This is a genomic window from Anabaena sp. CCY 9613, from assembly GCF_963920895.1.
Classification (GTDB): Bacteria; Cyanobacteriota; Cyanobacteriia; order Cyanobacteriales; family Nostocaceae; genus Cyanocohniella.
The window spans coordinates 172173-229555 of record NZ_CAWUDE010000003.1 but is presented as its reverse complement, the minus strand read 5'-3'; the positions used below and the strand labels follow the sequence as shown (position 1 = coordinate 229555).

Annotated in this window: 58 protein-coding genes and 1 pseudogene (2 of these 59 cut by a window edge); 25 read left to right on the top strand and 34 right to left on the bottom strand. The window is 42.2% G+C overall.

Going from position 1 to position 57383, the window contains the following annotated elements:
• The 4 genes from ACM0OT_RS04815 to ACM0OT_RS04800 all read right to left on the bottom strand — a co-directional run.
• Window positions 1-1478, bottom strand: partial view of a sodium:solute symporter family protein gene (locus ACM0OT_RS04815; RefSeq protein WP_414563188.1) — the 5' portion only. Its footprint begins 178 nt before the window's first position; the window shows 1478 of its 1656 coding nt (coding positions 1-1478); it begins with the start codon at window positions 1476-1478; its stop codon lies off the left edge, out of view.
• Window positions 1479-1487: 9 nt separating this feature from the next.
• Entirely contained in the window at window positions 1488-1742 is a 255-nt protein-coding gene (locus ACM0OT_RS04810; RefSeq protein ID WP_414563186.1) for a DUF4212 domain-containing protein, read from the bottom strand.
• An 88-nt stretch (window positions 1743-1830) separates the two neighbouring features.
• Window positions 1831-2820 (bottom strand): DUF2278 family protein, encoded by a 990-nt coding sequence (locus tag ACM0OT_RS04805; protein WP_414563184.1) that lies wholly within the window; start codon window positions 2818-2820, stop codon window positions 1831-1833.
• Window positions 2821-3102: 282 nt separating this feature from the next.
• Complete coding sequence (locus ACM0OT_RS04800; RefSeq protein WP_414563183.1) at window positions 3103-3735, bottom strand: hypothetical protein; 633 nt, start codon at window positions 3733-3735, stop codon at window positions 3103-3105.
• 140 nt (window positions 3736-3875) lie between these two features.
• Here ACM0OT_RS04800 and psbP point away from each other — a divergent pair, with 140 nt between their 5' ends.
• A complete protein-coding gene (gene psbP, locus ACM0OT_RS04795; RefSeq protein ID WP_414563182.1) occupies window positions 3876-4421 on the top strand; it encodes a photosystem II reaction center PsbP in 546 nt (181 codons plus the stop codon).
• A 55-nt stretch (window positions 4422-4476) separates the two neighbouring features.
• On the top strand, window positions 4477-5070 hold the full coding sequence (locus tag ACM0OT_RS04790; protein WP_414563180.1) for a Maf family protein: 594 nt from the start codon (window positions 4477-4479) through the stop codon (window positions 5068-5070).
• 105 nt (window positions 5071-5175) lie between these two features.
• Here ACM0OT_RS04790 and ACM0OT_RS04785 read toward each other — a convergent pair whose 3' ends face one another.
• Window positions 5176-6426 carry an ABC transporter substrate-binding protein gene (locus ACM0OT_RS04785; RefSeq protein WP_414563418.1) on the bottom strand — a complete coding sequence of 417 codons (1251 nt, stop codon included), beginning with the start codon at window positions 6424-6426 and terminating at the stop codon, window positions 5176-5178.
• A 189-nt stretch (window positions 6427-6615) separates the two neighbouring features.
• Between ACM0OT_RS04785 and ACM0OT_RS04780 the strand changes: the two genes are divergently transcribed.
• Window positions 6616-8022 carry an MFS transporter gene (locus tag ACM0OT_RS04780; protein ID WP_414563178.1) on the top strand — a complete coding sequence of 469 codons (1407 nt, stop codon included), beginning with the start codon at window positions 6616-6618 and terminating at the stop codon, window positions 8020-8022.
• 47 nt (window positions 8023-8069) lie between these two features.
• Here the strand turns inward: ACM0OT_RS04780 and accD are convergent, their stop codons facing one another.
• The 4 genes from accD to leuB all read right to left on the bottom strand — a co-directional run bounded on the left by accD (window position 8070) and on the right by leuB (window position 11965).
• Window positions 8070-9020, bottom strand: a complete 951-nt coding sequence (gene accD, locus ACM0OT_RS04775; RefSeq protein WP_414563176.1) for an acetyl-CoA carboxylase, carboxyltransferase subunit beta — start codon at window positions 9018-9020, stop codon at window positions 8070-8072.
• A gap of 595 nt (window positions 9021-9615) precedes the next feature.
• A complete protein-coding gene (locus ACM0OT_RS04770; RefSeq protein ID WP_414563174.1) occupies window positions 9616-10425 on the bottom strand; it encodes a prepilin peptidase in 810 nt (269 codons plus the stop codon).
• Window positions 10426-10526: 101 nt separating this feature from the next.
• The gene (locus ACM0OT_RS04765) at window positions 10527-10787 is read right to left on the bottom strand and encodes a hypothetical protein (RefSeq protein WP_414546202.1); all 261 of its coding nucleotides are present in this window, start codon (window positions 10785-10787) and stop codon (window positions 10527-10529) included.
• A 92-nt stretch (window positions 10788-10879) separates the two neighbouring features.
• Window positions 10880-11965, bottom strand: a complete 1086-nt coding sequence (gene leuB / locus ACM0OT_RS04760) for a 3-isopropylmalate dehydrogenase (RefSeq protein ID WP_414563172.1) — start codon at window positions 11963-11965, stop codon at window positions 10880-10882.
• Window positions 11966-12500: 535 nt separating this feature from the next.
• On the opposite strand from leuB, the gene ACM0OT_RS04755 reads away from it, so the two are divergent.
• The 6 genes from ACM0OT_RS04755 to ACM0OT_RS04730 all read left to right on the top strand — a co-directional run bounded on the left by ACM0OT_RS04755 (window position 12501) and on the right by ACM0OT_RS04730 (window position 18123).
• Window positions 12501-12695 carry a hypothetical protein gene (locus tag ACM0OT_RS04755; RefSeq protein ID WP_414563171.1) on the top strand — a complete coding sequence of 65 codons (195 nt, stop codon included), beginning with the start codon at window positions 12501-12503 and terminating at the stop codon, window positions 12693-12695.
• Between the two features lie 183 nt (window positions 12696-12878).
• Window positions 12879-13829 carry an ABC transporter ATP-binding protein gene (locus ACM0OT_RS04750; protein WP_414563417.1) on the top strand — a complete coding sequence of 317 codons (951 nt, stop codon included), beginning with the start codon at window positions 12879-12881 and terminating at the stop codon, window positions 13827-13829.
• A 219-nt stretch (window positions 13830-14048) separates the two neighbouring features.
• Window positions 14049-15743 carry a hypothetical protein gene (locus ACM0OT_RS04745; RefSeq protein WP_414563169.1) on the top strand — a complete coding sequence of 565 codons (1695 nt, stop codon included), beginning with the start codon at window positions 14049-14051 and terminating at the stop codon, window positions 15741-15743.
• A 64-nt stretch (window positions 15744-15807) separates the two neighbouring features.
• Window positions 15808-16563, top strand: a complete 756-nt coding sequence (locus tag ACM0OT_RS04740; protein ID WP_414563167.1) for an ATP-binding cassette domain-containing protein — start codon at window positions 15808-15810, stop codon at window positions 16561-16563.
• On the top strand, window positions 16560-17189 hold the full coding sequence (locus ACM0OT_RS04735) for an ABC transporter permease (RefSeq protein WP_414563165.1): 630 nt from the start codon (window positions 16560-16562) through the stop codon (window positions 17187-17189). Before ACM0OT_RS04740 ends, ACM0OT_RS04735 begins: the two co-directional genes overlap by 4 nt.
• Before the next feature lie 31 nt (window positions 17190-17220).
• Window positions 17221-18123 (top strand): glycine betaine ABC transporter substrate-binding protein, encoded by a 903-nt coding sequence (locus ACM0OT_RS04730; protein WP_414563164.1) that lies wholly within the window; start codon window positions 17221-17223, stop codon window positions 18121-18123.
• Window positions 18124-18181: 58 nt separating this feature from the next.
• Here the strand turns inward: ACM0OT_RS04730 and ACM0OT_RS04725 are convergent.
• Window positions 18182-18445, bottom strand: a pseudogene (locus tag ACM0OT_RS04725) (DUF29 family protein); the annotation flags it as partial.
• 10 nt (window positions 18446-18455) lie between these two features.
• Entirely contained in the window at window positions 18456-18977 is a 522-nt protein-coding gene (locus tag ACM0OT_RS04720; protein WP_414563162.1) for a DUF29 family protein, read from the bottom strand.
• 331 nt (window positions 18978-19308) lie between these two features.
• On the opposite strand from ACM0OT_RS04720, the gene ACM0OT_RS04715 reads away from it, so the two are divergent.
• Window positions 19309-20010 (top strand): serine/threonine protein kinase, encoded by a 702-nt coding sequence (locus ACM0OT_RS04715; protein ID WP_414563160.1) that lies wholly within the window; start codon window positions 19309-19311, stop codon window positions 20008-20010.
• A 39-nt stretch (window positions 20011-20049) separates the two neighbouring features.
• On the opposite strand, the gene rsmG is transcribed toward ACM0OT_RS04715, so the two are convergent.
• On the bottom strand, window positions 20050-20796 hold the full coding sequence (rsmG, locus tag ACM0OT_RS04710) for a 16S rRNA (guanine(527)-N(7))-methyltransferase RsmG (RefSeq protein WP_414563416.1): 747 nt from the start codon (window positions 20794-20796) through the stop codon (window positions 20050-20052).
• 74 nt (window positions 20797-20870) lie between these two features.
• Complete coding sequence (locus ACM0OT_RS04705; RefSeq protein ID WP_414563158.1) at window positions 20871-21545, bottom strand: ABC transporter ATP-binding protein; 675 nt, start codon at window positions 21543-21545, stop codon at window positions 20871-20873.
• Window positions 21546-21895: 350 nt separating this feature from the next.
• Here ACM0OT_RS04705 and ACM0OT_RS04700 point away from each other — a divergent pair, with 350 nt between their 5' ends.
• The 3 genes from ACM0OT_RS04700 to ACM0OT_RS04690 all read left to right on the top strand — a co-directional run bounded on the left by ACM0OT_RS04700 (window position 21896) and on the right by ACM0OT_RS04690 (window position 23837).
• Window positions 21896-22834 carry a Sll0314/Alr1548 family TPR repeat-containing protein gene (locus ACM0OT_RS04700; RefSeq protein ID WP_414563157.1) on the top strand — a complete coding sequence of 313 codons (939 nt, stop codon included), beginning with the start codon at window positions 21896-21898 and terminating at the stop codon, window positions 22832-22834.
• A gap of 110 nt (window positions 22835-22944) precedes the next feature.
• Window positions 22945-23397, top strand: a complete 453-nt coding sequence (locus ACM0OT_RS04695; protein WP_414563155.1) for a DUF3531 family protein — start codon at window positions 22945-22947, stop codon at window positions 23395-23397.
• 8 nt (window positions 23398-23405) lie between these two features.
• On the top strand, window positions 23406-23837 hold the full coding sequence (locus ACM0OT_RS04690) for an NUDIX hydrolase (RefSeq protein WP_414563153.1): 432 nt from the start codon (window positions 23406-23408) through the stop codon (window positions 23835-23837).
• A gap of 14 nt (window positions 23838-23851) precedes the next feature.
• On the opposite strand, the gene ACM0OT_RS04685 is transcribed toward ACM0OT_RS04690, so the two are convergent.
• Window positions 23852-24184 (bottom strand): hypothetical protein, encoded by a 333-nt coding sequence (locus tag ACM0OT_RS04685; protein WP_414563151.1) that lies wholly within the window; start codon window positions 24182-24184, stop codon window positions 23852-23854.
• A complete protein-coding gene (locus ACM0OT_RS04680) occupies window positions 24184-24570 on the bottom strand; it encodes a hypothetical protein (protein WP_414563150.1) in 387 nt (128 codons plus the stop codon). Before ACM0OT_RS04680 ends, ACM0OT_RS04685 begins: the two co-directional genes overlap by 1 nt.
• Before the next feature lie 328 nt (window positions 24571-24898).
• Between ACM0OT_RS04680 and ACM0OT_RS04675 the strand changes: the two genes are divergently transcribed.
• Complete coding sequence (locus tag ACM0OT_RS04675; protein WP_414546228.1) at window positions 24899-25126, top strand: photosystem II protein, Psb35-related; 228 nt, start codon at window positions 24899-24901, stop codon at window positions 25124-25126.
• Between the two features lie 90 nt (window positions 25127-25216).
• On the opposite strand, the gene ACM0OT_RS04670 is transcribed toward ACM0OT_RS04675, so the two are convergent.
• The 6 genes from ACM0OT_RS04670 to grpE form a co-directional block, all read right to left on the bottom strand.
• Window positions 25217-26806 (bottom strand): glycoside hydrolase family 57 protein, encoded by a 1590-nt coding sequence (locus ACM0OT_RS04670; RefSeq protein WP_414546227.1) that lies wholly within the window; start codon window positions 26804-26806, stop codon window positions 25217-25219.
• Window positions 26807-26971: 165 nt separating this feature from the next.
• Window positions 26972-28078 (bottom strand): small ribosomal subunit biogenesis GTPase RsgA, encoded by a 1107-nt coding sequence (gene rsgA, locus ACM0OT_RS04665; RefSeq protein ID WP_414563147.1) that lies wholly within the window; start codon window positions 28076-28078, stop codon window positions 26972-26974.
• On the bottom strand, window positions 28075-28332 hold the full coding sequence (locus ACM0OT_RS04660) for a sulfurtransferase TusA family protein (RefSeq protein WP_414563145.1): 258 nt from the start codon (window positions 28330-28332) through the stop codon (window positions 28075-28077). Before ACM0OT_RS04660 ends, rsgA begins: the two co-directional genes overlap by 4 nt.
• A complete protein-coding gene (gene dnaJ, locus ACM0OT_RS04655) occupies window positions 28332-29468 on the bottom strand; it encodes a molecular chaperone DnaJ (RefSeq protein ID WP_414544730.1) in 1137 nt (378 codons plus the stop codon). Before dnaJ ends, ACM0OT_RS04660 begins: the two co-directional genes overlap by 1 nt.
• Window positions 29469-30034: 566 nt before the next feature.
• Window positions 30035-31996: a molecular chaperone DnaK gene (gene dnaK, locus ACM0OT_RS04650; RefSeq protein WP_414563143.1), complete on the bottom strand. Its 1962-nt coding sequence runs from the start codon at window positions 31994-31996 to the stop codon at window positions 30035-30037.
• Window positions 31997-32289: 293 nt separating this feature from the next.
• Window positions 32290-33036: a nucleotide exchange factor GrpE gene (gene grpE, locus ACM0OT_RS04645; protein ID WP_414563415.1), complete on the bottom strand. Its 747-nt coding sequence runs from the start codon at window positions 33034-33036 to the stop codon at window positions 32290-32292.
• A 348-nt stretch (window positions 33037-33384) separates the two neighbouring features.
• Between grpE and ACM0OT_RS04640 the strand changes: the two genes are divergently transcribed.
• The 4 genes from ACM0OT_RS04640 to ACM0OT_RS04625 all read left to right on the top strand — a co-directional run bounded on the left by ACM0OT_RS04640 (window position 33385) and on the right by ACM0OT_RS04625 (window position 38652).
• Window positions 33385-35400 carry a GspE/PulE family protein gene (locus ACM0OT_RS04640; protein WP_414563141.1) on the top strand — a complete coding sequence of 672 codons (2016 nt, stop codon included), beginning with the start codon at window positions 33385-33387 and terminating at the stop codon, window positions 35398-35400.
• A 70-nt stretch (window positions 35401-35470) separates the two neighbouring features.
• Window positions 35471-36586: a type IV pilus twitching motility protein PilT gene (locus ACM0OT_RS04635; protein WP_414563140.1), complete on the top strand. Its 1116-nt coding sequence runs from the start codon at window positions 35471-35473 to the stop codon at window positions 36584-36586.
• Between the two features lie 103 nt (window positions 36587-36689).
• Complete coding sequence (locus tag ACM0OT_RS04630) at window positions 36690-37910, top strand: type II secretion system F family protein (RefSeq protein ID WP_414563139.1); 1221 nt, start codon at window positions 36690-36692, stop codon at window positions 37908-37910.
• Window positions 37911-38112: 202 nt separating this feature from the next.
• Entirely contained in the window at window positions 38113-38652 is a 540-nt protein-coding gene (locus tag ACM0OT_RS04625; protein WP_414563137.1) for a hypothetical protein, read from the top strand.
• Between the two features lie 4 nt (window positions 38653-38656).
• Here the strand turns inward: ACM0OT_RS04625 and bioU are convergent, their stop codons facing one another.
• On the bottom strand, window positions 38657-39661 hold the full coding sequence (gene bioU, locus ACM0OT_RS04620) for a (S)-8-amino-7-oxononanoate synthase BioU (RefSeq protein ID WP_414563135.1): 1005 nt from the start codon (window positions 39659-39661) through the stop codon (window positions 38657-38659).
• Window positions 39662-39893: 232 nt separating this feature from the next.
• Between bioU and ACM0OT_RS04615 the strand changes: the two genes are divergently transcribed.
• Window positions 39894-41363 carry a Fic family protein gene (locus ACM0OT_RS04615; RefSeq protein ID WP_414563133.1) on the top strand — a complete coding sequence of 490 codons (1470 nt, stop codon included), beginning with the start codon at window positions 39894-39896 and terminating at the stop codon, window positions 41361-41363.
• 196 nt (window positions 41364-41559) lie between these two features.
• Here ACM0OT_RS04615 and ACM0OT_RS04610 read toward each other — a convergent pair whose 3' ends face one another.
• Window positions 41560-43668, bottom strand: a complete 2109-nt coding sequence (locus ACM0OT_RS04610) for a M3 family metallopeptidase (RefSeq protein WP_414563132.1) — start codon at window positions 43666-43668, stop codon at window positions 41560-41562.
• A gap of 247 nt (window positions 43669-43915) precedes the next feature.
• Here ACM0OT_RS04610 and ACM0OT_RS04605 point away from each other — a divergent pair, with 247 nt between their 5' ends.
• Window positions 43916-44698 carry a dienelactone hydrolase family protein gene (locus tag ACM0OT_RS04605; protein WP_414563414.1) on the top strand — a complete coding sequence of 261 codons (783 nt, stop codon included), beginning with the start codon at window positions 43916-43918 and terminating at the stop codon, window positions 44696-44698.
• A gap of 405 nt (window positions 44699-45103) precedes the next feature.
• Here the strand turns inward: ACM0OT_RS04605 and ACM0OT_RS04600 are convergent, their stop codons facing one another.
• The 9 genes from ACM0OT_RS04600 to ACM0OT_RS04560 form a co-directional block, all read right to left on the bottom strand.
• On the bottom strand, window positions 45104-45871 hold the full coding sequence (locus ACM0OT_RS04600) for a phycobilisome rod-core linker polypeptide (RefSeq protein ID WP_414563130.1): 768 nt from the start codon (window positions 45869-45871) through the stop codon (window positions 45104-45106).
• Between the two features lie 138 nt (window positions 45872-46009).
• Window positions 46010-46753 carry a phycobilisome rod-core linker polypeptide gene (locus ACM0OT_RS04595; protein WP_414563128.1) on the bottom strand — a complete coding sequence of 248 codons (744 nt, stop codon included), beginning with the start codon at window positions 46751-46753 and terminating at the stop codon, window positions 46010-46012.
• 51 nt (window positions 46754-46804) lie between these two features.
• Complete coding sequence (locus tag ACM0OT_RS04590) at window positions 46805-47644, bottom strand: phycobilisome rod-core linker polypeptide (RefSeq protein WP_414563126.1); 840 nt, start codon at window positions 47642-47644, stop codon at window positions 46805-46807.
• A 40-nt stretch (window positions 47645-47684) separates the two neighbouring features.
• Window positions 47685-48284, bottom strand: a complete 600-nt coding sequence (locus tag ACM0OT_RS04585; RefSeq protein ID WP_414563125.1) for a HEAT repeat domain-containing protein — start codon at window positions 48282-48284, stop codon at window positions 47685-47687.
• Window positions 48285-48362: 78 nt separating this feature from the next.
• Window positions 48363-49193, bottom strand: coding sequence for a HEAT repeat domain-containing protein (locus ACM0OT_RS04580; RefSeq protein WP_414563124.1), 831 nt, complete (start codon window positions 49191-49193; stop codon window positions 48363-48365).
• Window positions 49194-49203: 10 nt separating this feature from the next.
• On the bottom strand, window positions 49204-49452 hold the full coding sequence (locus tag ACM0OT_RS04575) for a phycobilisome linker polypeptide (RefSeq protein ID WP_414544713.1): 249 nt from the start codon (window positions 49450-49452) through the stop codon (window positions 49204-49206).
• Window positions 49453-49560: 108 nt separating this feature from the next.
• Window positions 49561-50421 (bottom strand): phycobilisome rod-core linker polypeptide, encoded by an 861-nt coding sequence (locus ACM0OT_RS04570; RefSeq protein WP_414544712.1) that lies wholly within the window; start codon window positions 50419-50421, stop codon window positions 49561-49563.
• A gap of 159 nt (window positions 50422-50580) precedes the next feature.
• Complete coding sequence (cpcA, locus tag ACM0OT_RS04565; protein WP_414544711.1) at window positions 50581-51069, bottom strand: phycocyanin subunit alpha; 489 nt, start codon at window positions 51067-51069, stop codon at window positions 50581-50583.
• 83 nt (window positions 51070-51152) lie between these two features.
• Window positions 51153-51674, bottom strand: a complete 522-nt coding sequence (locus ACM0OT_RS04560; RefSeq protein WP_414544710.1) for a phycocyanin subunit beta — start codon at window positions 51672-51674, stop codon at window positions 51153-51155.
• A 961-nt stretch (window positions 51675-52635) separates the two neighbouring features.
• Here ACM0OT_RS04560 and ACM0OT_RS04555 point away from each other — a divergent pair.
• The 5 genes from ACM0OT_RS04555 (at window position 52636) to ACM0OT_RS04535 (ending at window position 56666) form a co-directional block, all read left to right on the top strand.
• Window positions 52636-53190, top strand: coding sequence for a thioredoxin family protein (locus ACM0OT_RS04555; protein WP_414563120.1), 555 nt, complete (start codon window positions 52636-52638; stop codon window positions 53188-53190).
• A gap of 70 nt (window positions 53191-53260) precedes the next feature.
• Window positions 53261-53989 (top strand): UMP kinase, encoded by a 729-nt coding sequence (gene pyrH, locus ACM0OT_RS04550; protein ID WP_414544708.1) that lies wholly within the window; start codon window positions 53261-53263, stop codon window positions 53987-53989.
• On the top strand, window positions 53976-54524 hold the full coding sequence (frr, locus tag ACM0OT_RS04545) for a ribosome recycling factor (protein ID WP_414544707.1): 549 nt from the start codon (window positions 53976-53978) through the stop codon (window positions 54522-54524). The genes pyrH and frr overlap by 14 nt, the downstream gene beginning before the upstream one ends.
• 174 nt (window positions 54525-54698) lie before the next feature.
• Window positions 54699-55820: a geranylgeranyl reductase family protein gene (locus ACM0OT_RS04540; RefSeq protein ID WP_414563118.1), complete on the top strand. Its 1122-nt coding sequence runs from the start codon at window positions 54699-54701 to the stop codon at window positions 55818-55820.
• A gap of 120 nt (window positions 55821-55940) precedes the next feature.
• The gene (locus ACM0OT_RS04535) at window positions 55941-56666 is read left to right on the top strand and encodes a polysaccharide deacetylase family protein (RefSeq protein ID WP_414563116.1); all 726 of its coding nucleotides are present in this window, start codon (window positions 55941-55943) and stop codon (window positions 56664-56666) included.
• Between the two features lie 9 nt (window positions 56667-56675).
• Here ACM0OT_RS04535 and ACM0OT_RS04530 read toward each other — a convergent pair whose 3' ends face one another.
• Window positions 56676-57017 (bottom strand): helix-turn-helix transcriptional regulator, encoded by a 342-nt coding sequence (locus tag ACM0OT_RS04530; RefSeq protein WP_414563114.1) that lies wholly within the window; start codon window positions 57015-57017, stop codon window positions 56676-56678.
• 239 nt (window positions 57018-57256) lie between these two features.
• A protein-coding gene (locus tag ACM0OT_RS04525; protein ID WP_414563113.1) for a hypothetical protein crosses the window boundary here: on the bottom strand, window positions 57257-57383 show its 3' end. The gene runs 140 nt beyond the window's last position; only the last 127 of its 267 coding nucleotides appear in the window; the start codon falls outside the window, past its right edge; the stop codon is at window positions 57257-57259.

Here is a 57383-nt window from a genome sequence, read left to right as displayed (position 1 = left end):
CCGATGATATAAATCATAGTGAAAATTAAACCAGATAACATCCCTGCGATCGCACCTTGGGAATTGGTACGTTTGTCGAAAATTCCCAGAAAAATTACCGGGAAGAAGCTAGCAGCCGCTAAACCAAAGGCAAAAGCTACAACTTCACTGACAAATCCCGGTGGGTTGACGCCAAAATATCCCGCCAGCACTAGAGAAACACCCACCATAATCCGCCCCACAAATACCCGTTTTTGTTCTGAGGCGTTGGCATCTAGGATGCGGTAGTAGATATCATGGGCAACGGAACTAGAAATTACTAACAATAATCCCGATGCTGTAGACAAAGCTGCGGCCAAACCCCCAGCCGCTACTAGGGCAATTACCCAAGGTGCTAATTTAGCTACCTCTGGGGTAGAAAGTACGATAATATCTCTGTCAATTTGAATTTCGTTGGTATCAATACTGGGAGTTAACTGGTAACGCCCATCATTATTTTTGTCTTCAAAGGATAGCAATCCTGTTTTTTCCCACTTAGTCGCCCAGTCTAACTGCTGTACTTCGGTAACTGTATGATTATGCAGAGATTCAATTAAGTTATAACGGGCAAACATGGAAAGGGCAGGAGCGGTGGTATAAAGAATGGCAATAAATAATAATGCCCAACCAGCAGAAAAACGAGCTGCCCGGACGCTGGGAACTGTGTAAAAACGAACGATAATATGAGGTAATCCCGCTGTCCCTACCATTAAGGCAATGGTGGTAAACAATACATCCAGCATCGACTTGTTGACGAAGGGCTGAGTATACTCTTGAAATCCCAAATCAACTTGGATTTGATTGAGCTTAACAGCAATATCACTGAAAGTAAATGCTAATTGTGGCACGGGATTACCCGTAAGTAACCAGGCGATCGCTATTGCTGGAATTAAGTAAGCAAAAATCAAAACTCCATACTGGGCTACTTGTGTCCAGGTGATGCCTTTCATGCCTCCTAGCACAGCAAAAAAGCCGACAATCACCATACCGATGATGACACCTGTATTAATGTCTACTTGCAGGAAGCGGCTAAAAACTATGCCTACACCCCGCATTTGTCCAGCAACATAGGTGAGGGAAACAAAAATAGCTGCCACGACTGCCACTAATCTGGCTACATTGGAGTAGTAGCGATCGCCTACAAAATCTGGCACTGTATACTTACCAAATTTTCGCAGATAAGGCGCTAAAAGTAATGCCAGTAATACATAACCGCCTGTCCAACCCATTAAATAAATAGAACCGTCATATCCCAAAAAAGATATCAGTCCGGCCATGGAAATAAACGAAGCGGCGGACATCCAGTCGGCGGCGGTGGCGGCTCCATTAGCAATGGAAGGTATTCCCTGACCTGCTATGAAAAAATCTTTACTATTTTTAACTCGTGATTGCCAACCAATGTAAATGTAACCAAGGAAGGAAAGTCCTACCAACAAAATCGTCCAAATTTCTACTGACACGGTTTTGCCTCACTTCCTCAAATTATGCTTGCGGTCTAGCTTGTCCATTTGGAAAGCATAAATAAAAATCAATGCCACAAATACTAGGATTGATCCTTGCTGCGCCATCCAAAAACCAAAAGGTACGCCAAAGAAACGGATTGCATTTAACGGTTCCACCAGCAAAATACTGAAAACGATGGAAACTAATGCCCAAACAATTAAAAGGTTACGAATTAACGCAGTATTAGCACGCCAATAAGAGCGCCGCTGATGTTCGTCCATTTTTGTTGATTTTAGGTGCATCCAGCATCATATCAATGAAGTAGCTAGATAAATGATTTCATACCGTAAAATTACGTTACAGCAAACATTAAAATAATACTGTCCATCCTTCGCTTTGGGCATCTTGTTTGGTATAAGCAACACCATCGATTTTGAGACCTTGATCATCTAGCAGAGTAATCATGCCACCATTGTTGCCTAGTTGGATACCGTCTTGATGCAAAGTAACTTGCAAAACTTCACCAGGATAAATAATCCCCTTGAGGCGTTGCTGGCGCTTGATACGATCTGCCAGAGTCCAACCGTTCAAATCTATTGGGTGCGGTGAAGTATTGATTAAACTGACTGTTTCCTGATTTAAATCTTCTCCCACAGGATTCACCATAGCCGCAAAAATGCGAATCGATGTAGTTGTAGGCATGATCACATCAAGTCTATGGCCAGTGGTATCGTCAGTATGAAATGACTGGGACTGAAATGCTAAAAAAATGCCTACCCACTGATTGCGGGCTGGGTAATAAATCAGCATTCCGCCATCTTGGAAAACACCATTATCTGTTTTAAATCGCCCAACACTACCCTGATTCATGTGGAGATTATGCATACTGTTCCCAGGGAGAAAACCAAAATGCTTGTCTTCAATATCTTTTTCTGGGCCCCATTGTTCACCAAAGGGATAAAGGATGGCATCTGTAGAAACGATCGCCCGCGCCATGTATAGTTCTAGCAACTCATTGAGATCGTTGTCTGGCCCCGGTAAGTCGTATGGTACTGACTTTATCAAAGACGAATCAAACAAATTCCCGCGAATGTAGTCTAAAGCCAACCCCCCAGGTTTTCTCGCCAACTCATGAAAGCCAAAATCTAACTCTTGCAGTTCCTTGATAATGGGATGGGAGAAATTTTCATCGACAAAGTACAGCAACTCTGAGGGATTTTCCTGGGATTTGACGTTGATAGCAAGGCGATATTTTTGTGTCTCGTCAGTTACAAGCACTTGATAATGGGGAGATGGGCCTTCAGCAAATCGGCGGTTCATTGCCCGACTTTTAAGAACACCGTAATTTTTTAAAGGCATTTATTCCTCCTACATTGCATAGTGCAAAAGACGACATCAAGGTAATTGCTGCCTATAGAGCATTTCTCTTTTAGGTAAAGTTGCTTATTTAAAAGCGTAATATTTTTTAACGCCAATCTAGTATGATGTTAACATGGTGTCTCCGTGTTATTAGGGATGAAGTTAACCTGGAAATCCTATCATAAAAAAATATTCAATCACTTTAAGATGAGGAAAATTAGGGGGATAACGGAGACAAAATTTAGCATTTGTGTGGCTTTGTGGAGTTGCCATTAAACCAACTTATGTTGCGAGTTTGCACACATGCCCTAGCCAATGAGGATAAGCATAAGAATTGGCAACTAGTAATTTTGGCCCTTGATAAGTACTCAATACATAATCTGCGGTGACTTGGAGATTATCCATCAGACAATCGCCTGTACCCAAGGCTTCAAATGCTAAACTCCACCAAGGTTGATTTTGAATTACAAGCTGGGTAATTTCCACACTACACCCATTATCAATTGATGCATCGTTGGCAATTGGCTTTGCTGAACCGTTTTGCAAAATTTGATACTGCTGTAGATAGCGAACCTTCTGGATATTTACCCAATATGCATGATCTGCAACCGTGGCAACTTGAAAACTTTCACCCGTGCGATCGCTACACGACCACTTACCCCATTTTTCAGCTTTGCCCTCTACAGATTCACCAAAATATACTACACCAAATTCTGCCTGACGCCATTTGATTTCCAAACGTCCTTGCCGCAATTTGATCCCCATATAGTCAGAATCGGGAACACAAAGATAGACATCTTCCCGTTTTTCGGGTGGTTCCATCGGGTTAATTAAACAATTTTGCTGAAACCAAACTACAACATCTTGGGGAATTGTATCTGGGTAAAACCAGCGTAATTCGTGACTTGTAAGCATAAATTTACCTAGCTTAGAGTTAACATTCACCACATTTTCTCGATCCACTGCATCATGCGAAGCGACACGGTTGATGGGACAATATATACGAGAAATAACGCTGATCCTGTTTTGTTGCCAGCCTAAAGGAATCTTGAGAAATGTGGAAAAGAATTTTATTTATTTTGCTATTGGTATTGAGCCTGAATCTGAGTAATCCTGGTGTAGCTAATGCGGCTGGATTCAAAAGCTTTGTAGATTCTTATGATGGCTATGAGTTTTTATACCCTAATGGCTGGCTACAAGTGAAAGTGTCCGACGGCCCCGATGTAGTATTTCATGACTTGATTGAAGTATCTGAAAATGTCTCTGTGGTAATTAGTCCCGTTCCCGATAACAAAAGCCTAGAAGAACTGGGAACACCTACAGAAGTAGGATATAAATTGGGTAAAGCTGCACTTGCTCCCCCTGACTCTGGTCGTTCGGCTGAATTAGTCAATGCCTTTGAGCGCGAATCTAATGGAAAAACATACTACATATTAGAGTATGAAGTGAAACTGCCCAACAGGGAACAACGACACAACGTCACCAGTGTTGCCGTCAGCCGTGGTAAGCTATTTACTTTCAACGCCTCAATTTCCGAAAGACGTTGGCCCAGAATCCAAGGGTTGATCAAAAATGTGGTCAATTCCTTCTCTGTATATTAGGGAGTTGGGAGTAGGGAGTGGGGAGTAGGGAGTAGTAAATTGTGAATTGCCAATTATGAAAACGCCTCCATTTGTACTTGCTTCAGCTTCTCCGGCGCGGCTGCGCTTGCTGCAAACTGTGGGAATTGAACCGATAGTCAAGCCTAGTGATTTTGATGAGTCGCAAATCCAAATTGATGATCCTGCACAGTTAGTGCAAACTCTTGCACAACGCAAAGCGGAAACTGTCGTCCCGCAGTTTGAATCAGCCTTAATTATGGGTTGCGATTCAGTTTTGTCCATGAATGGGGAGATTTATGGTAAACCAGCAGATGCAGCCGAAGCGATCGCTCGTTGGCAATTAATGCAAGGGAAATTTGGTGATCTGTATACAGGTCATGTCTTAATTGACTTGTGCCAAAATCGCACTCTAGTTAGATGTCAGATGACAAGAGTGTACTTTGCCCACATGAGCGATCGCACTATCCAAGCCTATGTAGCTACAGGCGAACCGCTCAAATGTGCTGGTGCATTTGCCCTTGAAGGTTTCGGTAGTCTATTTGTGGAAAAAATCGCAGGTTGTCACAGCAACGTTATCGGTCTGAGTTTACCCTTGCTACGGCAGATGATTGAGGAAATAGGATACAACATAACTGATTTTTGGCAATAGTTAATAATTCTGTGTAAAAAACAACATACTCATGCGTTCTTCTTTGTGCCTTTGCGCCTTTGCGTGACATAAACTCATGATTCACACAGCAATGCAAAATATCAACTATTCCATCGCGCGAATTTGCTGATTAGCTGCATTTTGCCCCCGAACCATAGCCGACTGTAAAGATTGTTGACCCAACAAAGCACTAATAAACTGATTATCAAAATTATTAGAAATTGCCCCTGGATATTGACCCACCTGCCAAGGAGTAGCATAATCGACACCAGCCACCAAAGGCGATCGCAAAGCATCTTTGTCATAACCCAACTTTTGCGCCACCGATTTACGTGTTGGTAGTGCAAAACCTGTACCCGTCCACTTGGCCATACCTTCCTTACCAGTCAGATAAGAAATCAACTCCCAAGCTGCGGCTTTGTGCTGCGACTGTTTATTCATCACATAGGCAACAGTAAACACCATCGTGCCTTTTTTGTCATTTATCCTAGGTACTTCTGCTGTAGCAAAGTCCAACTGTGGAAAAGTCGTCTCCAAAAAAGGAATCGCCCAATTACCTTCAATCACCATTGCTACCCGACCTTGACCAAACATTTCCGTACCTGAGTTAGTCCCGACATCCGTAGGTTGAGCAGATGTGCCGTCTTTTTGATACTGGTCTACCACCAACTGTAATCCCTGCACACCTTCAGGACTAGCAAACGCTGCGTAACCATTTTGATCAACTACTTGCCCACCAAAAGCCTGTATTTTATAAGCTTGACGGCTTAACTCTGGGGAGATTCCAAAACCGTATTTGCTGACTTTGCCAGTTAACTGCTGAGAATAGGTGCGTAATTCATTCCAAGTAGTTGGCGGACTACTCAAACCTGCATCAGCAAAAGCTTTTTTGTTATAAAACAGTGCCAGAGTGGAATAATCTTTGGGTAGACCATAGATGTAATTCTGGGACTGAAAATTTGCCAGTAAACTCTCCTCAAAGTCCCCTAGGTCAAAATCCGGGGTGATGTAAGCATTTAGCGGTTCCAGGACATTTTGCCTCATCAAGAAAGGCGCTTCCAATGCTTCCAGATAAAAAACATCAGGTGCAGCATCCCCTATCAGACGGGTTGTCATCACATCCATATATTGGTCAGAAATTACCTCATATTTCACCTTAATGGTGGGATGTTGTGCCTCAAACTCCTGTAATAACTGCCTTAAAAGTTTTTGCTCCACCGGATTACCAGCCCAGCCACTAAGTTTAATGGTGACGGCGGTAGATACTGGAGGTGAAATTACTAGATTATGGCAGCTAATCACAGCGATGGCGATCGCAATTACCAGTACCCAAAATTTAACCCAGCTTTTGTTGATCACAAGCAAATGCCAGTTCTTTACTTAATATATATCTTTTTATTTTGTAAATTTATATTGAAGTAATCTGTATTTTTATTGAGAAATGCAATATAAAATAACGAATAATTATCACCAAAGTCTATAAAAAAATTCGAGTTCCTCAGTAACCGGACTCATGCTTGGGTATTTACCCCGTCAATAAAAGTTATGACCTCTTTTCAACTTGACACATCAGTACCGGTAACTCTGGAAATTCCCCAGATTGCCCCACCACCAATAGCAATCTCTCCCGTTTCTCCAACCAACTCTAGAATTGCCAAAGATGCGATTCGCACTAGTTTAAAAGCCTCAACCTTTGATGCAGTCTTCGCAGCAGTTTTTTCCCTGTGTACCAGCGGAATTTTGCTGAGTAATTTTTTGGTGGAATTAGATGCTAGTCCAGTAGTATTTGGGATGCTATGTTCCATCCCCATGCTGGTAAATCTTGTTCAACCCTTAGGCGCTTACCTATCGGAACAAACAACCAGCCGCTTTCAGTATTCCCTGCGGACTCATGGAATTGCACGGTTACTGTGGCTAATTTTAGTATTAGCTATCGCAGTTTGGAGTTGGAGAGGCTTCAATCCTCATTATTTAGTGGGATTGACATTATTGATTGTTCTCTTTAGCCATCTTCTAGGAGGATTAGGAAGCGCATCCTGGCTAAGTTGGTTAGCAATGATTGTGCCCCGAAAATTGCGTGGTAGATATTTTGGCATCCGCAATAGCGCCGCCAGCCTGACAAATTTGCTTTGTGTCCCCTTAGCTGGTTTAGCTGTATCCCACTGGAAAGGCGGGAGTTTACAAGGGTATGGGGTAGTGTTGCTGATTGGTGTCGTGTTGGGGATTGTGGGATTAGGGTGTCAGTACTTTAAAGTAGATATGAATCCCAAGTCACAAAACACCGTAATTAATTACCCTCAAACAGAGGAATTTGGGAGTGAATTTATTTCTGCACCGCAAATCACGGCTCCACAAAACAGCATTTGGCAAAACTCGAATTTTTTGAAATTTTTGGGATATTTTTGCTTTTGGATGTTTGCTGTTAATCTGAGTGCGCCTTTTTTTACCCTTTACATGCTAGATAATCTAGATTTAGATATCAGCTGGGTGACACTCTACAGCAGTCTCCAAGCAGGAGCAAACTTGTTAATGTTGATTCTGTGGGGAAAATTAGCAGACAAAATTGGTAATCGTCCGATTCTGATCTTTGTAGGGATTCTGGTTGCAATTACACCACTTTTATGGTTAGGAATTAGCAGCAATCACCTTGACCTGTGGTTATGGCTGCCATTGTTACATATCTTAACTGGAGGGACATGGGCAGCCATTGACTTGTGTACCAACAATATGCAGCTAGAGATTGCGCCCCTGAAAAATCAGTCTATCTACTTTGCGATCGCAGCTGCCATTGCCGGACTAGGAGGTGCGTTAGGCACAACCATCGGCAGTTTAATAGCACAATTTACCAACTGTGGAGGCTTACTAGGACTGTTTGCCCTCTCTAGTGTTTTGCGTTTGTTCGCACTTGTACCATTGATGTTTGTCAATGAGGGAGTAGGGAGTGGGGAGTAACGAAGAAATTTTCCCCCTGCCCCCCTGCCTCTTTCCCCCTGCTTCTTCTATTCAGCCGCCGTAGGACTTAAACTCATTGTTTCCCACAGTACCATTGGATGTGTAGTGGGAATTGGTTGGTGCAAAGCAATTAGCTGGGCTAAGGTTTTCTTTAATTGGGTACGGGATACGATGTCATCCACAAAGCCATGCTTGAGCAAATCTTCTGCGGTTTGAAAATCTTCTGGGAGCTTTTCTCGTAGGGTTTGCTCAATTACTCGCCGACCAGCAAAACCAATGGTTGCTTTTGGTTCAGCAATGATAATATCTCCCAACATGGCAAAGCTAGCGGTAACACCGCCTGTGGTGGGATTGGTCAAAATAGGAATGTAGAGTAATTTGGCTTGGCGATGGCGTTCTAAAGCTGCGGAGATTTTGGCCATCTGCATCAGGGACAGCATACCTTCTTGCATCCTGGCTCCACCAGAGGTACAGATGATGACTACAGGATATCGTCGCTGAGTTGCTTGCTCAATCAAGCGGGTAAGTTTTTCACCGACGACTGAACCCATACTACCGCCCATAAAGCGGAAGTCCATCACACCCAAGGCAATGGGTAAGCCGTTGATTTCACCTAAACCGGTTTTGACTGCGTCTACTAAACCCAGTTTTTCTTCCATTTCCCGCAAGCGATCGCTGTAGAGTTTGCGATCGCGAAATTGTAGGGGATCTGTGGGGCGCAAATGCTCGTCTATTGGTCGCCAAGTATTGTTATCTATCAACTGGCGGATGCGCTCATCGCTATCCACTCGATTATGATGTCCACATTCAACGCAGACCATCTGATTAGCCCGCAGGTCTTTTGTATAGCTTAATACACCACATTTAGGACATTTGTGCCACAGCCCATCAGCAATTTCACGTTCTTGACGTTCCAAATTGGTAGACCCTGATTTCCGTCGATTTGCAAACCAATCTAACAGAGACTTTAAACCACGTGATTCTTCGTTGTTCGCCATTTTTATCTTTTTTTTAAGTGGGTATGAGGTTGAAAACATATCAAGCCACTATTGGGATGCCTAGATGAAAAAGTCTTAAGTCCAGAACAATTAATTGTGACCCTTGACCTAACGCTTTCAAAGTCTCCAGATTTGCTCTTGTACAGACGCACATAACACCCCAATTTTAGCTTTTGATTCTTGACTACATTTCAAATTACGCTTCTTAGCAATCCAGACCTTATTTTGTATCTTTGGTTGCCAGCTTAACGAAAATGCTCATACCAACACAAGTCTCTTGCAAGCTTGAGTTTTGTAAATGTATTAGCAAAGTCAAGATCATTTAGATATATCAATCCCCAATCAAGAGGCCCTTTCCCAAACCCTAAGGAAGTGCGCTTGCCAACAGTGACTCTTTATCAAGAGGGTGACACAAGTCACAAGCTGATATTACCAAAGACTTAACAGGGGTTGGGGTAATGACGGTTACAAACATGGGGACACTTCTGTGTGAGACGCTCCGCCCTAAGGGTATCTATATGCATCGCTGGGGACTAGGAACTGGGTAGGTTTTCTTCCTCATGCCCTTCATCTCCTTCATCCTCTCTACTTCTCTTTAAAAAAACAACCCCATATAGGCAGATAAAATCGCTTCGCCAGTAAATAGGGTGATGACTGACCCTAAAGCGAGAAAAGGGCCAAAGGGGATTTTTTGACTACTTTTTTGGCGCGATCGCCAGATGACACCGCCGCCAATTAATACGCCTACAGCACAAGCAATAAAACTCGCTAACAGCAGGTATCGCCAACCTAACCAAGCGCCCATCATGGCTGCTAGTTTGGCATCGCCGGCTCCCATTGCGGTTTTACCTAAGGCGATGGAACCAATGTGAGCGATGGCATCAAATAGCCACAAACCTAAGACTGCACCCACAATTGCCATCATCAGGTGATTAATTAATCCCACCCAACTAGCTTGCATAAAACCCAGAGCCATTTGAAAGATGATCCCTAAGACCAAACCCGACCGTGTAAGTGGATTAGGCAGGGTCATGGTATCCAAATCAATTAGCGATAAAGCTAATAACCAACTGCAAAATGCCCAATAGCCTATAGTAATAATTGAAACTTGAAATACCGTAAATACCAGCAAAAAAATTATGCCCGTTATCGCTTCTACTACTGGATAACGGACAGAAATCTGGCTTTTGCAATAGCGGCATCGCCCTCTCAACCATATCCATCCCAGCACAGGCACATTGTCGTTAGCTTTTAGCTGGTTTAAGCAATGGGGACAGCGAGAAGGCGGCCACAAAATAGATAATTTAGCGGGTAACCGATAAACTACAACATTAATAAAGCTACCAATAGATGCACCCAGCGCGAAGACAATGATACTCGCCGGGACGACCATCACAATGTCCATATAATCCTTGTGTCATTTGTTCTGTGTCATTTGTCGTTGATTTTTTGTTCTTTGTCGACAGTAAATCAATCAACTAATGACCAATGACCAATGACCAATGACTAATACATATGCGATTCAATTTGATTCAACGGGACAAAACATTCTTGCGGTAAAAGAACTGGTTGGTCAGTAAAAATTACTTTACCTCGATGATTCACGCGATTAATTGCTACTCCTGAAGGCTGTCCAGCTATTTCAGGATGTACTTCACAGTGGGTATAGTAGATCTGCCCGGCTGCTCTGATTACGGCTGGATCAATCAAAGGAGACTGGTTTTTGGGGGCAGTGAATTTTGTTTGTTCTTGTCGTAATGCGTACACTATCGACTGCTGTATAATTGCTAGATTTGTCCTTAGTCTATCCGAAACTTTTAGCAAAGACTGCCAAATTGCCAGATTTAGGCGAAAAATTATTATTTTTCCAAAGCTTTGATGAGCGAGTCTCCCATAGCGCGACAACCTAAAAGATTCATGTTAGTAGACATAATATCGCCTGTGCGATCGCCTTGGGCTAAAACTTGTAATACAGCTTGTTCGATTTTGTCAGCTGCTTGGGGTTGGTCTAAACCGTAGCGTAACATCATCGCTGCACTTAAAACCTGAGCTAAAGGATTGGCTTTATCTTGTCCGGCGATATCTGGGGCGGAACCGTGGACTGGTTCAAATACACCAGGCCCAGAAGCGCCTAAACTAGCTGAGGGTAACATCCCAATGCTACCTGTGAGCATAGCCGCCGCATCAGAGAGGATATCGCCAAACAAATTGCCAGTGACAATCGTATCGAATTGCTTGGGAGCGCGTACTAGTTGCATCGCCGCATTATCTACATATAGATGGGATAGTTCCACATCGGGATATTCTTGAGCCAATTGAGTCATGCGATCGCGCCACAATTGAGATACATCTAATACATTGGCCTTATCTACCGAACATAGTTTCCCGCCGCGTTTCCGTGCTGCTTCAAAAGCTACTCTACCAATGCGGTCAATTTCCGATTCAGTGTAAACCATTGTATTCACACCGCGTTTTTCTCCGGTGTCGGTGGTAAAAATCCCCTTAGGTTTACCAAAATAAATGCCCCCAGTGAGTTCGCGCACCACCATAATATCTACGCCTTCCACAACTTCCCGCTTTAAAGTGGAAGCATCAATTAATTGGGGCAAAATTTGGGCTGGACGCAAATTAGCAAATAAACCCAAACCCGCACGTAACCCCAACAAACCTGCTTCTGGGCGTAAATGAGATGGCAGAGAATCCCACTTATAACCACCAATAGCTGCCAGTAAGACAGCATCACTATTGCGACAAGTATCTAGGGTAATATCTGGCAAAGGTTCACCTGTAGCGTCAATGGCTGCACCACCGATGAGAGCTTCTGAAAATGCAAACTCAATATCAAATTGCTTCCCTACGACTTTCAGCACATCTACCGCCACTGCCATAATTTCAGGGCCAATGCCGTCGCCAGGGAGTAAGGTAATGCGGTAGTTCTGAGTCATAGTTGGTTTTTACTAGGTAAATGCTTGCAGAGTGAAGTACCACAAGTTTCGCTTTGCTACACTTGTGGCTTCGCGTCTCATTCGCCGTTGCCACGTTAGGAATACATAAAGTATTCGGGACTAGACCCGATGATAGTCTTACACAGCGTCTCTACTGGTTGCCCAGCTTTATCTCCTCATGGGGAGAACCCGCGCAGCCGTCCGCCTCCCGCAGACAGTTTGATTTTTTTTGCGACACGTTCACCTTGGATTTGCAGCAATGGCTAACCAGCTAGGCTCACGTCTTCCCCAATCTCTGATGTTTCTGCGGCAAGAGTGTTACTCTACTTCGGAATTAGCCTGTCTGATGTCCATACAGTTGGGTGGGTCAACGACCATCAGTATTTTTCCATATTCTCGCTGTGTAATCAAGACACTGCCCTTGCTTTCATCACCAAAGGGACGTTTTACTGTACTAGAGTACTTCCCGCAAGGCTAGTTAAATATCATACCCAGCAAAATGCACCTATGGAGCTTTCAATCTCAAGCTGAAATTATGCGTTTAGGAATAGAAGCATTGAGTAAGGCTCTTGGCCCTGCTGGTATGGCACGATTTATGCAGCAATTTGAAATGGGTAGCGGTGATTACACGCGAGATAGAGATCAAATTTTAGGAAATCCCTCTATCGATGAAATTTTTGCGGATATCCAAGAAATGCAGCAAGAGCAGCAGGAGGAAGGCGGAAGCTAAAAAATTGTTACCGATAGTGGTTGTCAAGACTTGAAAATCTAGATAATCGCTACTCCCCAGGCCCCGCCTAAGTTCTTACTTTTGAGTACAAATAGGTATCAGTTACAATTTCCGAAACGAGGCTGACAACAGTTGTCTCCAGAAGCTAGGTTAGTGTGTAATCAACCACCACCCCTAGCAGGTATGGTAAAAGAATTAGCAATTTCTACCCGTGGACTCACGAAGCAGTTTGAGCGTCATGTTGCTGTTAATGACGTTGATTTAGAAATCCAACAGGGTGAAGTATACGGTTTGATTGGGCCTAATGGCGCAGGTAAAACGACTCTCATTCGCATGTTGGCGGCCGCAGAAGAACCAACTACAGGTGAGATTTATATTAATGGCGATCGCCTGCGTCGTGACAAGAGTAACCCTACTCTCAAACGTCGTCTAGGCTACTTACCCGATGACTATCCACTGTATGAGGAGTTGACAGTCTGGGACTACCTAGATTATTTTGCCCGTCTGTATCGTTTACGGGAACCGCGTCGCACTCAACGCTTACATGAAGTTTTAGAACTGATTCAATTGGGTAATAAACGTCACAGCCTGATTTCTACCCTGTCACGGGGGATGAAGCAGCGCTTGAGTTTAGCACGGACTATCATCCATGAACCGATTTTACTGTTATTAGATGAACCTGTTTCTGGACTTGACCCCATCGCCAGGATGCAATTCCGCGAAATTATCAAGGCGTTGCAAGAAGCAGGGATGACAATTTTAATTTCTTCCCACGTCCTCAGCGACTTAGCGGAACTGTGTACCTCTGTGGGGATTATGGAACTTGGTTTCCTCGTAGAAAGTACCTCACTCAAACAACTTTACCAGCGTCTTGCTCGCCAGCAAATTGTAGTATCAACTCTCGGTAATTTAGAAACACTTGTAGGTGAACTGAAAAATCAACCTTTGGTGGAAGAGTTACAGGTAATATCAGAAAAAAACAGTGTACGGCTAAATTTTTCTGGCAAAGAAGAAGATAGTGCTGAATTATTGCGATCGCTCATTCATTCTGGTATTCCTGTAACTGATTTTCACTGTACTCAAGAAGATTTAGAAACTATTTTCTTGAAGTTAGGACACAAACAGGCATCTTAATTAGTCAATATTTACACTCCCTATCCTTGGATTTTTTGAGCATGACACTAAATTGGGCTAAGTTTTCTTTATTAGTTTTGTTAAATATGCGACTGCTAACACAAGTTAAATTAGCAGGAGAATATACGACAAAAGCATTGCTAACAGGACATTAAATAATTTGATGTTACCCATATTTACGCTTCATTACTAACTCATACTTTTAAAGGGTTGTAAATTATGAAATCTCACTGGCTCAATCAAATAGGTGATTGGAATCCTCAACTGTTACGGGAAATTAAAGGCCGTCTAAAAACGCGTAACATTTTATTGGCAATGAGTATTTCCATACTGGGGCAATTTGTACTATTAATTTATGCCCAGTCCTTACTACCTTCTAATAATGTTTTATTGTATAATTCCTCCCATAAATATTGTACTGGTAAATTTTTGGATGGTTTTTCCAAATGTCTAGGGGATGAATTAGGAAATATCCTTATCAACTGGCAATTGTGGTATTTAGATGTATTTACCTTGCTCAGTATTATTGGTTCTTTTACTTTATTAGTTGGAGGAACATATTTATTAATCAGTAATTTATCCACTGAAGAACAGCGTGATACGCTCAATTTTATTCGCCTGAGTCCCCAATCACCTCAAAGTATTTTATTGGGAAAAATGCTAGGTGTGCCTATTATGCTGTATGTGGTTGCCTTGCTGGCAATTCCTTTACATTTGTGGTTAGGGTTTGCAGCTAAAATTCCCTCAACTATGATTTTCAGTTTCTATGCACTTATATTTGCTGCTTGTTTTTTTTACTACAGTGGAGCATTACTTTTTGGCTTAATTGGTTCCTGGTTGGGCGGTTTTCAAGCCTGGTTAGGAAGTGGTACAGTCTTGGGATTTCTCATTTTCTCTAAAGAAGTGCTAAATCGTAATGTATTATCTGACAATCCATTAGTTCTTTGGAAGTTGATTAATCCTTATTATTTAGTGCCACACTCTTATGTTAGTTCTACATACCTTCCACTATTAAGTAAGTTTCATTGGTTTAGTGAACCAATAGGAGTAGTATTTTTAAGTACCGCCTGTTTTGCTTTATTAATTTATGGCATCGGCTCATATTTTATTTGGCAATCTTTGCAGCGTTGCTTTCGTGATTCTCATATTACTATGTTAAGTAAGCGGCAGAGTTATATACTAACTACTTGCTTTGCCATTATTACTATAGGATGCGCTAATTGGCAAAATTTGGTATTTGGTCAGTATTATAACTATGGTACATTGTCCGAAAATATAGCTGGGCTATTATTTTTGAATCTTGGTCTATTTTTGTACTTAATTGCTGCTCTCAATCCTCATCGTCAAACGCTACAAGATTGGGCACGTTATCGACATAGTTATCATTTTGAAAAATTAGGTAATAAAAGCTTAATCCAAGATTTAATTTGGGGTGAAAAAAGTCCAGGCACTTTAGCGATCGCCCTTAATGCCATGATTGCAATTACCTGCTTAAGTGGATTTATTTTAGTTTCAAAAATCGATATCAGTACTAAAATTCCTGCCTTTGTTTCTCTCGCTTTTTGTGGTATTTTAGCTGTCACTTATGCAGCCTTAGTCCAAATCCTATTATTCATGAAAAACGAGCAAAGATTATTCTGGACAACTGGCGTATTGGGTGCGGTAATTGTATTACCACTAATTTTATCTATATTATTTTCCCAATCTGGAAACAATTTTTTTATCTGGCTCTTTTCAATAGCTGCACCATTGATGATTTTATTTCCTTCAGGAAACTATGCACCATCTTTTAATAATTACGTCATAGCATTTGTTGGTCATCTGATAATTCTGGGATTATTGGTGTTTCAACTAACGCGGACGTTGAACAAAGCAGGTGAATCATCCACCAAAGCAATGGCTGTAAAAAATTAAGGTTTGTAGTCCTAAAGCGCCACTACGAGCCACAATAATATAGAGCCAGTTTTCACTGTCAACCATGCGACAAAATAATCCCATTACTGTAGAATTTCGTCATGTCACCTTTAGCCGCAACCATCGCCCTTTAGTATCAAATCTTAATTTCTCGATTCACCAGGGCGAAGCCTTAGTATTACTCGGACGTAGTGGTAGCGGTAAAACTACAACCATGAAATTAATCAATCGCCTACTTACACCCACCCAAGGCGAAGTTTTATTTAATGGTATTCCTACAACTCAATGGGATGAAATTCAACTGCGGCGCAAAATTGGCTATGTGATTCAAGAAACTGGTTTGTTTCCCCATTTTAGTGTTGAACGCAATGTGGGTTTAGTCCCGGCTTTGGAAGGTTGGCAACCTAAACAAATTAAAGCGCGGGTTTATGAATTGTTACAATTGGTAGGCTTAGATCCTGGACAATTTGCAGGACGCTATCCCCATGAACTTTCGGGAGGACAAAAGCAACGGGTGGGTGTTGCTAGGGCTTTAGCTGCTGATCCGCCTGTATTATTGATGGATGAACCATTTGGCGCACTTGATCCCATCACCCGTTTAGAACTGCAACAAGAGTTTCGGCGGTTACAACAAGAATTAGGTAAGACAGTGGTGTTTGTCACCCACGATATTCAAGAAGCCTTTGTTTTAGCTTCACGTATTGGTTTAATGTATGACGGAGAATTGGTAGTATTGGGGACAAAGGATGAATTTAAGCGATCGCAACATCCAGAAAGTTTAGCTTTTCTTGAATGTCTGCGTTCTCTAGAAAATATATGAATGACTTTTTCCTGATCAAGTATGCCCCAGAAATCCTCCAACATACCTTAGAACATTTGTTCATGGTGAGTATTGCGATCGCAACTGCTACACTCATCGGTATTCCTTTAGGTATTTTAATCACCCGCAAAACTCATCTGCGTCAACCGATTCTCGGTATTGCCAATATTCTGCAAACTATCCCCAGTTTGGCTTTGTTTGGTTTACTGATTCCAGTCCCCGTAATTGGTGGTATTGGTGTTGTCCCCGCTATTGTGGCTTTAACTGTATATTCTTTTCTGCCAATAATTCGTAATACTTACACAGGTATTACAGGGGTAGACCCAGCAATTCGGGAAGCTGGTAAAGGTATGGGTATGACAGATAGACAGCTATTGTTACAGGTGGAAATCCCTTTGGCAATGGGTGTGATTTTGGCAGGTGTGCGGGTAGCAACAGTCATTGCTATTGGTATTGCAACTATTGCAGCCGCTATTGGTGCTGGTGGTTTGGGAGTATTTATTTTTCGCGGAATTGCTGTGGTAAATAATCAGTTAATTTTAGCTGGGGCTGTACCGGCGGCGGTAATTGCTTTACTGGCTGATTGGGGTATTGGTTGGGTGGAGAAAAAATTAAAAATTAAATAAATCAGGGGCTAGAGGCTAGAGGCTAGTAATCATGAAAAAGTTGTTGATATTATGTATTTTAACTTGTGTAATGGCGGTGGCGATCGCTAGTTGTAACTTCAAGACAAATATTACTAGTCGCGGTGATATTATTGTTGCTTCTAAAGATTTTACTGAACAAGATATTTTAGGTGAACTTTTAGCCCAACAAATCGAAGATACTACTAATTTAACAGTTGCTCGTCGTCCTCGTTTGGGTGGTACTTTTGTTTGTCATAATGCTATTCTTGCTGGACAAATTGATGCTTATATTGAATATACAGGTACGATTTTTACTTCTATTTTGAAACAAGAAGTTATTAATGACCCGCAAATAGTACATGAGAAAATACAACAAGCTTATTCCGATAAATTTAACCTAGAAGTAATGCCAAGTCTAGGTTTTGAAAATACGTTTGCGATGATTGTCCGGGGTGAAGATGCTAGACGCTACAACATTCAAACCCTCTCGGAAGCTGCTAAATATACACCCCAGTGGCGCGGTGGGTTTGGTTACGAGTTTTTAGAACGAGAAGATGGTTTTCCAGGATTAGCTACAACCTACAATTTGAGTTTTGCTAGACCTCCCCAAATTATGGACTTGGGTTTGATATATCGGGCTTTGATGCAAAAACAGGTGGATATGATTGCAGGAAATTCTACAGATGGGCAAATCTCTCGTTTGGGTTTAGTAGTACTGCAAGATGACCAAAAATATTTTCCACCTTATGAAGCTGCACCAATTGTTCGGCAAGAAACTTTAACTAAATATCCCCAATTAAAAAATGCCATCAATCAACTGACTGGAAAAATTACAGCCGATGAAATGCGGCAGTTAAATTATTTAGTCGAGGGGGAATTACAAGATATTAAAGATGTTGTCCGCGAGTTTCGTAAATCTAAAAACATGTTTTAAAAGTTAGTTATGCTTCTTGAATATTTACCGATGCAATTATTCAACATTTTGGTTAAATAATGATTAGGGATGTTTTATTTTCTTTGAGATTTACGTCTTGAATTTCTACAATTGCATTGCGAATAGATGCAATCCCAGAATTTGTTAATCGCTGTTCTATATGATTCTTAATTAAATGTATCAATAAAATTTTCAGAAAAGACTTAATCTGCCGCAAAATTGCCTTTTTGCTCATCCCCTCTAATTCATCAACAATTGCCAAAGCATCTGCATAACGTCCTTGTAAGATGCTATTTCTGAGGTCAGTGAGTTCCTGTGTCATTGTTTACCATTTACCATCTCCCTGCTTTCCAATCTTCACCACCGGGTAACTGAGTTAAAGTATTCGCCATAATTGCGGGTAATTGTTTCGCTGAATAGGCATATGTAAGGGTTAAAAACTTGAAAGCATTCTCAATTATCTCAGTTCTATTGATAACATCAGCTAATTGAAATTGACTGTACTTTCCATTCATCACTTCCAAACTAGCATCAGCTATAGCATCTTCAATTACTTCCTCTTCTATTAAATTTACCCATTCGTCTTGATTGACATAATAAGATGTTTTATTTTCCTTGAGATTCACTTCTTGAATTTCTCGAATTGAGTTGCGAATAGAAGCTACCCAAGAATTTGTTAATCGCTGCTCTATTTGATTTTTAATTAAATGTATCAATAAAATTTTCAGAAAAGACTTAATCTGCCGCAAAATTGCCTTTTTGCTCATCCCCTCTAATTCATCAACAATTGCCAAAGCATCTGCGTAACGTCCTTGCAAAATACTATGTCTGAGGTCTGTTAATTCTTGTGTCATTATCTACCTCCATGACCAACGTATTAGCGTAATATACATGATATTCACTATTATTATAATGTTGCTTTTAATGAAAATACGACTATAAATCGAGTGGTTTATTGGGAGAATCCCAATTTGGCAAAAATATCAGCAACTGACGTAAAAACCTGATTATACTTTCTTAGCTTTACGTCTTTGCGGTATCCGCTACGCATTGGCAGAGCTTTTGCTTTAGCGATAAGTTATTTTACCCCCTTGAGTAAGCCAAAATTTAGTAAATAAATTAAAATTACAGATTTAGGATACTCCCAGTTTATTTTTATTCTTACCTGGAAAATACTTATTCAATATGGACAAATTGCCCCCAAAGCAGCTGCTTGAAAGTATTTATCAGCAACTATTACCTACCTTACAAATTGAAAGTATCAATCCCCGTAATCCCATCAAGGTTAGTTATCTTCCACAACCTTGGCGACTACTTGGCACAGGAAATTACGCTGCTGTAGTTTATCACCCTGACTACCCTGACTCTGTAGTCAAAATTTATGCCCCCGGACGACCAGGCTATGAAGAGGAAGTAGAAGTTTACCGTCGTCTAGGTTCTCATCCGGCTTTCTCCGAGTGTTTGTATGCCAAAGATTGCTTTTTAGTCTTGAAACGGCTTTATGGAACAACGCTCTATGATTGTCTGCACTTGGGTTTACCTATTCCCAAACAAGTAATACGGGACATTGATAAAGCTCTCGACTATGCCCAAAGTCGCGGACTCTACCCTCACGATGTCCACGGTCGTAATGTCATGATGCACCAAGGACGAGGATTAGTTGTAGACATCTCAGATTTTTTGCATCAAGAAGCCTGTTCAAAGTGGAAGGATTTGAAAAAAGCTTATTACTGGTTCTATCTTCCCGTATTGTCTCCACTGCGACTGCGTGTGCCATACTCTGCCTTAGATATGAGCCGCAAATGTTATCGTCTAGGAACTTCTTTTAAAACTTCCTGTTGTCAATTAGTCCGAAGATTAGGTCACTTTAAATATTTAAATCGCTAGTTTAACCCTTTATATACTCCGCGTAGCAGTACTAGTCTTTTACAGCGGTTTTTGAGTGGGTATACCAACACCACGGGGAAAACCATCTGGCGTATTTGCTATTTTACGCATATATAAACAATGACGAATGCTGTCACTGAGGGGAGTAGTAAATTTATCAATTAATTCAATCACTCCACCTAGTTTTTTCACAGCATATTGTAAAGCTGTTGTTTCTTCATCTGTCCAATTACCACGATAAATCACAGCTAAACCACCCTGTTTCAGCAATGGTAGGACATATTCAGCACAGACTGAAGCATTACCCACAGCACGAATTAAAGCTACATCATAGTTTTGGCGATGCTGGTTTTGATGACCTATTTCTTCGGCTCTAGTAATCACAGTGTTGGCATTTTTTAAATTAATTTCAGTTAATAATTTTTCTAAAAAATTAATTTTTTTGCGCGTTGAATCTACAAGAGTAATTGTGCCATTAGGCAGGGTAATTGCTATCGGCACACCGGGAAAACCTGCACCTGTACCAATATCAATAACAGATGCGTTCTCTGAAAATTTCGAGATAAATTTTTGTTGTGGTGCAATTCCTCGCAGCGAATCCCAAAGATGTTTTTCCCAAAATTCTTGCGGGTCAGTAATGCGAGTTAAATTTAACTGACGATTACCTTCTAGGATTAAATCATAAAGCTGCTGAAATTGTTGCTGCTGCTGTTGTGTGGGTTGCCAATTCAACGTTTGCTGCCAAATTTCCGTCATTTCCGGAAGCAGAAGAGTAGAGTTAGTCATGAGTTGTGAGTCATTAGTCATTGGGAATTAACTTATCACCTATTATTTACTCCCTACTCCCTACTTCCCATTATTTACACTGCTGCTTGTGGTTCTTTAACCTTCGCTGCTAGCATTTCGGGGTCTACTGATTGTAATTCACCGTGGTTCAGTGTCCAACAACAATCTGCGATCGCCAGCATATCTCCAGCATCATGAGTCACTACTAACAGTGTCCAATGTTGTTTGAGTTTCGCTAATAAATTAACTAATTGCCGACGCATTGACCAGTCCAAGCCGGCTGTAGGTTCGTCTAATAACAATACATTTGGTTGACGAATTAATTGCACCGCCAAAGCTAAACGCCTTTGTTGACCACCACTCAAAGCATGGGGTGCTGTGGAGAGCGATAAATGCTCTAATCCTACTTCACTTAATGCCTGCTTAACTCTCTGGGAGCCTAATTCGGGATGCCCTAAACGCAATTCTTCTAAAATTGTCCCACCGCAAAAGTGACGTTCGGGAAACTGAAAGACTAATCCAGCCAATTGTTGTAGCTGTTCAGGTATCAGTTCTTGTTCTCGCCAAAATAGTGCGCCAGAAGTTGGTTCAGCTAGTCCAGATAAAATTTCTAATAAAGTACTTTTGCCAGAACCACTCGGCCCGATAATCAAACCAAGTTTTTGGGGTGCTAATTGTAGGTTAATTGACTTGAGAATCGCTGTGGGGCTAGCTGTGGGATGATAATTTAGATCTTTAAGATAGAGCATTTGTGAAAAAAATAGAGAGTAGGGAGTAGCAAGTAAAGAGTAGGGAGTGGGAAAAGATTATGATGGCATGGATTTTAGTCCACTAAAGTGGACTAGAAGCTATTCGCGAGGAAATAAATTTCTGGACGGGAGATTTAAGGTAATAATAAAAACCAAACCTGTTTCTGCTTTCCATTGTTACAGACTTACCTTTAACCAAGGCTACAAAAATCATGGGAACTTGGCAAATTAACGGCAGTCAACCTGTGTAGAATATTTGGGCTAAAGCAGACGCAAGTTATAGTTAACCGTCCTTTGCATTTTAAGTATCATTTAGAACTATTTCAACAGCAAGTGTGCTGAGAATTACAATGACTGAACGGTGTTCTACTCCTCAACCAATAGCATTTGCCAGACTCTCGCGGCTCTCTCAGACAGCCTTTGCCGCAGCGATCGCCCTCAATTTATGGGTGAATCCCTCTCTAGCTGCCGATCCATTTCGGACTAACGAACCGCGTAACATTGGCGACAACACAGAAGCAGCTTTTAAAGCAGTTTTTCAACAAGGTGATTATCTCGCCGCCGAGCGTCACTTGCAACAAGCAATATCCACTGAGCCAAATGAACCTCTAGCTTATGCGATGAAGGCATCTTTAGCATACGCCAACAAAGACTTAGCTACACTAGACACTTACAGCAAAAAAACTTTAGAAGCCGGACAAAAGTTGATTGCTACTGATCAATTACGTGGCAACGTGTACACTGCTGTCGGACACTTTTTGGAAGGGGCAGTAATTCTTACCCGTGAAGGTACCCTCAAAGGTGCGCCCCAAGCTTTAACTAGACTACGGCAAGTCTATCAACATTTAGATAGAGCAGAAGCGATCGCACCTCAAGATCCAGAACTGAATTTACTCAAGGGCTATATGGATTTGATGCTAGCCGTCAATTTACCCTTTGCCAGTCCCGATGATGCCATCGACAGGTTAAAGACAAATGCCGCCCCGCAGTACTTGGCAGAGCGTGGCATTGCTCTTGCTTATCGTGACCTAAAACGCTACCCCCAAGCTTTAGAGTATGTGAACCGTGCTTTAAATACAACATCTGATAACCCAGAGTTGTATTATCTTAAAGCCCAAATCCTCAGAAAACAGGGACAAAACGATAAAAGCCAGTCACTGATTAAAGAAGCGATCGCCAACTTTGACAAAGCCTTAACTAAAAGAACCCAACTCCCAGCCACTTTAGTCAGACAAATTGAGCGTGAACGCAACAATACGATGAATAGCCTCAATGCTATGGGTGGTTAATTTAGATAAAGCGTGGTGACAAGGGGATGAGGGAAAAAAACTAAAATACTTCCCCATTCCCCACCTCCTCATCCTGATATGCTTATTACTAATCAAGATATTTGACCGTAATGCAAATTCAGTTCCGCGAGATTAATCCTTTTGATGTGTGGATTTGGCTGAAATTCAGCACAGTTCCTTCTGGACGAGAAAAACAATATGTAGAAGAAGTTTTTAATTCTTGGTTTTATTTGGGCAAACTGGGTGCATTTAATGCCGAAAATCTCCAGGTACAAGACACTGGACTGGAAATTAGCTACATGAATTATGACCAACAAGGTTATGACAAAAGCTTGGTTGCATTAATGCACAATATGGGTGAATTTGAGTATGAGGGACAGTGGGCGCGTTGTTGGTTTGACTTGGGAACCAGTGATGCGATCGCTCTTGATATATTAATCAATGCCCTCACCCAGCTAAATCAGGAATATGTCACTATTGAGGATTTGTACATTGGCGGCGAAAATGAAGATTGGCCTGTCGAGGATAGCGATAGCCATTATTCCTCTACTTATGATAATTAGTGACAACAATGAGCAAAGCAAACGAAATTCGGGTATTAGCCTTGGGGCTGATTCGGGATGGTGAACGTATTTTTGTTTCTGAAGGTTATGACCCCGTAAAACAAGAAACATTCTATCGCGCTTTGGGTGGTGGGGTTGATTTGGGTGAAACTAGCCAAGCTGCTTTAAAAAGAGAATTTCAAGAGGAAATCCAAGCAGACTTAATAAATATTCGCTACTTAGGTTGTATAGAAAATATATTTACATTTAACGGTAGGCAAGGTCACGAAATTATTCAACTTTACCAATGTGATTTTGCTGACACTAAATTTTATCAATTAGAAAGCTTAATATTTTCTGAATCAGAACATCATAAACATAAGGCACTGTGGTTAGATATTTCTCGGTTTAAATCAGCTGAACTAAAATTAGTTCCCGAAGAATTTTTCAAATATTTATAAATAATTACGAATTTCTAATCATATCTATCCTTTTTTGATTTAATTACTTTGAGGACATCATCATGCTGTTGACCTTCTATGATGTCTTTCAAATGTATTTTTCCTTCAATATATTGAATATGGATACGCCATCCAGATATTTTATCAATATCGGCTCTGTATATTGCTTGTTTAATACCAGTGACTTTATGGAGTCTTGTCTTCGGGAAATTTCGGGTTCTGTGACATTCATTGTCTTCTAGTTCAGCCAAAGCTTCAAGAAAATCATATTTTAGGTTGTTTGGCAAAATCTTCATCGCCTCATTAATCACACCATACTCGTCTAGAAGAGGTTTGATTTGTGACATTAGCGCAAATTAACCTTAACCTCTTGATTTTCCACCGTAAAATCTTGGTAAAGTGACTCTGCAACTGAATTGTATGCTTTTGGTGCATCTTCGGGCTTGACAACTCTAAATAAAGTTATCAGTATCCTTTCAAATATTGGATCATCATCAATAGTTAGAATTATCCTAATTTTTTCATTAATTCTCAAAGAATATATGGAAGAATCGTAGTTTTCATTGAGCCTAATTTCTCTTAGTTGTGTACTATTTTGATAAATTAAATTTTTCTCTTCAGAGAGAAGTTCCATATATCGATTCAGTTTTTTAATAATCTTAAATTTTTCTGTGTTACTAAATTTCTCTAAATCTTGTTCAAACTCTTTTGTTGACTCAATGAGTATATCCATCGCATTATCTCCTAGACGGAAATCCCCAACTTACTTCAAATTTAGCGTAGAGCTATCAATAATTGAAGTGTTCCCAGTGTGGTAATTCAAGGTGAGAAATTTTTGTTATTTTTTCAGTTGTCTGACGCGTAAATTTGTTTACTGGATACTAAAACCCCATTCTTCTACGAGTTGAGAAACTGTTCTGCGTAATTTTTAACAGTACGGTAGTGTGGAATACCCTACTTATTCGTCGGTTAGCACACTAAAGAACTAGATTGCCACTTTTGTAGAAATAACGTTATATTTATTTACATAAAGTTACAAATTTTAAATTAAGAGGTTCGCCATGACTATTTTAATTGCATTATTGACCGTAGGTTGGGTGGCTGCTTCAGTCTTAGGCTCTTTGGCTTATTTCCTCGGAGAACAGAGTAAGCCCATCCATGAACGTAACTGGCGTTCTGAGTCTTTTGAACAGTTAGCCAAATCGATTACTGGTATGGATACAGACTATGGTGTTCGTGTCCCAGCTTATGCAATGGACGCCTACACTAGCCGTAATCTTTCCCGCTAACATCTGTCTGCCGAAATGTGGATAAATTTAACCCCCAGCATCAAGACTGGGGGTTTTGCTTTTTTAAGTTAAGCCAAATTAATCCAACTACTACAACGGACGATAGACGCGATAGTTGATTTCGGGGAAGATATTATCCATTAATTCGACTTTTTCCAACCAACCACTATCGACTTTGCCGATTTTCACGTCTTCGTAGAGCTTATTGAACCGCATCAAGTGCGATCGCGTCCTTCTTACGGCATAGGGTACCATTGTTCCCGTCCGCATAATAAACGCCCAGTCAGAAGATTGTGCTAGTAAGAGTTCCCGCGCGGCTTGGTTCAGTGCTTTTTCCTGCAATTTATCTTCAGCTTCTATGCGTGATATTTCAATCATCCGTTCGGCTGCTTTGTGCAAATGTGGATAAATCCAAGCATTTGTATCATTTAGCCAATACTCATGGAAACCCTTAAAGCCCCAACTTGACTGTGAAGGGCGACACACTTGCTGCGTCGGTTCTGCCCGCAAATAATCAGCCAGATGAGTCATTTGATAAGTTCCTTGGTCATACCATGACTTGCGGAACAGGTAATCAATGAACCAAGGGCCTTCATACCACCAATGTCCAAACAATTCGGCATCATAGGGCGAAACAATAATTGGAGGACGACCCATAATACCGTGTAAATGCTCGGCTTGGCGCTCACGGTTATACATGAAATTATCTGCGTGTTCTGCTGCCTTTTCTCTCGCCCAATAAGGGTCGTAGAGTGCCTTATCCGAAAGCCCTAAACCACGTCCAGTAATTTTGTGATACTTAATGCCCGTATTTTTCCGTTGACCGTTGGGCATGATATAAGGCTTAATGTACTCATATTCTGCTTCCCAGCCCAAATCTTTGTAAAATTCCCGATATTCTGCCGCACCAGGATAGCCAACTTCTGAAGACCATACCTGTTGGGAAGATTCATGATCTCGGCCAAAAGCCGCCACACCGGTTTCTGTAAAAATCGGGGCATAAGTGCCAAAACGTGGGCGAGGACGAGCATATAAAATCCCATGTCCATCGGTGAGGAAATAGCGCAAACCAGCATCTGCCAGCATTCGCTCAAGACCTTCATAATAGGCGCATTCCGGCAACCAAATACCTCTGGGTGCTTGTCCAAAGGTTTGCTCATAGTGTTCACAAGCCACCTGAATTTGTGCCCACACAGCTTGCGGATACATTTTCATTAATGGCATGTAGCCATGAGTAGCACCGCAAGTGATAATTTCTAAATTGTTACTATCTTGGAACTGCTTAAAAGCTGTTACTAAATCACCTTTGTAGCGTTCCCATAGCTCACGCGCTTCATTAAACTCAGCGGCGTAATGTTCAGCTAAATAACGAATATGCCCATTGTGGACATTACGTTCAGCTTCTAGTTCTGTAAGTTCTTCTAGTTTGGCTAAGTGCGCGTCATAGCGTTCTTGCAATAGGGGATCACGGAGCATGGACACTAGAGGTGGTGTCATACTCATGGTGATTTTAAAGTCGATACCGTCTCGCTTTAAGCCCTCGAATACTTTCAATAAAGGAATGTATGTTTCGGTAATGGCTTCATAGAGCCATTCTTCCTCCAGCACGTAGTCACTTTCTGGGTGACGAACGAAGGGCAGATGTGCATGAAGTACAAGGGCGACGTAGCCGATAGCCATAGTGATTTTGGGGTAGTACTTGTAAGTTTAAGGACGAGGGGTTTGGCGAAATTAACAATATTTTAAGACTTTATGGGGATCGTGAGAGTAGTTTTCTCTTAGCTGTATTAACGTTTATTTTTCCATCTATGCTATTGTGCCAAACCCGACTCTATGTCCTAAGTATCATTGCTCTTCGCTTTCTTGATACAAGTGTTCTAATTCTTGCAACTGTGTTTTCCGAGATACGCGACGATACTTTTTACTCTCTAACTTCGGTTCGTACTGTTGCTTACCCTTGCCTTTAGTTTTCATCTTCAGCGTTGATTCGGGATCGGCTTGTTGGTTAAGATGAGTTTGCCGCGCGATCGCTTCATCTAAAAATTCCAAATAATGTGCATACCTTTCCCAGTCGCCGCGCACCACACAATCAGGTTCATCACGATGTAGACAATTACTAAATCGACAGCTAGCCTCAGCTAACGGCTTTCTAGCTTCTGGGAAATAATAGATTAATTCTTCCGGGCGACAATCCAAATCAGGCTGATTGAAACCGGGAGTATCTGCCAGTAAGCCTCCATCTGGCATTTCAAATAATTCTACATGGCGGGTGGTATGACGACCACGGGCTAATTTACCGGAAACTTCCCCCACGCGCAGGTTAACAGTGGGAATCAGCGCATTAATGAGGCTAGATTTGCCCACACCGGAAGGCCCAGCAATTACTGTAATTTGGTTGCTCAGATAATGAGCTAATTTGTCAATATTTATGCCATTTTGGACGCTAATAAATAAAGGTTTATAGCCCCATGCCCGTAGGCGATCGCTTATTTCTTGTTGTCCCTGTGGTGAAACTAAATCACATTTATTCAAACATAAAAGCACATCCACATCAGTAGACTCAGCTTTCAGCAGAAACCGACTTAATTGGTAAGGTTCTAGTGGCGGATCAGCAACAGCAAACACCAGCAGAATTTGGTCAACATTAGCGATCGCCGGACGATCCAATTGGCTGGAACGGGGTAGAACATCAGAAATTGCTCCTCTCCCCCCAGACCAATCTGGTTCTTCCACAACCACGCGATCGCCCACCATTACCTGTTGCCCGATTTTTTTTAGGCGGGTTCTGCGAGTACAGAGGAGGATGGGAGTTGGTAGTTGGGAAGAATCATTTTCTTGTTCCCCCCTGCCCCCTGCCTCTTCTACGTCCAGCTGTACGCGATAAAAATTGGCCTGCACGGCTAGCACCGTACCAATTAACTGTCCGGTAGTAGAAATATTATCTACTGTCATTGGGCAGTAACAGGACGGCGGACTAGCAAGGCAAAATAGCCCTCGCAATCTGTAATTTTCTCAACATGATAACCTGCCATTGTCAAGCTATCAGGAACTTGCTCAATTGGTTCTCCAGAGTCTAGCCATACTTCCAGCAAACCTCCTGGCGACATTTTTTCCAGATATAATTTTGTTCGTACGAAGTTAATGGGACAAGGTGTGCCACGTAGATCAAGTTGAGCATCAGGAGATGAAAGGGAGGATAAAATCATTACTTAAATAGATTTCCCAAAAATCCTTCTAGACCACCTTTACCGGTACGGTCTCCCTTGATTTTAGCCAGTTTCTCCAGCAATTCTCTTTCCTCTGGGGTCACCTTGTTAGGAATGTCAATTAATACCGTCAGCATATGATCTCCACGACTGACAGGATTACCTAACCGGGGTACGCCTCGATTTTCCAACTTCATCACTGTATTTGGCTGGGTACCGGCGGGAATAATCAATTCCACTGGCCCGTCTACTGTCTCTACCTCCAAACGACATCCTAAAATTGCTTGCAGGTAACTGACTTTAATTTCTGAGAGAACATTAATTCCATCCCGTTGGAATTCTTCATCTTCATTGACAAATAAGTAAACATACAAATCTCCAGGAGGGCCACCACGTTGTCCTGCATCCCCTTCTTGGGAGATTCGCAAGCGTGTACCATTGTCCACTCCAGCCGGAATGGTGATTTTTAGTTTCTTGGGTACTTGATTTGTGCCCTTACCGTCACAAGCATCACACTTGTCTTCAATTACCATGCCCGTACCGTTACAGGTGGGACAAGTCGAAACTTGAGTAAAGCTGCCAAAAGGCGTTCTCGTAACACGGCGTACTTGACCCGATCCGCTACAAGTTGAACAAGTGCGTGGACGAGTTCCCGCTTTAGCACCAGAACCACCACAAACGTCACACACTTCTAGATGCGAAATGCGAATTTCCTTTTCGCCACCAAATACCGCTTCACGAAAGTCTAATTTTAGGTCTAGCCTTAAGTCGTCACCTCGTACTGGCCCGCTGCGCCGTCTTTGTGTTGGGCCACCCACGCCGCTACCAGCAAAGCCGCTAAAGATACTTTCAAAGATATCGGCAAAACCGCCCATATCCCCCATATCTTGGAAGCCTGCACCAGCAGCAGCAGCACCTGAAACACCAGCTTCACCAAAACGGTTATAACGCTCTCGCACATCTGGCTCAGAAAGCACTTCATAAGCGCGGTTAATTTCCTTAAACCGATCTTCCGCTCCCGGTTCTTTGTTCACATCTGGGTGATACTTCCGGGCTAAACGGCGGTAGGCTTGTTTGATGTCTTCTTTGTCGGCGTCACGAGAGACACCCAGAATTTCGTAATAGTCGCGGGCCATATAACAAAGGTAAAAGTTAGGAGGAAGAAAGCAGAAGGCATTAAACGCCACAGTCATTTACTACCCTACGGTAAGCCGTATCTTGGAAAAGCGACTACCTGTAAAATTAAGGTAATCAGTCTGTTAACCCAAGGGTCAAAACTTTTTCAAGTTACTTGTTTTTGTAACGTAGATCCTGAGTTGGGCGGCTTGCCGGAAGCTAGGTAGAAGGCAAAAATAAATTTTTATTAATATATTGATTTTACCTTTTACTTTTGACAAAAATCACCAGCAAGTTGGAAGCAACAGTTACTTTCCTCATCAAATACAACAAAAGCTGCCAAAGTTAGGAGCAGAGCCTGTCTCTTTTACAATTGTGCTACTTAGTAGGGTCAAAACACGCTGATAAACCATAGGAGCTAGCCGTACCTAATGGTGCGGAAAACCCTCCAGATAAAATTTAAGCGCATCTGTACTGGTACACTGTCTAGCCCACGGCAATTCGCTTTTATAATCTAGCAAAATTAGGGACTAGGGACTAGTGAAGTTTTGATTTACCTCTAACCTCTAGCCTCTAGCCTCTCAAATTAATCTATTGCTTCATAATCAGCCTGTGAGGTACTTTCTTCATCAAAATCAAAGTTAAATTGAGGTATTAGGGTGCCATTCATGGGTTGCTCTGATTCAGATGTCAACAGACTATCTGGAGCTTCTTCAACTTTTTCACTATCTTGGTCGTTAGCTCGATTATAGACATCAGCACCAATGGCAAATAAAGTTTCTTGGAAGTCATCTAAGCACTGTTGAAATTCTATGAGCGAGATGCTGGGATTTGTCATTACAGCTTGGAGTTGCGCGACTTTTTCGGTGGCTGAAGCTTTCATCTGCTCACCAATAAAGACGCCGTTATCCTTTAAGGTGGATTCGTAACTGAATAAGAGATTATCTGCTTGGTTTTTGAGCGCAACTAGTTCTTTACGTTTTTTATCTTCCTCAGCAAATACTTCGGCTTCTTGCCGCATCTTTTCTACTTCGTTGGTACTCAAACCACCGGTATTGGTAATCCGAATACTTTGCTCTCGACCAGTGCCTTTATCTTGGGCTGCAACTTTGAGGATACCGTTGACATCAATTTCAAAAGATACCTCTATTTGTGGCACTCCACGGGATGCAGGGGGAATTCCTGTCAGCAGAAATTTACCCAAACTCTTGTTATCCCTTGCCATTGCCCGTTCACCTTGGAGGACATGAATTTCTACTGATGTTTGCCCATCAACGGCAGTAGAAAACACTTGGGATTTACTGGTGGGAATTGTGGTGTTACGTTCGATAATTTTGGTAAATACCTCGCCTAAGGTTTCAATTCCTAAAGATAAGGGTGTAACGTCTAGTAACAACAGATTATCGACTTCACCACCCAGTACCCCTGCTTGAATCGCCGCTCCTAGAGCTACTGCTTCATCTGGGTTAATAGAGCGATCGGGTGCTTTACCATGAAAAAACTTGACGAGGGCATTTTGAACCGCGGGAATGCGGGTGGAACCACCTACTAAAATAATCCGGTCTATGTCTTGTGCTTGGAGATCTGCATCTTTGAGAGCTTGAATCATCGGTTCGATGGTGGCTTCAATTAACCGCCCTGCCAGTTCTTCAAATTGAGCGCGGCTGAGTTCCATTTCTAGATGCTTGGGCCCACTCTCATCGGCAGTGATAAATGGCAAATTGATGGAGGTACTCGCCATGCTGGAGAGTTCAATTTTTGCCTTTTCTGCTGCTTCCCTGAGGCGTTGCAGTGCCATTTTATCGAGGGAGAGGTCGATTTCTTCTTCTTGCTGGAAGTGTTTGATCATCCAGTTGACGATAGAGTTATCAAAATCATCTCCGCCTAAGTGGTTGTTACCACAAGTTGCTTTAACTTCAAAAACTCCGTCTCCCAATTGCAGGATAGACACATCAAAGGTGCCGCCTCCCAAGTCGAATACTAAAATCAACTGTTCTTGGTCTTGCTTTTCCAAACCAAAGGCTAAAGCAGCCGCAGTTGGTTCATTAATGATTCGCAAAACTTCTAGTCCGGCAATGGTACCCGCATCTTTGGTTGCTTGTCGTTGAGCATCTGTAAAATAGGCTGGTACGGTAATTACTGCCTGAGTTACAGCTTCACCTAAAAAATTTTCCGCATCCTGCTTGAGTTTTTGCAGAACCATTGCGGAAATTTCTTGAGGAGTATAATTGCGTTCCCGAATTTGCACATCAACGGTATCGTCTCGGCCTTTGATACAGGCATAAGGCACGCGACTGCGTTCTGTTTCAGTATCTTCCCAGCGACGACCGATGAATCGCTTGATACTGTAAATTGTGTTTTCAGCATTAGTTACGGCTTGGCGCTTTGCCAGTTGACCGACCAAGCGATCGCCACCTTTCCCAAATCCTACAATACTAGGCGTGGTACGTCCGCCTTCGGAGTTGGAGATCACAATCGGTTGACCACCTTCCAAAACTGCGACGCAACTGTTTGTAGTGCCTAAGTCGATCCCAATAACTTTTCCCATACGTACAGTATTTTTACTGAGTGCTGCTGCCGTGATTTTTCGCGGACTATATTTTGTATGGGCTAAAGCTTACGGTAACGTCTGTGGAACTCCTCTTGGGAGCAGTTGAAACACGGACTGTTGTTTAAGGTTGGCTTTTTGTGAAAAAGTCGCACCCTAGATGCAAGCTGCTATCAAAAGGAGGGCTGCAAAAGTCCGGCTAACTATCAACAGCCCTATCCTTTTTGAGATATGCGATGCTTGTTCTTAATAGAACCTAGGCACTTATGGTTAATTAGGCGAGCAACGACAGGTTAACTGTCAGCTGAACTCGACTGATCTTCCTGTGCAGGTGGTGCGTCTTCCTTAGGAGCAGCCACCTTGACCATTGAATGGCGTAGCACGCGATCGCCCAAATAATATCCGCGTACTAACTCTTCTAACACTGTTCCTTCCGGATGTTCATCCGTAGGTTCCCGCATAACTGCTTCATGAAGGTTAGGATCAAAGTCTTGACCTTCTGGACGCATTGGTGATACGCCTATACGTTTGAGGCAATCCACAAGTTGTTTATAAACTCCTTGATAACTTTTGTGAATTGTCATCTCGCCATCGGTTTGTGGCTTGAGATGCGCTCGCGCCCGCTCGAAGTTATCGACTATGGGCAGCAATTCTAAAATCGTATTGCGTTTCGCCAGCACATCTAGCTCTTCTTTTTCCTTAACAGTGCGTTTACGATAATTTTCAAAATCTGCCGCAATCCTCATATATTGAGTGTTACGTTCTTCTACTTGCGCTTTTAGGGAATCGATTTGTTGAGTCAATTCTGTCAAAGCCGCCGTTTCTATTTCTGTTTTATCTGATGCAGCGACGCCATTTTCTGATGTAAGTGTCGTATCTCCCGATACATTGGTTGGGGTTGTCACTTGCTCAGTAGCCTCGCTGCCAGATTCATGGGAATTTATGTTGGCTGGGGAGTCGCTGTTCATTGCTTGCTTTACCTCTGTTGGTTCACCCAATTGTTGGCTGATATTGTTTACCTGTTTATTTTCGTCCATGATGTCTACTCGTCTCAGATTGTTTTTATGGCAATATGTCACCACAGCTTACAACTGAGGCTAATTTGTTGCTGACGTTTTTCTGAAAGTGATGTCACCATTTTCATTATTGTGACAAATGGTGAACACCTTAGCGTAGACTCCCCTGGGACGGTATTCCGAACGTGTAGGGACGAGAGCGAAAAGAGCAGGGGAAGCAAGGGGAGCAAACCCTATTCATATATATGGACATCTGGAACTTAAGCAGATCACAAATCTAAAATCTCAAGTTCAAATTGTGTGTCAATGAAAATTATTTACCCCAGCCTGGGAATACTGTAATCAGAGGTTTTCCCTACTCATTGCTCACCTATGACTTACTCGTCTCCACAACGGCGCAGTACCGCTTTAACTACAAGAACCGAGTTTTCTCCTTTTGGCAACAAGCTAGTCCAGTCTGGCTATGTCAATACCGAACAGATGCGGCAAGCGTTGATTGAAAGTCGCAAATCTGGCAGACCCCTGACAGAAGTGCTGGAGTCTCTCACCGGTCAACAACTATCACCAGAGTTCCTTAGACAGTATAAAAAACAGCAGTTATTTGAACTTAAAATATTATACGGTGTTGAGTTCCTAGATCCGGAAGTCAACAATATTGGCAATACCAGTGTAGGGAATCTCATTGAAACCCTCATACCAGCGGATATCTGTCGTCGTCATCGCTTGGTGCCATTATCCAAAAATGATGACCAAAACCCGCCCTGTGTCTTGGTGGCAATGGTCGATCCAGATAACCTCGAAGCTTCCGATGACCTTAATCGCATCCTGCGCCCCCAGGGTTTAGCTTTACAACGCATGGTAATTACCCAAGAAGATTACCAACAGCTAATTAACCAATATTTGGATGAATTGGCTGTGCGGCAAAAGCACATAGAAAAAGAAAAATTTACGGATATTAATCAAGATTTAGAAAATCTCAGTAATCTTGATCTAGACGATGCCCCAGAAGAGATGGAGGCTGATTTAGGGGCAGCAATGAAGGGTGCAGAAGATGCCCCAGTCATCAATCTTGTGAACCGAATCTTGGCTAAAGCCTTACATGAAGGGGTGTCTGATATTCACATCGAACCGCAGGAAGAAAATTTACGCATTCGGTTTCGTAAGGATGGGGTATTAAGTGAAGCTTTCGATCCCCTACCGAAAAAAATTGTGCCTGCGGTCACTGCTCGATTTAAAATCATCTCCAATCTAGACATTGCCGAACGACGCTTACCCCAAGATGGACGCATCCGGCGCATGTTTGAGGGACGTAAGGTGGATTTCCGCGTGAATACCTTACCTAGTCGCTATGGGGAAAAAATAGTACTGCGGATTTTAGATAATTCTTCCACACAATTGGGTTTGGATAAGTTAATTACTAATCCCGAAACTTTGCAGATTGTACAGGATATGGTCAGCAAGCCTTTTGGGTTGATTTTGGTGACTGGGCCCACTGGTTCTGGTAAAACCACATCACTGTATTCGGCACTGGCAGAAAAGAACTCACCGGGAATTAATATTAGTACCGTAGAAGACCCCATTGAGTACAGTTTGCCGGGGATTACCCAAGTACAGGTAATTCGGGAAAAAGGGTTAGATTTTGCTACGGCTTTGCGGGCATTTTTGCGACAAGACCCGGATGTGTTGCTAGTGGGTGAAACACGGGATAAAGAAACAGCGAAAACCGCAATTGAAGCTGCCTTAACAGGTCACTTAGTCTTAACTACTTTACACACCAACGATGCCCCTGGTGCGATCGCTCGTTTGGGAGAAATGGGTATTGAGCCGTTCATGGTTTCTAGTTCCTTAATTGGTGTGTTGGCACAACGGTTAGTCAGGCGTGTCTGTTCTGAATGTCGTATCCCTTATACTCCCACACCTGAGGAATTAGCTCGTTATGGTCTATCAGTTTCCCAAGATGTTGGCGTAACTTTTTACAAAGCTAACACGTTGACATTAGAAGATATTACGGAAGCAAAAGCCCAAAATCAACAGATTTGTCCAAAGTGTAATGGTTCTGGCTACAAGGGACGTTGTGGTGTTTATGAAGTTATGCGAGTTACGGAAAACTTGCAAACTTTAATCAACCAAGAAGCACCAACAGAACGCATCAAGGAAGTAGCCGTGGAAGAAGGTATGAAAACCTTACTGGCTTACAGTTTGGATTTAGTGCGTCAAGGTGCCACAACTCTCGAAGAAGTAGAACGGGTGACCTTTACTGATACTGGTTTGGAAGCAGAGTTAAAGGCTAAACGCAAGAGTGGTCTTACTTGTCGGACTTGTAGCGCCGAATTACAACCGGAATGGCTTGATTGTCCTTACTGTATGACACCTCGTTTTCAAGACTAAGAATTAGTCATTAGTTATTGCTTTTGACTAGGCAATTTGGATTCAACACATAAAACAAGGAATGAGAACTATGGAAATGATGATTGAAGACTTGATGGAACAAATGATTGAAATGGGTGGCTCGGATTTACATTTATCCGCAGGTTTACCCCCTTATTTTCGTATCAGTGGCAAACTCACACCTATTGGTGACGAAGTATTGAGTGCAGACCAATGCCAAAGACTGATTTTTAGTATGCTCAACAATACCCAGCGTAAAACCCTAGAGCAAACCTGGGAGTTAGATTGTTCCTATGGTGTGAAAGGTTTAGCTCGTTTCCGGGTGAATGTTTATAAAGAACGTGGTGCTTATGCTGCATGTTTGCGGGCTTTAAGTTCCAAAATTCCTAACTTTGAAAAATTAGGTTTACCAGATGTGGTGCGGGAAATGTCAGACAAACCCAGAGGATTAATTCTGGTGACAGGCCCCACAGGTTCAGGTAAAACAACTACCCTAGCGGCAATGATTGACTTAATTAACCGCACCAAAGCAGAACATATTCTGACAGTAGAAGACCCAATTGAATTTGTTTACGAACCAATAAAAAGTTTAGTTCACCAACGGCAATTGGGTGAAGATACCAAGAGTTTTGCTAATGCTTTAAAAGCAGCTTTACGGGAAGATCCAGATATTATTCTGGTGGGAGAAATGCGGGATTTAGAAACTATTTCCTTGGCTATTTCCGCAGCAGAAACAGGACATTTAGTATTTGGTACATTACACACAAGTTCGGCTGCACAGACAGTAGATCGGATTATTGACGTGTTTCCTCATGAAAAACAAACTCAGGTACGGGTGCAGTTATCTAACTCTTTAGTAGCTGTATTTAGCCAAACTTTGGTAAGTAAGAAAAATCCCAAACCTGGTGAATTTGGTCGAATAATGGCTCAAGAAATTCTCGTTGTTACTCCGGCTATTTCTAACTTGATTAGAGAAGGTAAAACATCACAAATTTATTCGGCTATCCAGACTGGTGGCAAATTGGGTATGCAAACTTTGGAGAAGGTTTTAGCTGATTTGTACAAAGCTGGAACTATTTCTTTTGAAGCAGCAATGTCTAAAACTTCTAAACCAGACGAAATTCAACGTCTTATCGGTACTGCTGCACCCCCCGCAGGTGCAAAAGGAGTTGCTAGAGCGCATTAAATTTATAGCGAGTTTTAGATTTTTCATCCTAGCCTGAAATCCCAAATTCCCACTTCCAATTTGGATGAACTTTTCCATTAGCTAATTTTGAATTACATAATTTATGCCAACATTTGTCGCCCGTATTCGGGACTCCCAAGGAAAATCCCGAAGGGAAAAAGTTGTCGCTGAATCCTTGTCACAAGCCCGTACTAATCTTAGACAGCAGGGTTTTGTGATTCAAGATTTGAAGCAGTCTCAAAGTCTTGCCAGCTTTGATTTGAAAAAGTTTCAAACGTCAATGACTAAAGTATCCGTTAAGGATAAAGCTGTCTTTTCTCGCCAATTTGCGGCTTTGGTGAATGCAGGTGTAGCGATTGTCAGAAGTTTAGGGGTACTATCCGAACAATGTAGCAATCCTAAATTAAAGCAAGCATTGATTGACATTAGTAATGATGTGCAAAGTGGAATGAATCTATCAGATTCCATGCGTAAACATCCTGACTGCTTTGATGGTTTGTATGTGAGTATGATTCAGGCCGGTGAAGTTGGCGGTGTTTTGGATGAAGTACTAAATCGTTTGGCTAAGTTGTTAGAAGATGTAGCCAGATTACAGAATCAAATCAAATCAGCTTTGTCTTATCCCGTAGTTGTGGGGTTTTTAGCAACTGCTATCTTTGTGGGTATGACTGTTTTTCTCATTCCCATTTTTGCCAATATTTTTAAAGATTTAGGAACGGAATTACCAGCACTTACCCAATTTTTAATGACGTGTAGTGAAATATTAAGAAGTTGGTGGGCTTTCGTAGTTATTGGTAGTTTCGTAGCATTTGTAACTGCTTATAAGCAATATTACAAAACACCAGTGGGTCGGATAACTATTGACCGTCTTTCTTTGAAAATGCCTTTGTTTGGTGATTTGATCCAAAAATCATCTGTTGCGCGCTTTAGTCGTACATTTGGCGCTCTGACTCGTTCAGGTGTACCCATTCTTACTTGTTTAGAAATTGTTCGAGATACATCAGGAAACCAAGTGGTTGCTAATGCCATAGATGGCGCACGTATAGACATTCAACAAGGTGGAGTGATTAGCTTGGCTTTGCAAAAAGATGAAGTGTTTCCGGCTATGGCAATTCAGATGATTAGTATCGGCGAAGAAACTGGTGAATTAGATGCGATGTTAATGAAAATTGCTGATTTCTATGAAGATGAAGTTGAACAAGCTGTTAAGGCACTAACTAGTGTTTTGGAACCACTGATGATTGTGGTTTTAGGGGGTATGGTGGGTACGATTTTGCTAGCAATGTATTTGCCTATGTTTAAAGTGTTTGAAACTTTGGGATAGGTAATGAGAATTTATGAGTTTAGAGTTAGGAGTTAAAAGTTTTTATTCCTAACTCTTAATTTATAAGTGGGGAATTTTATTTTTAGGGTATGAGGAGGACTGAAGTCCTGACTCTTCAAGTTCGTTAGTCGCTCATGGGGGAGACCCCCAAGACCGCGCTAACTCACTACAAACTTTTAATGATTTACTTATTTAGTGGGCTATGCATGTGCAAAAATCTGATTATGAAGCGAGCTTGGCAGAGTATAGCAATAATTTAGCTGCGATCGCCTTACTTAAGGAGCATCGACCATATTTAGAAATGATTCCTAGTCTGCGTCGTCCAGATGAGAGTGTAATTACCATTCCCCTGCCTATTGTCCGTCTCCGCAGTGCTACAGATTTACAGGCAACTTGTCTACCCTGTGATGTGGCAATTTTAATGTGTGATCCTGAGTGGAAAATCAAAACTGGAGTGGAAATTTTACTTTTTATTCATCGTCCCCACGAAGATTTTTCTGATTTATTAGGACGTTGGCGAAAAACTCAAGTTTTGCTGGATAAGGATTATGAGTGGTTGATGCCTCACCGCCACAATCATATTTTGAGTGAAGGGGCTAATAGTATATATCCACTATTTATACTTTTTAGTGAAACATCTGAACGTATCCAACGGGGTCTTGTGGGCGCGGAACTACCATTTATTATGCAGACGCAATGGTTGGTTGAGGAGAGTGAGGAGGGGCTAGCCTCTAGCCCCTAGCCTCTTACTTTACAAACTGGGGCATAATTTCAGCAGCAGTGAAGATGCCGTAAATACCACGCTGGTGCAATTGTTGACCAGCTTTAAGATAGCCGAAGGCGGGGCCGCAGACATTGGCTGCCATGCTGGTTTCATCTCCTAAAGTAAAGGTATGGGTGGAGATTTTACCTTCAAAGGTGCGTCCTGTTACCTTAACGTTGGTACTGAGGGGTTTTTTAGGATTACGAGTATCCACTACTCCGCCAACTGTAACGCGATCGCGTGAACAAATACCGGCAAATTCTAACATTACGTCATCGGCGTGTTCCATATTTTCTAAGGTCAGCACACCATTGGTTTTATCTAGTAGCGCTTCTACTTCTGCGTCAGTCATCGCCCTAGCTGCTTCTACTGTGTAACCAGGCATATGTCCAATGTCTTCCCGAACGGTGGCGCGGTAAGCTTCCCAGTTAGCAATCCCTACACCAAAGGTAATTTCTACTTTGTGAATTTCGGCGTAGCTTTGGGCTGCTAAAGCGGCGGCGGCGGTTAATAGTCCAGGTGTGGCACCACATCCTGTCATGTAGGTAATTCCGGCTGCTTGCAGTTCTGCTTTCATCGCCAGGAGTTGTTCTACGGCACTAGTGCGCTTAATAGCATCTACCAAAACACCCCGCCAACCGGATTGAATAAACGCTTGGGCTACCGAGGGAATAAAATCATTGGGCAGGTTGGGTAAAGCAAGGAAATACCCATCTACAGGTTGACTGGTAGCAATTAAATCTTGAATGCTGTTATTGCTTAATGTGCCAACTGGTTCTAAATAACCAACGGAACCTTGAGATTGGTAGGTTTTAATGCATTGTTCGGGATTTAAGCCTTCAGTAGAGTATGCATAGCCTTTTTGGTCTGCGGCTGCGACTAAGATCATTTCCCGTTTACCAGCTAGGACTTTAGCGGCTGCTTGTCCTAGTCCGCCGAAACCCAGGACTCCGACACGAATTGGTTGGTTTGTTGGTTGTGTGTTCATAATTCACTGTCTTGGTTGATAGCTATGAAGATTAATTATGCTGTATTTTTATGGGTATTCAGGTTTAAAGATTGTGTTAAATTTGAAATAAATAAGACTATGATATTTTTATCATAATAAATATTATTGTAATAATATTTATTATGTGTGCTTTCCAAACATTATTACTTTAAATTGCAATATCTTATTCTGATAAGACCATATAAATTTGTAAAATTTCAGATATTTCTTTATGCAGTGGCAACCGATAGAGGACTTACCATTAAACTGGAAAAATTTAGCTAGTGTAGAGCTACCCCCTTTAGTAACTGTTTGGAATGAACAAGCAGAGCGTCTCCGTTCCTCTGGAGAATTTAGAACCTTCATGGACAGGTTACGTCGAGAAATTGCTATCGAAACTGGAATTATTGAAAGATTATATACACTAGACCGAGGAATCACTCGCTTATTAATTGAACAAGGAATCAATGAGGCTCTAATTCCTCATGGAGCAACAGATCGCCCAATTCGGCAAGTTATATCTCTTATTCAAGATCAAGAAGCAGCTATCGAAGGGTTATTTGATTTTGTAGGTGGACAAAGAACTTTATCCACTTTTTACATCAAACAGTTACATCAACTTCTAACTCAAAATCAAGATAGTACAGAAGCTAAAACATCTACAGGACAAATTATTCGTGTTCCTCTTATACGAGGTGATTGGAAGCTACGTCCTAATAATCCAGAAAGACCTGATGGCTCAATACATGAATATTGCCCTCCAGAACAGGTTGCATCGGAAATGGATAATTTAATTCAATTGCATGATCAACACCGAATACAAAAAATTCCTCCTGAAGTTGAAGCAGCATGGTTACATCATCGTTTCACACAAATTCATCCTTTTCAGGATGGCAATGGTCGAGTTGCTCGATGCCTTGCTAGTTTAGTTTTTATGCAAGCTGGATGGTTTCCGTTAGCTTTGACTAGAGACGATAGAGCAGCTTATATCGCCGCTTCAGAGTTTGCAGATCAAGGTAATTTATCCGACTTGATTAATCTGTTTGCTAAGAGCCAAAAACAAGCATTTATTCGTAGTCTTGGTTTATCTGAACAAATTTTATCAGAAACGCGACGTGTTCAAGCTGTTATTGCTTCTATAGCCGATAAAATTAAGCAAAACCAATCAGCTACTATTGAGGATCGCTGTCAAAAAGTTGAAGGATTTGCTGCAAATTTGTTTGAAGTTGCATCTGAGCGTTTACAAAATATTGCAAATGAAATTAAATTATCTGTTCAAAATTTAGTAGATGATGCTCAAATTTTTACACGTATATCTCCCGCTAGTGATACTAAATCATATTATCATCGTTTCCAAGTAGTGGAAACAGCCAAACAATTAGGCTACTTTGCTAATCTTCGCCCATATCACAGTTGGATACAGTTGGTTATTGATATCGATGTAGAATCAACAACAACTATTCTGCTTTCATTTCATGTTCTTGGACATGAATATCGTGGATTACTTGCATGTTCAGCTTGTGCATACCACAGAGATAATACCGAAGAGGGTGAAAGAAATATCAGTGATATACAGTCTTTAACAGATTCTCTATTTCAGTTTTCCTATGCTGATGAAGAAAGTAGTCTTAATGAGCGTTTTAAGCAATGGTTAGAAGATGTTATTGTAACTGGTCTAGAATATTGGAATAACAGTGTTTAAATTGGTTTAATTTCACATTTTTTTCAATCAAAGCATCCATTACACAGCATATAACTGTTGATTCATACTAATTCTGGATGAAGAACTAATTGAAGTGTTTGGTTTTTCTTTATTCCTAGCCTCAGAGGAATAACTATTGGGAGGTAAAGCCTCCCAAAATTGCAGTCAGAACCACAATGCTACTTTGCGAAAATCGTTAAGCTGCGGTTGGCAATAAACCAGTATGCTTGAGTAACGAAACCGTACTAGGTTGACGACCTCGGAAAGATTGAAACACCTCCATAGGATGTTTGCTACCACCAAGCGCTAAAACTGTATCCCGATAGCGTCTACCTGTAGCTTTTATCGCCTCTTCATTTTCTAAACCAGCTTCTTCAAAAGCGGCAAACGCATCAGCACTTAGTACCTCAGCCCATTTGTAGCTGTAGTAACCTGCGGCATAACCCCCACCAAAAATGTGTCCAAAAGCACACAAAAACGCGTCTTCTGGTAAGGGTTGTAATACTGTAGTAGTTTTGGCAATACGATGACGCACATCTGTGACAGTTTCACCCTGACCAGGGCGATAACGATAGTGTAGTTCCAAATCAACACTGCTAAAGTGGATTTGTCGCAAGGTGACACTACCACTCATATAGTTGCGTGCCGCTAGGAGTTTTTGATAATAATGCTCCGGTAGGGGTTCACCAGTTTCATAATGCTTCGCCATGCCAAACAACGTGGGTCGTTCGTAGCACCAGTTTTCCATGAACTGACTGGGTAGTTCTACAGCGTCCCATTCTACATTATTGATGCCTGCTGCCCCGGTATAGTCTACCTTGGTCAACATGTGATGCAAGCCATGACCAAATTCATGAAATAAAGTTTCTACTTCATAAAATGTCATTAAACTCGGCTTACCATCTACTGGGGGAGTTTGGTTACATACCAAATACGCCACAGGTAAACGGATAGCAGTCACACCATTGTCAGTGATTTTGCTGCGATTAATACACACATCCATCCAAGCACCACCGCGCTTTTCGGCTGGACGGCTGTAGGGGTCTAAGTAGAAGTAGGCTAGGGGACTACCCGTTTCATCGGCAATTTTAAAATAGCGCACATCTTCATACCAAACTGGAGCTTCACCGTCAGCAGGAGTGACAATAACACCAAATAGCCGCTTCACCAGTCCAAATAAGCCATCTAAAACTTGCGGTAGGGGAAAGTAAGGACGTAATTCTTCGGCGGTGAAGGCAAATTTTTCTTCCCGTTGGCGTTCTGCCCAAAAGCTGGTATCCCAGTGTTGTAAATCTTGGGCTTCTGGTGCTTGCTTATGAGCAGCAAAGGCTTTGAGTGCTTCTAAGTCTTTCACAGCCGCATCATAACTAGCACTGCGGAGTTCTTCTAATAATGCTTCTACTGCTGCAACATTGGGAGCCATTTTACTAGCTAGGCTCAATTGGGCATAATTTTCAAAGCCTAGTAATTGGGCTAGTTCTCGCCGCAATTCTAAAATCCGCTCAATTAATGGCTGATTATCAAACTCACCTGATGAAGCACGAGTTATGTAAGCTTTGTAGATTTTTTCGCGCAAATCACGGCGGGTGCTGTGTTGCATGAATGGGCCATAGCTAGGAAAGTCTAAAGTAATGCGCCAAGGGCCATTTTCTGGGGTGGCGTTTTCTGCTCCCGCAGCACGGGCAGCTTGTGCGGATAGACTTAGTAAGCTATCGGGTAAGCCGTCAACTTCTGCTTTACTTGTCAGGGTTAAGCTATAGGCTGTAGTAGCATCTAAAACATGGTTAGAAAACTTGGTGGAAAGTTCTGCCAATTCCATTTGGATGGCGTTGAAACGCTCTCTGGCATCTCCTTTTAAGCCAACACCCGAAAGTTCAGCATCTCTAATAGCAGCGTCCACAATTCGCTGTTGGGCTGATTCTAAAGTAGCCCAGTTATCACTGGCACGGAGTTCCTTGAGAGCATTGTAGATGGGTTGGCTTTGACCAAGTTTGTTGATAAACTGCACTACTTGTGGTTGTACAGCTTCATAAGCTTCACGCAATTCTGGGCTATTCTTCACACCCATTAAATGGCTCACTATACCCCAACTCCAGTTCAGCCGCTCTGTCAGCTTTTCTAGTGGTTCCACTAAACCGCTCCAAGTAGGCTGGATATTAGCTTCCAAGATGGTTAGTTTCTGCTCAAGTTCTGCCAATAGTTCGGAGAAAGCTGGTACTACTTGCTCTGGAAAAATTTCTTGGAAGGGAGGTAAGCCAGAACCTTTGAGGAGAGGATTTTGAGAAATAGTGACATTTGCACTCATGGTTTTGTGTGAGTCGCCTATAAATATATTTATGTATCTGCTTCTTCTAATGTAGCGATCGCAGCCGTATTTAGCTGTGGCAGAATACCGTAATGTCAGGAAAAAGTAACTTTTATTTTCCCATTATCAACAAAGCCTGATGAACTTTACCAAAAAATCAAAGAACATTGTCGGGTAAATTATACAGTCAGGGGTAAGTTTCCAGGGATAATCAATGCAAATCACTGTTTTACTGAGTGCTTTGGATATGAAATTACTGCTTCCTGTTTTGTTTGCGCCTGTAGTTATGTCGTTAACTTCTACACAAGTGCTGGCAGCTATTCAAACTAGAACTGTTGAGTATAAACACGGTAATACAGTTTTAGAAGGTTATTTGGCATATGACGACACCATCAAGGGTCAGCGTCCCGGTGTGTTAGTAGTGCATGAATGGAACGGATTACAGTCCTATGTCAAAAAACGTACTGAAGAATTAGCGAAACTAGGTTATGTAGCCTTTGCTGCTGATATCTACGGTAAAGGGATTAGACCCCAAAACCCCGAAGAGTCAGGCAAACAAGCATCAATTTATCGTCAGGATAGACAATTATTGCGCGATCGCACCAACGCGGGCTTAAAAGTTTTGCAACAAAATTCGTTAACTGATGTCAAACGCATTGCAGCCATTGGTTACTGCTTTGGTGGCGGTGCTGTCTTAGAACTAGCCCGTAGCGGTGCCAATATTGGCGGTGTGGTTAGTTTCCACGGTAACCTGGATACCCCTAACCCCAAGGATGCTAATAACATCAACGCTAAAGTATTAGTCTTACATGGTGCGGATGATCCTCTCGTGCCAGATGAACAAGTGCAAGCATTTGCCAGTGAAATGCGAGCAGCCAATGTAGATTGGCAATTAGTCTCTTATGGTGGTGCAGTACATAGCTTCACTAACCCAGAAGCCAATAATCCTCCACAATCACTGTATAACGAAGTTGTTGCCAAGCGATCGTGGCAAGCCATGAAGCAATTTTTTGCCGAAATTTTTCGCTAAATATACCTGATAACTGCCATACCAAACAAAAAACCTCGGCTTGGCAACCGAGGTTCATGATTAGGAGAAGTAAGAATGACGATTTAGATACATCAATACTCAGAAGCGATATTTAAGATTTGTCTATATGGTTTGAGTTGTTTTGCTAACTTATGTAAATAAATTTAACAAAATTGTTACAAAAAGTCAACTTAATTTACCAAAATTAAAAATAAAGGCTAGATGCTATGACTGCACTCGTTTGTTACTTGCGCTTTGGCGGCGATTCATCAAGCACCCAAAAAGCTACTGGGTCTAGTTCCCACTTAACATAATGACTAGCTAACAGAAAATCTGTAAACCCGTCGTTACATTAACGCAAAAACCAGACCCAGTATAAAATTGCACTCAATCAGATATTAAATTTTAGCGTCTGCTACCACCGCGGTAAGGTACTGCACTCAGATAATCAATATCAAATGCAGAGAGTCTTTGCGCGTAGTTGCCTTGACTACCGACTGATGCTGCCATATTTGCATATTTGCGAGGATCGCCTTCGGCAAGTCTTTTGTCTTGGAACTTGCGAGTGTAGAACTTCTCCAAAGTAATGCGCCAATCGGTTTGAACGGTGCCTTCTCTTTCTTGGAAGTCTTCGCCGTAGCGGGGGGTTACCAAGTTGTAGGGACGACCTTCTAAACGTTTGCGTTGGTAGGGAACGATGTTATCGCCAAAGCTTTGGGTGTATTCTTCGCTGTCTACTATGGCATCAACGAAGCCGCTAAAACCTTTAGTACCAATGACAATTGACCAAGCGATTTGTTCTTCTTTGTTATAAGACGAACGACCTAATAAGCGCTTGAGGGTAATGTCTACTAAACGGTAGTTGTTGTTGACAGAGACAACTAAACGATAGAAGGCTTCAGATTGGGCTAAACCGCGGATGAAGTCCCGCACTGATAATGAGCCAGTTTTGAGTTGAGATTCTAGAGTTTTTTGACGATTAAATTTCAGAATCTCATGTTCACTGAAAAGTTGGCGATAGGCAGCCCAAATGATGCTTTGAATATCAGTGTAAGAACTGACATCTTCGACGCGGTAGATATATGGTGTATCTTCATTTTGGTCAGCTACACCAAAGCTACTGACTCGATGATTTTGACTACTTGGTTTGTATTGAAGTAAAGGCAGGGTCATGCTGCGTTCTTCCTCTTATTAACAAATTAAACAAAAAGCTAGCTCGGAAAATTGAAGGAGGTTGAATAATTCAAAACCTTCATTCGTGCTTTATTTATTCTCCCGCATTATGTTATTTAACTTTCCTGGTTTTTCAAATTACCGCACCGGAAAATTGGCACTGGAATTGATGGAAAGAGGGATTCCTTGTGGTGTACTTTCTCTGGTCGTATCGGGAATTTGGATGTTTGCCAAGTTCACTGGTGTGTAGGTCACGGTTCTGATTGACATGGAACCAGCTAATTCCCAGAAATTCTTGATGTCGCCTTCTATATAGCGTGCATCTTCTAACTTGTCGCGCCAGTAGTCACCATAACGAGGTGTCACCAAATTAAAAGGTCTATCTTTGTAGCGTCGTCGTTGGTAGGGAACGATGTTCTCACCAAAGTTGGTTTGATATTCTTGAGAGTCTATCAAGGCATCAACAAAACCATCCCATCCGAGAGTAGCTATTTTGATTGACCAAGCAATTTCTTCATCTTTGTTATAAGATGTCCGACCTAAAAGCCGTTTGAGAGCAATTTCTACCAGGCGATAGTTAGAGTTAGTTTGTACCACTAAATTCCGGAAGGACTCGGATTTAGCCAGACCCCGGATAAAGTCGCGCACGGTAATGGCTCGATTCTTCACCTGAGATTCTAAGTTACTTTGGCGATAGAATTTCAGGATTTCATGTTCGCTAAAAACTTGCCGATAGGCTGCCCAAATTAATTCTTGGACTTCACCATCATAAGCATAGTCTTCGATGCGGTAAATTCTGGGTGTATCTTCGTTAGGTACTTCGTAGCCAGGAACGCGTTGGTTTTGGGAACTGGGTTTGTATTCTAATAAAGGGATTGTCATGGTTAATTTGTTGTGGTGAGTTGTTTTAGGTCATGGAAACGACTTAATTTTTTAGTTGGTCTTGATTCCCGGAATATAACGATAAGGTAGGGACACAGCTACAGGTTTGACGGTTGGTTGTGGGGTACCAATTTCGCGGGAGTTGTCGGGAATTTCTATATTTTTGATTTGAGAGGTGACTGAAGCTACTGTGCGCTGGTAGTTGCGTTCACTAGTAATCATTTTTCCCGCCATATCCATGAAATTGGCAGGAATTACCCGACGAATATCTTCTTTACTTAAATAACCAGTGGTACGAGCATTGTAGAAGGAACGACCACCGAAGGCTTGCATGGTTTGGCGATCGCGCCAGTAGGAATTGTACCGGGGGTTAACTAAGTTAAAGGGTCTGCCTTTAAAACGACGGCGTTGGAAAGGTACAATGTCATCGTTAAAGTTTTCCAGGTATTCATCACTGTCCAATAAGGCATCGATGAAACCGTGCAATCCCTTAGTAGCAATGACAATTGACCAAGCAATTTCTTCTTCTTTGTTGTAAGCGGCGCGTCCCAAGAACCGCTTTAAGGTGATGTCAACTAGGCGGTAATTGGAGTTGAGGTCTGCTACTTGTGTGCGGTAAACTTCAGATTTGCCTAATCCACGGATAAAATCTCGGACGTTGATGGCCCGATTTCGTAGTTGAGATTCTAAAAAGGATTGGCGGTTGCTCTCAATTATTAAGTGTTCGCTAAAGATTTGCCGATATGCTGCCCAAATAATGGCATCAATGTCTGTATCTGAGGTAGCAGATGCTAACCGATACATGATCGGTGTATCTTCGTTAGGTACTTCGTAACCATCTACACGCTGATTTTGCGTGGTAGGAGAATAATTGAGCAGTGGTATTGACATATTGACTTTTGCCTTGTTTTATGGTAGTAAGTTCAAATTATTAGCTACTAGCTAGCTGGACACGGGCGCGAATCGACTTTTCGACATCAGTAGCCAGCATTTGTTTGAGTCTAGTTTGGATGGGTTCCTGCAAATCAGGTACTTTCGCCAAGGACTGTAAACCGACAACAGCGGCATAACGGATTGACCATTCTGAGTCTTGAGAAATCAACAGTAAAGTTTCCAAAGCCTTTTTAGGTGCAGTGTGGCTTTCGGGAAATTTGAGTTGATGCCAGTGTAAGTTGCCCAATCCCTTAGCAGCGGCGCGACGGACACTAGGGGCAAAATCTGTAGCTGCGGCTGTGATTAAAACATCTAAAGCACGGGGGTCTGCGATCGCCGCTAAAGTACGAATCGAATAAGCCCGTGCCCCATAGTTATAATCATCAATTTGGGTTAGCAATTGTGGCACTGCTATTTCTCCCAATTCTGTCAATGCCGCCACTGCCAAGGTTGCGGCCGCTGGGTTGTTATAACCAAACACCGCTATTAAGGTGGGAATGGCTGCTACATCTTTTGTGGCTGCCAAATTTTGCACTGCCGTTACCATTTTTTCTGGTGTGTCTGCCAGGGCGACGGCACGGATTAGTTCATCAGTCAAGTCGCTTCGCTCCAATTCGTAATTGATAATTCGTAGCCCGTAACGAATTAAGAATTACTAACTACGAATTATTAATGACTACAACAGTGAATCCATCAAGTTCATGACCCTGATGGCATCATCAGAAACAGACAAGGCATCTAACTCTTCTGTGAGTTGATGCTCTAACAATCCTTTCAGGGCTATGAGTTTGAAGCTATTTTCTGCTTTGGCATTAGCGATCGCCTCTGCTGCTGCCATATAGCCGATGGCGCCCAAATCTCCCAAAGCCACACGACGCAATTTGAGATCGCCAATATCCAACATTTTCACTAACCGTTCCCCATAGGTAGGGTTAGATGTCAGTTGGTACATTGCTCTGGCTGCGGCACACTGGATGCGGGGGATTTCATGCTCTAAAAACGGTTCAATCAGAGAAATCGCCTTAGTGTCACCAAAAGCACCTAAGGCTTCTAATACCGCTTCATAGGGCTGGGTCAGATGGGGGCATCCTGGTACTTGCACGGCCTGTGCGATACCCCCATCTAGCATTTTCATGAGTGCTGGTGCCGCAGTTTGATCACCCAACATTTGCAGGGACTGGGCTGCTGCTTCTCGTACATAAAAGTCAGGACATTCCAAGCACTTGATTAAACCTGGTACGGCTGTAGCATCTCCCAATTTCCCCAGTGCTCTGGCTGCATTGCGTCGTAAAGGATAACCCCCCAGTTCTGTTCTGTCGGCTTCATCCTCTAAGGCAGCAATTAAGGCATTTACAGCAGCAGGGTGACTAACTCGAAACTTTCCTAGCCACCAAGCTGCATAATAGCGGAGACTCAAATCTGATGATTGCAGGTTAGCGATCGCTAGCTCTGGTGTTAGCTGTAACGCATTATCTGCTGAATATTCTTCCGCACTGGGTTCTATCATTGCCAGGAAGTTAATTTTCTGCTTCTTCCGCGCTCAATGGCTCAATATTAACGATTTTGCCACCTAGACGGTTAATCCGCTGCATTTCGTCATTCATGCGATTGTATGGCACTGTGATGAACACACTACCACTGCGACGGATGCTGAATTTATTTTTGTCGGTTTCTGAGTTTTGCCGCAAGCCTACGACTTCGTAACGAAAAACTCGGCTTGCAGATGAGGAAGCGCTACCGGCACCAAGTGTGGTTTGACCGAACATTACTTCTATATCTCCTCTACTGTTTGATTGTGACTGATTATTAGTTGTCAGTTGCCACTTGCTTGACCAAGACTTAAAGCTACTAACTACTCACCACCGAACCATTGCTTATGCTGGTGTAACGCTGGCAATTTTGCCGCCTACTCGATGAATTTGCTGGATTTTGTCTGATAACCGCTCGTAAGGTACAATAAACACTGTACTGCTACGACGCACACTGGGATAACCAGGATTGCGGATGCCGGTGACTTCGATGCGGTAAGTGCGATCGCCTTTACCCACAGCATTACCTAAATTCTTCTTCGGCGCGACATCAGATGACGCTCGGAAACTCCAATTATCGTTGCTACCTGATGGCCCGATAATTGACGAAGCTGTGTTGCTAGCTAGCTCCTGCGCTAAACGGGATTTTTTTCCCCCTACTTGGGCGCTATCGCTATTGGCATAACCTCGGTACAACTGGAAGATCCGATTAAAGCCTACAGTTTTTTGTCCTGGCTGATTGCTAAAGCCTCGATAATAAGGCACAACGTTATCGCCGAAGTTGTTTTGGTACTCTACAGAATCAATGTAGGAGTTGATTTCGGCATCGTAGCCTTGGTTATGATATAAATCTAAGTGGTAAACAACTTCCGACTCATCATAAGGCGCACGACCCAACAAATGCTTGTAGTTGAGTTCTATTAATCGAGTTTGGAAATTGTTGTAAAAAAACTTAGTTTTGTAGAGTTCTGATTGAGCAACGCTACGCACGAACTCCCGCACTGTCAGGTTGCCATCCCGCAGGAGTGATTCGGCGCTGACGAGACGTTCTGAAGCCATCAAATAGTCATTACCTAAGACTTGCCGATAAACGGCTTTGATCACTGCTTCGACTTCTTCTCGGCTAGCGTTGGGGCGAAGTTCAACTCTACTTACTTGACTAAAAGCTTCTGTTCCTAATCTGGATGCAGCTGTTGTAATCGCCATTTTTATTTTCCCCTATTTATTTGCACTGCGGCTGTTGCCGACTGCATAGCCTTGCTAAAAGCTTTTTATTTATCCCTACATAAAAACAATGCCCGGGGCGAGATCCAACTGCTAGGTGACTACATCCAGCACTTGCATCCCTCTCCGGGCAAACGCTATCTAGCTGAGAGCGTTAATTGCATAGTCAATGTAGGTGTTAGCTTCGTTAGCAGCTTGACCACTCAAACCATGATTAGATTTGATGTGCTTCAATGCTTCTACGTACCAGCTGGGAGACAAATCAAATGCACTGTTGATTTCAGCCAAACCAGCAATTAAGTATTCATCCAAGGGGCCTGTACCACCAGCAACTAAGCTGTAAGTAATGATGCGGAGGTAGTGACCGACGTCACGAGCACACTTAGATTTACCACGGCTATCAGCAGCAAATTGTGCGCCTGATGTTTGGGTGGTGTAGGGGTATTTTTGGTAAACAGCTTGGGTAGCGCCATCAATCAGTTTTTGAGCGTTTGCTGTCAAACCACGAGCAGCTTCCATGCTGGCAATAGCACGTACAAAACGACCATTAACAGCTTGAAGTTCAGTGTTGCTCAAAAAGCGTCCTTGGGTATCAGCAGCTGCAATTGCTTCGGTAATTGGTGTCTTCATAGTTCAGTATCTCCTTAGTTATTTCTTCAATGTTTTGCTTGGAGAGCTAATTTTTGGCTTAGACTCTCGGCTATTTTTGCTTGTTAGGCAACAGCAGCAGCAGCACGATCAAAGTAGCTAGCCAATTCAGAAACTAGTGAGCTACAGTCACCTTTGCTGATTCCGTTAGGATCGTTAACAATAGAGACTGCTGCATCCTTCATTTTTTGAACGCCAACAGCTACAGAGGAACCAGGAGTACCCAAAGCTTGGTAGGTTTCACGCAGACCATTCAAACAACGATCATCTAGTACACTAGCGTCACCAGCCAATGCAGCATAGGTAACGTAGCGTAAAATGATTTCCATGTCGCGTAGGCAAGCAGCCATACGACGGTTGGTGTAAGCGTTACCACCAGGAGCAATCAAGTTGGGTTGTTCTTCAAACAAGCTACGTGCAGCGTTGGTCACAATAGCGGAAGCATTGCTGGTGATGCGGTTGACAACATCTAAGCGCTTGTTACCTTCGCTAACAACTTTTGTTAAAGCATCTAGTTGTTCGTTGCTGAGGAATTCGCCTCTAGCATCGGCTTGAGAAACTACCTTGGAAAATACATCTAATGTCATGGACTCTAATCTCCTAATTCCTTAGTTGAGAGATGTCTGGATTAAAACTGGCAATGTTTTATCAAATTTGGATGGTTTAAAATTACAGACTTGAGTATCAAACAGCTTCTCATCATTAGTCTCAAATTTCCCTACTACTAGATGAACTAGGAATTATGAGAATCTGGGGTGATTTATGAGAATCAGGCAAACCTGATGAATTGATTACCTTGTTTAACTTTTGTCTGTGCTTTAACCCCTCCAGATTATGTTTATACAATGCTATAGATCCTTTTATCTGTTACAAATTATGAATAAATAAGATACACGAATAAGATCAACCTCAAATCCTTTACATACAAGGGATATACCTGAGAAATCTCTAACATCTTCGTAACATAAATACATACTTAACGAGTTTGTCTAGCAATTTCACTGGGTTTAGATTGTTTTTATTTTTCCGGAAATCCATACAGCTAAAGACTTTGTGGCTCCGTATTACCTTTTTAAGTAATATTTTTTTATTAAGAATCATTAACTTAATATTTCTATATATTACGAAGAGTAGCTTTAATTCATAATTTCCGGAGCGAAATAGGGGAAAAATGTTTACAAATCTCAACATAAATCCCAGGGAGACTGGGGACTGGAGAAAATGAGAAATCCGGGATGTAGTACAAGTCCAAGTCTTCCCCTCTACTCCCCACTCCCCACCTAATAAAATTGATTTACCAATTTTATTAACCCTTCGTACCATGAGATCGCGGTTTTCTGGGAGGTCATCTACTACGAGAAGGCGGTAACTAAGTGTATGAAAATTATCATCGGTAGTAGATTCAGTAGTTTCACAATTTACGGCTGTGCAATCGATTTATAGAATTGTGGCATATCAAGCATTGGTTAAAATGTGGTTTGCACGCAAAAAAGTGGTACTAAATTTCACCTAGACTTTTTTGTTCCTAGTTCCTTCCGGCTATAGAAGATGAATATACTAGAAACAATTGACACCCCTATTGGTAGCTATGCACCAGATTTTGAGCTGCCTGGAATTGACAATCAAGTACACCATCTCAGCCGTTATTTAGAGAGGTTCTGTGCAGTTGGTGTGATTTCCATGTGCAACCACTGTCCTTATGTCAGCTTGTATTTAGATAGACTCAAAAAAATTCAAGCGGAATTTGCCGCAGATAGTTTTACACTAATTGGTGTCAATGGCAGCAGTGCTACTCAGAATCTGACTGAAAGTTTTGAAAATATGAAAGCTTTTGCCCAACGTCACCAGTTGAACTTCCCTTATTTATGGGATTCAACCCAAGATGTGACTCGCAGTTTTGGTGCTAGTAAAACACCAATGGCTTTCTTAATAGATAAAAATGGTATATTAAGATACAAAGGTCAAATCGATAATCATCCCCAAGATCCATCATTTTTGGGAGAAAATTATTTACGAAATGCCATCGCCTCTCTATTCAAAGGTCAAGCAATTAACCTCTTTGAAACCAAACCTATAGGAACTTCATTGATTTGGCGGAACTAGACATAGATAGTCACTGTGCTGCTATCTTAAATTGGAGGCAATTGCAACTTATTTGATAAAGTGTGACTTCATGGGAACGAATTACCGACGGGTTTTACTTAAACTAAGCGGTGAAGCCTTAATGGGCAACATGGGCTATGGCATTGATCCAGAAGTGGTCAAAGAAATAGCGCAGGAAGTAGCAGAGGTGATAGCCACTGGCGTTCAAATAGCCATCGTCGTGGGAGGCGGCAATATTTTCCGTGGCGTTAAAGCGGCATCGGCGGGGATGGACAGGGCCACCGCTGACTACATAGGGATGATTGCCACGGTAATGAATGCCATGACGCTACAAGATTCGCTGGAACGAATAGGGGTACAGACGCGGGTACAAACCGCGATCGCTATGCAAGAATTAGCGGAACCGTATATCCGTCGTCGCGCCATCCGTCATCTTGAAAAAGGGCGGGTGGTAATTTTTGGTGCTGGTTCAGGAAATCCGTTTTTTACTACTGACACCACTGCGGCCTTAAGAGCCGCAGAAATCGATGCTGAGGTGATTTTCAAAGCCACCAAGGTAGACGGAGTGTACGATGCTGACCCCCATGTTTATCCTGACGCCAAACGTTATACCAGTCTCACCTACGCCCACGTTTTGGCTCAAGATTTGCGGGTAATGGATAGTACAGCGATTGCCTTATGTAAAGAAAATAATATCCCAATTCTGGTTTTTGATTTAACCGTGCGAGGTAACGTCCGCCGGGCAGTATTGGGAGAATCCATCGGCACCCTTGTGGGAGGTTCTTGTGAAATTATCTGAAGCTGAGAGTACGATGCAAAAGACTGTTGAGGCAACTCAACGTTCTTTTAACACCATTCGCACGGGTCGAGCCAATGCGAGTTTGCTAGATAAAGTTTTAGTGGACTATTACGGTTCACCCACTTCGTTGAAATCTCTGGCGAATATTAGTACGCCAGATGCCACGACAATATTGATTCAGCCCTACGATAAAGGCAGTTTAAACACAGTTGAAAAGGCGATTTCCCTTTCTGATGTAGGTTTAACACCCAATAACGACGGTTCTGTAATTCGGCTAAATATTCCGCCTTTAACAAGCGATCGCCGGAAAGAATTTGTCAAATTAGCAGCTAAGTATGCTGAAGATGGTCGTGTTGCTATTCGCAATATCCGCCGCGATGCCATAGACTCGATTCGCAAGCAGGAAAAAGCTTCGGAAATTTCTGAAGATGAATCCAAAGACCTACAAGATGAACTGCAAAAACTGACAAATAAGTACACTGCCAAAATAGACGATTTGCTGGCAGAAAAAGAAAAAGACATTTCCACAGTCTAAGGCAGTATCTTGTGCAAATAGAGTAGGGTAGTATCAAAATATAAAGGCTGAAGAGTAATGTCAAAATTCTTCAGCCTTTGTGTATTGCAGATGGAAATGTTGAGAAAAAATTTTTAAATTGTGCCATCAAGTCTGCGAAAAACCAAATAATTCAGGAACACAAATTCAGGCATTATGTACGACACCATCATTGTGGGTGCTGGGCCAGCTGGTGGTACAGCAGCATATCATTTGGCCAAAAAAGGCCGCTCAGTTTTAGTTTTAGAAAAAGCATCCCTACCCAGATATAAACCCTGTGGTGGTGGTGTTTCACCAGCGATCGCTCAATGGTTTGACTTTGATTTTAGCCCCGCAATTTCGACAAAAGTGGATTCGCTGCGCTTCACCTGGGAATTAGGCGACCCCGTAGAGGCGACAATTTCCACCCAGGAACCAGTATGGATGGTGCGACGTGATGTTTTCGACAATTTTCTGGTGGAGCAAGCCCAGAAGCAAGGAGCGGAAATCCGCGCGCAAACAGAAGTTACGGGAATTGAGTTTCACAATGATTATTGGCAAGTTGACACAGTTAATGGCCCCGTTACAGGACGCTACTTAATCGCCGCTGATGGTGCTAAAGGGCCAATGGCAAAATGGCTAGGCTTCCAAGACCGCAAACGCCGCCTAGCAGGTGCTTTAGAGGCAGAAATTCCCACTGTGGTAGCTGACAAATCTACATTGCACTTGGAGTTTGGTTTAGTCAAAAACGGCTACATTTGGAACTTTCCCAAAGCTGATGGTTATTCCATTGGCGTGGGGACATTTATTGGTGGTCAAGCCCAAAACTTCAAGCAAATTGTGGATGAATATGCTAAATCCTTTGGGCTAGATATCAAAATTGGCAAGCAATACGGTCATCCAATTTGTTTATGGGATGGTCATCAAAAACTACATACGCAAAATGCTATTTTAGCTGGGGAAGCTGCTTGTGTAGTTGACCCGATGACAGCAGAAGGTATTCGTCCATCTATTTTTAGCGGGTTACTAGCAGCACAATTTGTTAATCAAGCGCTGGCTGGTGACATCAACGCCCTAGAACAATACAGTGAAGCCCTCAACGAACAATGGGGTAATGATATGGCTTGGGCAAAAAAATTAGCTGGCGCATTCTATCGCTTTCCCCATGTTGGTTACCAAGTGGGTGTGAAGCGTCCCTCTGGCGCTCACATTATGGGGAAAATCCTCTGTGGTGAATTACGCTATGGTGAAGTTGCTGGTCGTGCCCTAAAACGACTAATTCCTGGTTTTGGAGGTTAGGAATGTGGATTTAGTAAAATACAGAACCTCACCCCCAACCCCTCTCATTGGCAAGGGTGAGGTGAAAAACTAGACTTGCATGTTATTTAATTCATATTCCTTAGTAGGATTCATTTAATTATGCAGATAGCTCCTTTTCTGCCATTTGTACACCGGATTCTGCAACCGAGTTTTCCCAAATGTTTGTGGCATGGCGATCGCTCTGTGAAAAAGATTGCTCTAACATTTGATGATGGCCCCCATCCAGAATACACACCCCAAGTCCTGGAAGTTTTAGACCGTTACAATATTCCAGCTAGTTTTTTTTGGTTGGGTGCTTGCGTCAACCGTTCACCAGACATAGCCAAAGCCATCTGCGATCGCGGCCACTGGATAGGATTGCATGGTTACGATCATCGTTCTTTCCCCATGCTGACTCCACATGATCTGCGCGACAGTTTGGAAAAGACTCAAGCTGCCATTTATCAGGCTTGTGACCTATTACCCACACAAGTCTGTGATGTCCGTCCTCCCAATGGTTTCTTTACACCTAAAACCTTACAATTATTTATTCAGTGGAATTACCGCCCAGTAATGTGGAGTGTTGTACCAGTAGACTGGGAAAGGCCAGGAGTAGCGACTGTGGTGCAACGTGTTCTCAAACAAGTGCAAAATGGCTCACTCATCGTCTTGCACGATGGAGTTTATGGTGGACAGGATGTTGCTGCCACAATTCAAGTGTTAATTCCTCAATTGTTACATCAGGGCTATCAATTTGTGACTATTGATAGTCTATGGCAGCAATTTCAGACTAGTGATCATCATTCAGGAAATGTCATTTCCCTAGCTAAAGATTGTCATGAATAAATTCAGACTTTAACTGCTTTTTGCTTCTCGCGGTTGAGAAACTTCACTATCAGCTCGTGGATCTGTGGCTAGTTTCTCTGTACCCAACAAATGATGGATTTCATTTAATGAACCTGGTTCCGTTAAGGAATTTTCTGATGCATCACCCATGTACTCAATTAAGTCATCAACTTGACAATTTAAGGCTTTACAAAACCTAATAATTCTTTCAATATGATCTGTCCCAGTCCTACCGCTTTCCCAGTTTTGGATAGTGCTTTCAGTGACGCCCACAAGACGCGACAATTGAAGCTGGGTTAGCCCTGCTTTCTCACGCAGTAAAGCGATCCTTGGTTTTGGCTTATTTTTCACAGCTACAGCACTTTTAATCTATCTATAGTGGTAGATCCTAACACCAAAAAAACCAGAGCAGCAAAAAATTCCTAAAAAAAATTCTTTTGAGGACACATTAGGTGATGGGCATAAATACATTCCAAGACAAACAAAAAAAGGGCTTTAGTTACTAAAACCCTGATCTTGACAACTAAAACACTCACTATGTACTAAGAGAGTATTTTAATTTTAATTAATTTAATTACTTAACAATTTGATCAACTACAGAAAGTATCTACTCTCACATCCTTCCAGATATCAGAAACTTGCCAACCTGAGTTACCAACAGACCGGACGATGGGATTGTCACGGGATGGAATATAGTTGAGTTCTTGATTATCCAGA

Coding starts and splice junctions, on each gene's coding strand:
- dnaJ (WP_414544730.1), bottom strand. CDS start 29,468: ATGGCCCGCGACTATTACGAAATTCTGGGTGTCTCTCGTGACGCCGAC.
- ACM0OT_RS04560 (WP_414544710.1), bottom strand. CDS start 51,674: ATGACATTAGATGTATTTTCCAAGGTAGTTTCTCAAGCCGATGCTAGA.
- rsgA (WP_414563147.1), bottom strand. CDS start 28,078: ATGACAGTAGATAATATTTCTACTACCGGACAGTTAATTGGTACGGTG.
- ACM0OT_RS04685 (WP_414563151.1), bottom strand. CDS start 24,184: ATGTCACAAATCAAACCTCTTCTAGACGAGTATGGTGTGATTAATGAG.
- ACM0OT_RS04570 (WP_414544712.1), bottom strand. CDS start 50,421: ATGGCGATTACAACAGCTGCATCCAGATTAGGAACAGAAGCTTTTAGT.
- ACM0OT_RS04555 (WP_414563120.1), top strand. CDS start 52,636: ATGAATATACTAGAAACAATTGACACCCCTATTGGTAGCTATGCACCA.
- ACM0OT_RS04800 (WP_414563183.1), bottom strand. CDS start 3,735: ATGCTTACAAGTCACGAATTACGCTGGTTTTACCCAGATACAATTCCC.
- ACM0OT_RS04720 (WP_414563162.1), bottom strand. CDS start 18,977: ATGACACAAGAATTAACAGACCTCAGACATAGTATTTTGCAAGGACGT.
- ACM0OT_RS04750 (WP_414563417.1), top strand. CDS start 12,879: ATGGTAAAAGAATTAGCAATTTCTACCCGTGGACTCACGAAGCAGTTT.
- cpcA (WP_414544711.1), bottom strand. CDS start 51,069: ATGAAGACACCAATTACCGAAGCAATTGCAGCTGCTGATACCCAAGGA.
- psbP (WP_414563182.1), top strand. CDS start 3,876: ATGTGGAAAAGAATTTTATTTATTTTGCTATTGGTATTGAGCCTGAAT.
- ACM0OT_RS04770 (WP_414563174.1), bottom strand. CDS start 10,425: ATGGACATTGTGATGGTCGTCCCGGCGAGTATCATTGTCTTCGCGCTG.
- ACM0OT_RS04700 (WP_414563157.1), top strand. CDS start 21,896: ATGACTGAACGGTGTTCTACTCCTCAACCAATAGCATTTGCCAGACTC.
- ACM0OT_RS04640 (WP_414563141.1), top strand. CDS start 33,385: ATGACTTACTCGTCTCCACAACGGCGCAGTACCGCTTTAACTACAAGA.
- ACM0OT_RS04625 (WP_414563137.1), top strand. CDS start 38,113: ATGCATGTGCAAAAATCTGATTATGAAGCGAGCTTGGCAGAGTATAGC.
- ACM0OT_RS04610 (WP_414563132.1), bottom strand. CDS start 43,668: ATGAGTGCAAATGTCACTATTTCTCAAAATCCTCTCCTCAAAGGTTCT.
- dnaK (WP_414563143.1), bottom strand. CDS start 31,996: ATGGGAAAAGTTATTGGGATCGACTTAGGCACTACAAACAGTTGCGTC.
- ACM0OT_RS04695 (WP_414563155.1), top strand. CDS start 22,945: ATGCAAATTCAGTTCCGCGAGATTAATCCTTTTGATGTGTGGATTTGG.
- pyrH (WP_414544708.1), top strand. CDS start 53,261: ATGGGAACGAATTACCGACGGGTTTTACTTAAACTAAGCGGTGAAGCC.
- ACM0OT_RS04730 (WP_414563164.1), top strand. CDS start 17,221: ATGAAAAAGTTGTTGATATTATGTATTTTAACTTGTGTAATGGCGGTG.
- accD (WP_414563176.1), bottom strand. CDS start 9,020: ATGGCGAACAACGAAGAATCACGTGGTTTAAAGTCTCTGTTAGATTGG.
- ACM0OT_RS04605 (WP_414563414.1), top strand. CDS start 43,916: ATGAAATTACTGCTTCCTGTTTTGTTTGCGCCTGTAGTTATGTCGTTA.
- ACM0OT_RS04790 (WP_414563180.1), top strand. CDS start 4,477: ATGAAAACGCCTCCATTTGTACTTGCTTCAGCTTCTCCGGCGCGGCTG.
- ACM0OT_RS04630 (WP_414563139.1), top strand. CDS start 36,690: ATGCCAACATTTGTCGCCCGTATTCGGGACTCCCAAGGAAAATCCCGA.
- ACM0OT_RS04745 (WP_414563169.1), top strand. CDS start 14,049: ATGAAATCTCACTGGCTCAATCAAATAGGTGATTGGAATCCTCAACTG.
- ACM0OT_RS04595 (WP_414563128.1), bottom strand. CDS start 46,753: ATGACAATCCCTTTATTAGAATACAAACCCAGTTCCCAAAACCAACGC.
- ACM0OT_RS04705 (WP_414563158.1), bottom strand. CDS start 21,545: ATGCTCTATCTTAAAGATCTAAATTATCATCCCACAGCTAGCCCCACA.
- ACM0OT_RS04810 (WP_414563186.1), bottom strand. CDS start 1,742: ATGGACGAACATCAGCGGCGCTCTTATTGGCGTGCTAATACTGCGTTA.
- ACM0OT_RS04635 (WP_414563140.1), top strand. CDS start 35,471: ATGGAAATGATGATTGAAGACTTGATGGAACAAATGATTGAAATGGGT.
- ACM0OT_RS04590 (WP_414563126.1), bottom strand. CDS start 47,644: ATGTCAATACCACTGCTCAATTATTCTCCTACCACGCAAAATCAGCGT.
- ACM0OT_RS04805 (WP_414563184.1), bottom strand. CDS start 2,820: ATGCCTTTAAAAAATTACGGTGTTCTTAAAAGTCGGGCAATGAACCGC.
- ACM0OT_RS04535 (WP_414563116.1), top strand. CDS start 55,941: ATGCAGATAGCTCCTTTTCTGCCATTTGTACACCGGATTCTGCAACCG.
- ACM0OT_RS04580 (WP_414563124.1), bottom strand. CDS start 49,193: ATGATAGAACCCAGTGCGGAAGAATATTCAGCAGATAATGCGTTACAG.
- ACM0OT_RS04755 (WP_414563171.1), top strand. CDS start 12,501: ATGCGTTTAGGAATAGAAGCATTGAGTAAGGCTCTTGGCCCTGCTGGT.
- ACM0OT_RS04660 (WP_414563145.1), bottom strand. CDS start 28,332: ATGATTTTATCCTCCCTTTCATCTCCTGATGCTCAACTTGATCTACGT.
- ACM0OT_RS04740 (WP_414563167.1), top strand. CDS start 15,808: ATGCGACAAAATAATCCCATTACTGTAGAATTTCGTCATGTCACCTTT.
- ACM0OT_RS04715 (WP_414563160.1), top strand. CDS start 19,309: ATGGACAAATTGCCCCCAAAGCAGCTGCTTGAAAGTATTTATCAGCAA.
- ACM0OT_RS04680 (WP_414563150.1), bottom strand. CDS start 24,570: ATGGATATACTCATTGAGTCAACAAAAGAGTTTGAACAAGATTTAGAG.
- ACM0OT_RS04735 (WP_414563165.1), top strand. CDS start 16,560: ATGAATGACTTTTTCCTGATCAAGTATGCCCCAGAAATCCTCCAACAT.
- ACM0OT_RS04575 (WP_414544713.1), bottom strand. CDS start 49,452: ATGTTCGGTCAAACCACACTTGGTGCCGGTAGCGCTTCCTCATCTGCA.
- ACM0OT_RS04540 (WP_414563118.1), top strand. CDS start 54,699: ATGTACGACACCATCATTGTGGGTGCTGGGCCAGCTGGTGGTACAGCA.
- ACM0OT_RS04780 (WP_414563178.1), top strand. CDS start 6,616: ATGACCTCTTTTCAACTTGACACATCAGTACCGGTAACTCTGGAAATT.
- ACM0OT_RS04600 (WP_414563130.1), bottom strand. CDS start 45,871: ATGACCCTGCCTTTACTTCAATACAAACCAAGTAGTCAAAATCATCGA.
- bioU (WP_414563135.1), bottom strand. CDS start 39,661: ATGAACACACAACCAACAAACCAACCAATTCGTGTCGGAGTCCTGGGT.
- leuB (WP_414563172.1), bottom strand. CDS start 11,965: ATGACTCAGAACTACCGCATTACCTTACTCCCTGGCGACGGCATTGGC.
- rsmG (WP_414563416.1), bottom strand. CDS start 20,796: ATGACTAACTCTACTCTTCTGCTTCCGGAAATGACGGAAATTTGGCAG.
- ACM0OT_RS04615 (WP_414563133.1), top strand. CDS start 39,894: ATGCAGTGGCAACCGATAGAGGACTTACCATTAAACTGGAAAAATTTA.
- ACM0OT_RS04690 (WP_414563153.1), top strand. CDS start 23,406: ATGAGCAAAGCAAACGAAATTCGGGTATTAGCCTTGGGGCTGATTCGG.
- ACM0OT_RS04670 (WP_414546227.1), bottom strand. CDS start 26,806: ATGGCTATCGGCTACGTCGCCCTTGTACTTCATGCACATCTGCCCTTC.
- ACM0OT_RS04675 (WP_414546228.1), top strand. CDS start 24,899: ATGACTATTTTAATTGCATTATTGACCGTAGGTTGGGTGGCTGCTTCA.